Raw genomic sequence first — 54,321 nt, 5'->3', positions numbered from 1 at the left:
TCTTCATGCGGACGGTCTGGCCGACGGTGAAGATATGCGCCGGCGTGTCCGTGCGCCGCGCATTCTGCTGGAAGCGGATCATGTGACATTCTCCTGGTCGTGCCGAAGCGCTGCGTCGAGCTCGGCATGGTCAATGGCGACAAGCTGGCTGGTCGCGCTTTTCACTGTCCTTGCCGGCAGATGGATGAAAGTGGCGACGCGGCGCCAGGCAGGCCAGGACATGCCGTCGATCAGTTCTTCGTCGTGGTCGATGTCATAGTCGCCGGCCGGCTGCACGCCATCCAGCCCGCCAAGCACGAAAGGTGCCGCGAAATGCGCTATGGAATGGGTGGTGCGAGCAGACATTCTTGTGCCTCGAAGTTCTCGCTTGTGCCTTGAAGTTCTCGTGCCTTGAAGTTTCTTTCCGGCCTGCCCCGGAAGCGGAGCCTGCATTGCGGTACCAGGTGTCGGCGATTTGGATAAGTTTGGCGGGCCGAGAATCCCTGACACCGCGGGGCCAAGCATGGCCCAAAACGGTTTCATACCAATAGTCTGAAAATACGGCTTATTCAAGAAGTTTTCGGCCTCTTACCCCTACCAACGTCAAATTACTTTTCTATAGTTATCCGCAGAACGATGATACGGTCCCGGTGCACCTCAAAAATTGTTTGAAGAACTTCCGAAAAAATTCCTCCGGCATTTGTATTTATCTAGCAATGGAAGGAAGAGAGTCATGAACTCCGCAAGAACACCGGATGTCCCGACAGTTGCAGTCAGTCCTGTCGCAAAGCCGATAAAGGTCTTGTCGCCGCGTCTCACGATAAGAAGCGACGAGGCGGCAAGGCGAAGGATTGCCGACACCGACGGCACGGCGCGGCGGGCGCGCCAGCTTGCCGAAAGCAACCGCCTGATTTGACGCGCAAGCCATGACGCTCAATTTTCCCAATCCCAGCCGCTCCTATGACGCGGCGGCCAAGCGCATTCGTTTCGTCGGCCATGACGGCATGTTCGAAGTCCCGTTCTTTGTCGAGGTCGCGGCACTTTCGGCGGCAAACCCGGCAGCAAGCGGAGCCGAGGCCGAATTTCTCAGCGCCTTCGACGCCAAGCGTTCGTCGATCCACGAGATTGCGCGCCAAGCCTACTCGCACGGCCGCAGGAACATGTATGTGCTGACGCCGGCCGACTTTCGGTAGGCTCCCCCGGGTTCGAAGTTTTGCTTCGTAGCGACCGCCGTCTGCTCTTGCACGCGCCGCAGCGATGGCCTAGATCGCGGCAGGCGGACAACACGGCAGGTTTCCCATCAACAGAGATCCGAGACAACCGGCAGGCGCACGTTACGGCTCAGGCGGACAGCCGCCGCTGGGGCTCGACCAGCACGTGCAGCAGGCGCTGCAGCTGCACCAGGCCGGGCGCCGGCAGGAAGCCGAGGCGCTTTACCGACAGGTGCTGGCGCAAAAGGCCAACCACCCGGCTGCTGCGCATTTCCTCGGGCTTCTGCTGCACCAGACCGGGCGCAGCGCCGAGGGGCTGGCGCTGATCGAACAATCGGTGCGTCTGCAACCGAACAATCCGGATTTCCTCAACAATCTCGGCACCGTGCTGCGCGACCTCGGCCGGGTCGCGGCCGCCGCCGATCTCTTCCGCAAGGTGGTGGCGATTCGGCCGGACCAGCTGGCGGCGCGTGACAATCTCGGCTCGTCGCTGAAGCAGCTCGGCCAATTCGAAGGCGCCGAGGATATTTATCGCGGCACGATCGGCCGCAACCCGTTCCATGTCCGCGCCCGCGTCGGGCTTGCCGAGACGCTGCAGGAAGCGGGCCGGCTGGATGAGGCATTGGCTGTTTTTCGCGAGGCGCTGACGATCCGGCCGAAGGATGCCGATCTTTTGCATGGCCTGGGCGTCGGGCTGATGGAAAAGGGCAATCTCGACGAGGCTGCGGATCTTTTCAGGCAGGCGCTGGCTGTGGACCCCGGCATGGCGAGGGCCTGGCTGATGCTTACCCAGGTCAAGCGCCAGAAGGAGCGCGACGCCGAGCTTGCCCGCATGGAGGCGGAGCACGCCAAGGCGCCGCAAGGCAGCCTGGCGCGCATGCAGCTTTCCTTCGGCCTCGGCAAGGCCAATGACGACCTCAGGGATTATGGTCGCGCCTTCGACTATTTCGCCGAAGGCAACGCGATCCGCCGCCAGGGCATCGACTACGACGCCGGCAAGACGCGCGGCGAGTTCGAGGCGATGAAGGCGGTGTTCGACAAGGCCTTTTTTGAAAGGCACAGGCCGAGCGGGATAGCCGACGACACGCCGATCTTCGTCGTCGGCATGCCGCGTTCCGGCACCACGCTGGTCGAGCAGATCATCGCCAGCCATCCGCAGGTCTATGGCGCCGGCGAGCTCAGCATATTAAAGACGGCGGTCGGCAAGCAGTTTCCGCTCAGCATGAAGGGCGGCTTTCCCTGGGGCATCGCCGACATGCCCGACAAGGCCTATGCCGAGGCCGGCCAGGCCTATCTCGACATGCTGCACGCCCGCTATCCGGGTTCTCGGCACGTCACCGACAAGATGCCCGGCAATTTCCTCTTGGTGGGCTTCATCCATTTGATGCTGCCGAAGGCCAAGATCATCCATTGCGCGCGCGATGCGGCGGCGACCTGCCTGTCGATCTACAAGGTGCACTTCCGAGGCGACAGCCATCGCTACGGCTACGATCTCGACGAGCTCGCCGATTTCCACAATCTGTACACCGACATCATGGCGCACTGGCACGCCGTGCTGCCTGATGTCGTGCACGACGTTCGCTACGAGGATTTCGTCGCCGACCAGGAAGGCCAGTCGCGGGCGCTGATCGCCCATCTCGGCCTGCCGTGGGACGACGCCGTGCTGTCGTTCCACCAGACCGACCGGCCGGTGCGAACGGCGTCGGCTGCGCAAGTGCGCCAGCCGATGTATCAGGGCTCGGTCGACCTGTGGAAGCGCTATGGCGACCGGCTGAAGCCGCTGCACGACAAACTTGATCGAGGGGCGCCTACAGCTCGATGAAGGGCTGAAAACCGCCAAAGATCATGCGCTTGCCGTCGAACGGCATGGTCTCCCAGTCCGACTTGAGGCGCGGGTCGGCCATCACCTTGGCCATCACCGCGTCGCGGCTCTGGCGCGATTCGTAGACCACCCATGAGAAGATGACGACCTCGTCGTCCTTGGCCTGTACGGCGCGCGGGAACGAGGTGAGCTCGCCATAAGGGACGTCGTCGCCGACGCATTCGACGTAGGCAAGAGCACCGTGCTCCTTCCAGACGGCGCCGCCGGTTTCCGCCAGCTTCTTGTAAGCATCGAGCTTTGCCTTCGGTACGGCAAGTACGAAACCGTCGACATAGGACATCTGATTTCCTCCATGCGATCGTTTTCCTCTCCCTCGCGAGCGGGAGAGGTGATTTCAGACACAGCCTGTGTGGAATGCTAAGCTGCTTTCACCGGTGCGTTCATTGCCCATTCGACGCCGAACGGATCACGCATATTGCCCCAGCGATCGCCCCAGAACATCACCTGCAACGGCACGACTTCCTTGCAGCCCGCCTCGACGGCTCGCTGCCACCAGGCGTCGATGTCGTCGCTGCCGAGATGGAGCTGCATGGTGTAGCCCTGCGGCTTCACAGCGGCCATTCCATGCTCGGGATAGAAGTCGGAAAGCATCAGGGTCGAACCGTTGATGTGGAGATGGATATGCATGGTGCGGCCCTGTTCGTCCGGCGGATAGGCAAAGACCTGCTCGGCACCGAAGGCCTTTTGGTAAAATTCTGCGGCTTTGAAAGCGCCGTCCAGCTGAAGGTAGGGCGTCAATCCGCCAAGCACTTTGGCGGCGGGCTGGGTCTGCGGCTGGTCATTCATGTCATGCTCCTCTTTGCGTCTGGTTTGCCTTTGCGAACCACAGGACGAACGGAACGGCGACGATCCTACACGGCCGATGGTTTTTTGGATTCGAAATGGCGCCTGCCGCGACGGCCAACTGCCACCTTTTAACCTTCGATGCGAATCCGCGGGCTGTTTTGCGCGTCGACGACGATTTCCGGCCAGCCAATATCTTTGCGCAGCTCGATCGGCAATGAAAGGATGGCGCGTTCGCTGCGATAACGGGCGCGAGCCGCCGAGTAACGCGTCACGGCGTGACCTATGGATGACAGAATAGACATGATGCTTTCTCCTCGATTGGCGCCGGCATCACCGTGTCGGCAACCCAAGGACGTGGCATGCGATCATCATCCGACAGAGCGCCGGAATTTTTTTCCGCAAGCCTTCAGCCGCCGGCTTCGGCAACCTCCCGGAAGAACTCCTCCGGGCTGTCGATCTCGGTCAATCGCCGTTTCTCGATCAGCCAGAAGCGGTTGCCAACCGCGCGGATGAAGGAGCGGTCGTGCGAGGCAAGCAGGCAGCTCGCCTGATGTTCCAGCAATTCCGCTTCCAGTGCTTCCTGACCATCGATATCGAGATGATTGGTCGGCTCGTCGAGTAAATAGAAATTGGGATTGGCGAGCCTCAGCGCCAGCATCATCAGCCGCGCCTTCTGTCCGCCCGACAGCACGCCGATCCTGCGCTCCTGCATGTCGACGAGCATTATGCAGTCAACGATGAATGGTACCTGAGAAGCCGACGTCCTCTTGCACCCATTGGGGTGTTCGGCAAAAATACTGCCGGACCAGCGTGGTGTTACGCGGCTGCGGATCTTCTGGATGCGACACAGAGAACCACTCTACCGACGGGAAAACACGCGAACCCACGGCGTTCGCCATGGCGGCGGCGACTACAAATTTTCCCGGCATATCAAGAAAGAGGACAAGACGAGCCGCGGCTCCATGCATGGCGAAAAACAATGGGGCCGCGACTACACGCCGTTGTTCAGATTCCTGCTTTCGAAAGTTGGACAGGATTGGTCCGATGTTCACAGTCAGGCAGTGGCGCGACTGGATCGACCGGACCCGATTTTCTGGATCGTTGCACTCAACGATGCCGACAAGCACTCGTTCGTCCGAGTGGGAGAAAATTCATATTACAGTGGCCTGTACTTGGATCAGGACAATCGCCTGGCGCTGGTCGATCCCGAACTCAGGTTGGAAGACATGAAGCCAAGCTGTTCCTGTTGTACACAAACGTTCAATGGTGTTCCATTCATCCGAAAATACGAAGCAGGTTAGGGCAGAGCCTCGCCGCGCCTTTCAGCCTCACCTGATCCCTGCGGCCCAAGCCACCAGGTCGTCCTCGCCGCTGCGCAGTCGCTTCATCACGCGTTGCATGGGCCAGCAGGTAACGCCGCTTCCAACTTCGAGAGCCGCGTTGATTTCCCCTTCGGGATCATCATCATTCGTCAGCCAATGCCCACCAAGTTCCCTGCGGAGCACCTCGCCGCAATAGCTGCCCAACGCAAACAAGCGCGGCCCGATATCTTGCGACATCAAACCGCCGGAGATGGGCTCCCCGTCCTTCGTCTGCTCGCGAAAGAAGCGCTCCACCTCCGATATGCTCCGTGGTGTGAAATTCGCGTCATAGCCCGAACTTTGCAGTGCTTTGGATATCCACTGCGCGGCTATCGGAATGTCATCCTGCAAGCGCCGCGGCGCGTTCGTCGTTTGAGACGCCGCGCGGGGCGGCAGGAAAGCTGCGGCGACGGCTGCGAGAAGTCCAAAGAAACGACGCGTCATCATCTGCACCCACCCAAGCGATGGCATGAGAATAGCTGTGGCTTCAAAGGAGCGCCACGGCGGATTGCCGGAGGCAATGGCAATGACGGTTGGCATTCGGCAGGACTGTCACACGGACCTCAAGTGGCCACCGCTTACTCCGTATTCCTTGTTCAAATCCAGCAGGAAATGTCCGAACACCGAGCTTCTGCCGAGATCGACAACGATCACAAGAAGGGCGTTGAACCTGCCGGTGCCAATCAAAACCTGATCAAATCGGTTTTGGGCGTCTCGGTAGACATAGTGGACGTCGTTCAAATATGGCAGCCCGATCTCATCCAGATCCAGCGCCTCGACATATGGCCATATGTCTACTGCAGCCTCTGCCGTGGCGGTGACGTTCGTCATAGGCTCCGCGAAGCAAGCCTTGAATTCGTCTTCCTGAAGTCTGCGAGTGACGACCATCAAGCATTCTAGACACCGGTTGAGAATGCTCGCAACAGGTATGCAGCCCGTTTACCGCCCCGGCCGACCCGTCCTGCCGGGCCGGCGCTTTTCACGGCGGGCGTCGGCGGGGTCTTCGTAGGAGCCGATACCACTGCGCTGGCGGACAATGGGTTTTGCAAAATCGTCGCGATCCTTCGCGCCCCCCTCTGCCCTGCCGGGCATCTCCCCCACACGGGGGGAGATCGGCTGTGGTTTCGCTGGCACCTTTCCCTCGACCGGCTTCTCGGTGCGCCGCACGGTCATCTCGTCGAGCGAGTTCTTCTTGAACAGCGGCTTGGTCGGTTCGCCCGGGATGCCGAAATCGGAGCCGTGCGCCTCTTCGGCCGACTGCTTCTTGAACAGCGAACGCGACACTGCGCCGGCCGGGGTCGGGATATCCGTGCCCGGCCCCATGGCGTCGAGCGCGGGCTTCGAAAACAGCGGCTTCTTCACCGGCACGGCGCCATCGGCACCCATTTCGTCGAGCGCCGGCTTGCGGAAGAGATTGGGGCGGGCCGCCTCTTCGGCGGCACGTGCCTCGTCGAGCTTGCGGAAACGCTCCTGTTCCTCTGATGTGCGATGTTTGGCCACGCCCTTGTTGTGCTTGCCCTTCTCGCGGCCCGAGACCGGGCTTTCCATGTCGGCATATTTGGCCAGCGGGTCGTCGGAGATGGACAACTCCATCTCGCGCAGCCGCTTGATCTCGTCGCGGATGCGGGCCGCCTTCTCGAAATCGAGGTTAGCGGCGGCGTCGCGCATCTGCTTGTCCATCGCGTCGAGATGCGCCTTCAGATTGTTGCCCATCATCGCGCCGGCGCTGTCGGTGAACTGCGAGATGTCGGCGCGGACATGGTCCTTCTCGTAGACCGAGTCCAGGATGTCCGAAATGCGCGACTTGACCGATTCCGGGGTGATGCCGTTGGCCGCGTTCCACTCCATCTGCTTTTCGCGGCGGCGGTTGGTCTCGGCCATCGCCCGCTCCATCGAGCCGGTGATCTGGTCGGCGTAGAGGATGACCTTGCCGTCGACGTTTCTGGCGGCACGGCCGATGGTCTGGATCAGCGATGTCTCGGAGCGCAGGAAGCCTTCCTTGTCGGCGTCGAGAATGGCGACGAAGCCGCATTCGGGAATGTCGAGGCCTTCGCGCAACAGGTTGATGCCGACCAGCACGTCGAAAGCGCCGAGGCGCAGGTCGCGCAGGATCTCGATACGCTCCAGCGTGTCGATGTCTGAGTGCATGTAGCGCACGCGAATGCCCTGCTCGTGCAGATACTCGGTCAGGTCCTCGGCCATGCGTTTGGTCAGCACGGTGACCAGCGTGCGGTAGCCGGCCCTGGTGGTCTCGCGGATTTCGCCCACGACATCGTCGACCTGCGTCTTGGCCGGGCGCACCTCGACCGGCGGATCAATCAGGCCAGTCGGGCGGATGACCTGTTCGGCAAAGACACCGCCGGACTGCTCCATCTCCCAACCGCCGGGCGTTGCCGAAACCGCAACGGAAAGCGGGCGCATGGCGTCCCACTCCTCGAAGCGCAGCGGCCGGTTGTCCATGCAGGACGGCAGGCGGAACCCATACTCGGCCAGCGTCGCCTTGCGGCGAAAGTCGCCGCGATACATGCCGCCGATCTGCGGTATGGTGACGTGACTTTCGTCGACAAAGACCAACGCATTGTCGGGGATGTATTCGAACAAGGTCGGCGGCGGATCGCCCGGCTGGCGGCCGGTCAGATAGCGCGAGTAATTCTCGATGCCGGCGCAGGAGCCCGTTGCTTCCAGCATCTCCAGGTCGAAGCGGGTGCGCTGCTCAAGCCGCTGCGCCTCCAGCAACCGACCGGCCCGTTCGAGTTCGACCAGCCGGTGCTTGAGCTCTTCCTTGATCGATTTGATGGCCTGATTGAGGGTCGGACGCGGCGTCACATAGTGCGAATTGGCGTAGATCTTGACGCTCTTCAGCTCGCCGGTCTTCTGTCCCGTCAGCGGGTCGAATTCGGTAATCGCCTCGATCTCGTCGCCGAACAGCGAGATGCGCCAGGCGCGGTCCTCGAGGTGGGCCGGGAAGATCTCGATCGTGTCGCCGCGCACGCGGAAGGAGCCGCGGACGAAGTTGATGTCCTGGCGCTTATATTGCTGGGCGACGAGGTCGGCGAGCAGCGCGCGCTGGTCGAGCCGGTCGCCGATCTGCATCTGGAAGGTCATCGCCGTATAGGTCTCGACCGAGCCAATACCGTAGATGCAGGACACCGAGGCGACGATGATGACGTCGTCGCGCTCGAGCAGCGAGCGCGTCGCCGAATGGCGCATGCGGTCGATCTGCTCGTTGATCGAGGATTCCTTCTCGATGTAGGTGTCGGTCCGGGGCACATAGGCCTCAGGCTGGTAATAGTCGTAGTAGCTGACGAAATACTCGACGGCGTTTTCCGGGAAGAATTTCTTGAATTCGGAATAGAGCTGCGCGGCCAACGTCTTGTTGGGCGCCAGGATCAGAGCGGGGCGCTGCGTCTCCTCGATCACCTTGGCCATGGTGAAGGTCTTGCCCGAGCCCGTGACGCCGAGCAGAACCTGGGTGCGGTCGTTGCTGTTGACGCCCTCGACCAGATCCTTGATCGCCGTCGGCTGGTCGCCGGCGGGCTCGAAATCCGAGACCATCTTGATGGCGATGCCGCCTTCGGATTTTTCCGGCCGGGCGGGACGGTGCGGCGTCCACAGCACGCCGTCCTTGTGCAGCGGATTGCCGGATTCGATCAGCGCCGACAGCGCCGCGACGGTGGCGGTGACGCCGCCCGAAGCCATGGTCTCGGCTTCTTCCAGGGAGACATCGAGGCCAGCGACAGGGTTGAGGCCGGCCGCGGTGCGCTCCCGCGCCGAAGCCGCGCCGCCCATCGAGGTGCCGCGTGCCGTACGGCCGGGGGAAGAGGAGCGCTCCGGGATTTTCTTCGCCGGCTTCGGCGATTTGCCGCCGTCTTTGCCGGAAACGCGCCCTTCCTTCTCGGCTTCCTGCTCTATCTGCTCGGCCCAGTCGGCGATCGAGCCGGTCAGCGGGGCGCCGGTGAACTCGGCCTGCGGCGCCTCGGCAAAGCCGCCCTTGTACAGGGGCTCCGACGCATCGAGGAAATCGGTCAGCGGACTGCGCCGCTTGGGCGGTGAAGCGCGCTCGTCATTCGCCGGCGGCGGCGTTTTCTTGTCGGACAGTCTGGCCATGGCCCGAATATGGGAGGTATCGGCCAAAATGGAAAGAGCGGAGTGGCGGGTGGCGCGAGGCGCAATTTGGCTCCTGACAGCAGGCTGTCAGGAGTAGCGTCGGTTCGCCGCATGGAACCATGCGCATTGAACCACGCGCTATGGCAGACCCGCCGTCGCTCATCTCTCACTGCGGAAGTGCGCCCTCGATCGCCAGATCCGCAAGCGCCGCAAGCTGGCTGGCAACGGCTGCCGCGCGGCGCGCCTTCGGGCCATGCAGAGGCCAGACGAGGCGGCGCTTGATGGTCAAAGCCGGCACATCCCGGGCGATCTCGATGAGATGGCCGGGCTGCAGATGGCGGTGCAGGACCAACTCGCTGGCCAGCAGCGCGCCCATGCCTGCGATCGCCGCCTGCGCCGCGACGATCGTCAGGCCGAAACGGGGGCCCTGGTCGATGTCTTTCCGGCGTCGTCCGGCGGCAGCGAACCAGTCCCGCCACGCCGGATAGACGTCGTCGCCCATCGTCGGATCGATGTGAAGCAGAGGCAGTCCGTCGAGCACACTGGCTGCGTCCGGCCTGGCATGGCCCTGGATCAGGCTCGGCGCATAGGCCGGTATCACCCGTTCCGTGAACAGGTCGACCGACCCGAGATCCAGCGCGGCGCCCTTGCGATAGCTGATGGCAAGATCGACGCCTTCTTCCAGCATCGCGTCGAGGGCGATCGACGTGACGATTCGGACATCGAAGCCGGCAAGTGCCGGACGCATCCTGTTGAGACGCGGTGCGAGCCACAGCGAGGCGAAGGATGGGTCGGCGCAGATGGTGAATGTCTCGGCCTGCCTTTCGAAACGCAGCCGCCGCAAGCCCGAGGCCAGTGCGTCAAAGCCGCGGTCGATGTCGGGCAGGGCACTTTCGGCAGCACGGGTCAGGACAATGCCATTGCCGGCACGCCGCACCAGCTTGATGCCCAACCCGTCCTCGAGCTGCTTTATCTGGTGGCCGACAGCGCCGGGCGTCACGCCCAGCTCCTCCGCGGCGCGCGTCAGGCTGCCGGTTCTTGCGGCGGCCACAAGCGCCCGCAGGGCCGATAGCGGCAAATCTCTCAACGTCGCCATGGATTGAGATTACCTCAAAACATGACGAAGGGAACTCGTTTGATACATGGATTTTTTGCCAATAGCCTCATTGAGGAGAACTCAGGCCAAACGACGAGGCGATCATGCTGGACACTTCAATGCATACGAGCACAAGGCATTCGAATGAGCCACCAATCCGCGCCATACGCGACGAGGGCAATCGTATTGCGCTCGACCTCGATGGCGGCAAGGTCGCCCGGCTTTCCACGCGCTGGCTGCGGTTGGCCTGCGAATGCGAGATTTGCGGCGACACCGCCTCCGGCAAGCGATGGTTGACGCCGGCCGATGTTCCCGCCGGTGTCCGCGTCGTGTCGATTGACGTCTCGGCCCCGAACGAGGTCGCGGTCATATGGGATGACGGCCATGTCTCGCGCTACGATTCAGGCTTTCTTGCAAATCATACCGGAGGCGGCTGGCGGGCAGCGCGTTTTCAGCCGGAGCTGTGGAGCAGCGATCTCGGGGCTCGGCTCGGCCGCTTCGGCTTCGACACTGTAGTCGAGGACGATGAGATGCTGTTCGGCTCGCTGCGCGCACTGCGCGACCATGGCATCGCCATGCTGACGGGCGTTCCTGCCGAGGCAGAGGCTACGATGCGCATTGCCGGACGCTATGGGCCGATCCGCGAGACCAGTTATGGCAAGGTGTTCGATCTACTGTCGAAGCCCGACGCGCGCGTGGCTGGCGAAACCGCGCGGGCACAGATTCCGCATACCGATGAGCCGTTCCGTTATTCGCCGCCGGGCTTCATCTTCTTCCATGCGATCAAGACCGGTGCCGGCACAGGCGGCACGTCGTTGATGGTCGACGGGTTCCATATTGCCGAACTGATGCGAACCGGGACGCCGCGCCTGTTCGAGCTACTGACGCGGTACGGCGTGACCTTCCATCGCGAGCATGCGGGCGAGGTGTTCTTCAGCGCCGAAGCGCATGTTATCAGCCTCGATGCCGCCGGCCAGGTCACCGGGATCCGCTACAACGACCGCTGTCTTGCGCCGCAGCCGGCATCGAGAGACGACATCGACGAGCTGATTGAGGCGCTAGCCGAGCTGACGCGGCTGACCTGCGACCCGCAGAACCAGTTCCAGCATCAGCTACAGCCTGGCGAGGTGCTGGTCTTCGACAATCAGCGCGTGATGCACGGGCGCAGCGCATTCGATCCGACGCTGGCGATACGGCATTTGCGAAGCTGCAACATCGATCGCGACGGCGTCCACAGTGCATTCCGCACGCTCGCGCGTCGCTTCGCTCCGAAAGAGGCGGAGACGGTTCTGTATCAGGGGGCGATCTTCTAGCGCTTCTGATCAATTAAACCAAAGCGCGAACGTCAGAAACCCGGCGCCGCCGAACTGGCGCTGGATCTGGTTGAAATCCTCGCTGGTGAGAATCTTGCCGCGCTCGAGATAGGGCGCGATGGCCGGGCCGGTGATCGACAGCACCAGGTCGAAGGTTTTTGGCTCGTCGAAGAAGCGCTTCATGTTGATGCCTTTGTCGGCGATGCGGAAATGCGGCAGCAAGGTGCGGCCTTCCAGCAGATCCTCGGCCATGGCCAAGGCGGCGAGCCAGGCCTGCACCTGCTGCTCGCCGACTTCGAGGCCGGTCAGCGGGCTGGCGCCTTTTTGCTGCGGGCCGGGCAGCCATTCACGGTCATTGTCGGTTTCGGCTCGGATGGCTTTCCAGTCCTCGCGCGACAGCCGGATCATTTCCATGAGATGGCGGCGCGCCGCTTGCCGGCGCTCAGGCTCGACCACTTGCCAATTGATGAGATGCACCAGGGAGATAAAGTCGGCTAGGCGCCATTCGGACGTCAGGATGCCGCCATTCGTGCCACCGTCCAGCGGCACGAGCGTGTCCTGCAGTGGCAGTTTTGCGCGCGGGAACAGCATGTGGAAGGAGCCGTCGAACGTGTCCCTGAAATCATGCGCCAGCCAGAAGTCGGCCTGCGCCATCAGGAACTCGGCATAGCCCTGCAGCCAATAGCCGTCGGCGCGGTCGAAGCGGAAGATGAGGGCGGGCCCGGCCGCGTCTGGCGCACCGCCGCCGCGTGACAGAGACGCCATGATCGCCGCGGCGCTTTCGTCCGGCGCGATCGTGCCGTCCTCGTTGAGGTCGATGCCGAGGCGGGTGAGGTCGATGACCATGCCGATGTCCGCGTCGGCGGGTACCGAACCCAGCGTGGCTGCGGATTTCTCCAGCCGGTCGCGGAAGGCGACGAGAATGGCCCGGAATTGTTCGTAGGTCAGCGGCTCGGGATTGGCATTGTCCGGCACCGGCAGCCGCATCAGCGGCAGCATGAACGATTGCGGGCTGTCGAAACCGTGGCGGTGCAGACCGCCGGCCAGGATCTCCAGCGCGGTGAAGAATTCGCCGGCGCCGGCGGCGTAGGCGGCTGCCGGATCGCCTGGCGCGGCGGCTTCCAGAGCGGCAAGAGCGCTGTCGCGTTCGGCTACGATTTTTGCCTCGAACAGGGCCGCCGCTTCGGGAGCCGCGGCGCTGGGTAAAGCCAGCGGCAGGAGAAGAATGATGGCGCACGCCACCAGCCTGGAAAAACGCTTCATCGTGATCGCCCCTTTTGTCGCTCCGCAGTGGATCATACACGCATTTGGTTCGCTGCGCCTGTGGCCCTGTGGTTCACCCACAACAGTCGACGCTTCAATCAATCCGGCGGACGGTCTACACAAGGCAAACGATTGGGCGTCGCGTGTCGAACTATCCGCTTTCCTATAAACTGTCCTGGCTGCCACGCTTCCTCCGGCCTTCGCTCGACGGCGACGCGCGCGGCTTTGCTCCGGCGACCGCAGCCCTGCTCGAACCACTGCCGGCGCGGACGGTGCGGCTGGCTTTCGTCGGCGATATCTCGGCGGTGGCCAATCGCCGCGCGCCGGACTGCGATCCGGCGATTGCGGCACTGCTTGCCTCGGCCGATCTGGTGGTCGGCAATTGCGAAAGCCCGGTGGTGGAGCGGCCGAGCGCTGTTTTGGGCATCAGGCTTGGCACGCACCACGCGATGAGCGAGCGGTTCCTTGCCGAGGCGCTGGCCGCCGCCGGCATTTCGCGTGAAAAACTGGTGCTGTCGCTGGCCAACAACCATGTGCTCGACCAGGGTATTGCCGGCTTCGACGAGACCGTCGCCGCGCTGGAGCAATTAGGCATCCGCACGATCGGCACTGCGGCTCCGGTCGAGCGGTTTGCGGTTGGTTCGCTGACCATAGGCCTTGCCGCCTTTACCTTGTGGCGCAATACCGACGAGGCTCAGTTCGCGGGCCGAGTCTCGATGCAAGCCGATCCGAGGCAATGGCCGCACGCTGCCGCTTCGGGTGTCGACCTCCTCTGCGCGGTGCCGCATTGGGATTGGGAATTCCGGCATTTTCCACGTGCGAAGACGCGGGCAATGGCGCGACTTCTGGCCGAACATGGCGTCGGCCTGATCGCCGGACATCATTCTCATGTCGTGCAGCCGATCGAGCGGATCGGCAAGACGCTCGTTGCCTATGGGCTCGGCGATTTCATCGGCACCGCCTTCGCGCGGCAGCCATGGCCCGGCCGCATCGGCGCCATTCTCGTCGTCGACATCAGCGACGATCCCGGCACGCGCGGGGCCATCGCCGCCTACCGGCTGCATGCCTTCATGCGGCTGCGCGCCGGCGATCACGAGCGGCTGGTCCCGGTTGAAACGCTGGCGGGAAAATCCAGGCAAAGGGTTCTAGCCCGCCTCGATGCGGTCTTCGGTGCCGTGCGCTGACGCAGTCCACCAAACCGGCTATCATGCCCAGCGCGGGCAGGCTTGTGGCGGCGGGTGGGTGATGGAAACTGCGGATTTCATGCCGAGCGAAGCGGTGATCGCCGGCCTCAGGAAGAACATCGAGGCCTATGAGGCGCAACGAGCTTCGGCCCATCGCCGGACGCGCTGGCGGGTGCCACTTTTCATCGGGCTGGTGCTGGTGTTCGTGGCGCTTGTGGCCTGGCTCTTCAACGGCGTTGCCGACCCCAACGAGCAGTGGTTCTCGACCCCGCATGTGTTCCTCTATATCGGCGGATTCCTGGCGGCGATCCTGCTCTATTTCCAGGCGATCAAGCCGGCGAGCAAATTGCAGCAGTCGTTTCGCAGCACGCTGTTGCCGATCATCTTCGGCTTCATCGACGACATGCGGTACCGGCACAACGTCAAGCCGAATTCGTTCGACCGGTTGCCGCGCGAGACGGTTGGTCCGTTCAACCGGCAATCTTTCGATGATGTTTTTTCCGGCCGTTATGAGGGGTTTCCGTTCGAGCTTTACGAAGCAGATCTCCGGGAAGGGACGGGCAAGAGCACGACGGCAGTGTTCAAGGGCGTCATCGTCGCCTTCGAGATGATCGTGCCGTTCCCCGGCACATTGGTGGCCGCGCGCCGGACCAACAAGGTCGTCGGCTTCTTCCGCGGCATCTTCGGCAGCAAGATGCAGGAACTGTCCAGCGGCGTGCCGGAGCTCGATGCCGCCTACGAGTTCCGCACCGACAATATCGAGGCGGCGCGGCCGCTGGTGACCGGCCGGCTGGCGCAGGCGCTCGAATGGCTTGGCGAAACATGGCCGAAGGAACCGGCACGCGTCGCGCTCAGCGACAGCGACGGTTTCCTGCTGCTGCCGCAGACGAAGAACTTCTTCGAGCTGCCGGACATCTCTGTGCCGCTCGACTATGCCAAGCATGTTGCGCCGATGATCGCCGACATGGCCACGATGCTGGCGACGGCGGCACTGGTGCGCAAGATCGGGGCGAGGGACGAGGAGGCGGGTTAGTCCGGCTGGGCGGTCAGCAATCGAAGCCGCGTTGGCTACGCATGTAGTCGACTTCTTCCTTCGACATCGACTTGAACATCACACAGACGGTGAAACTGCCAACCTGGTGACCGTTTTTGGTGTATCCCCAGTCGGAAATATCGTTCCGGTTGAATTCTACATACTGGCCAGCCACGACGTTGTGGACACTATGTGGCTCATTCGCCAATATCCCCACGAATCCGGTTTCGTTCCGCTGGAACGGGATGACCCAGAAGTGTTCGGTCACATTTCCGTCCTTGATCATCACCTTCAGTTTGAATGTGTCCGTTCCAGGTGGCGGTGTCTGGGATAATGCCAGGAATGCATCCAGGCTGGCACGAGCCTGTGCAGTCGCCGCCGCCATATCTGGATCGTCAGGCGCGACTGCGACGACGCTGTCGTCGCCCTGACTGGAGTCGTGAGCCTCGGCGCATATCGGAGCAAGCGCTAGCATCAGGGACAGTATCGCGCGGGACACATGCTTCATGGAATGGGCGCCCTTACAATGGTCAGCATCATCATGGATCCGTTCGTATTTTCAATCATAGCGCGAAAACTACCTTCATTGCAACCATAAGAAAATGCTCCTGATGCCGCAACTGCCGCTAGTTCTGCTACGCACTCCGGCTATGGTTTTTGCCGGAAGCTCGCGCTATCTCTGAGGCAGCGAGGGGTGTCATGGTCGAAGAACGCAAGGGGTTTCGCCTGTCGCGGCGGCTGCTGCTGGGTGCGGCGGTGGTCGGCGGCGCGATGCTATGGGGTGGCACGACCGTGGCGCGCCTGGCGCGCGGTCCGTCGGGTCAGAAGAATTCCGGGCGCATCGCCGACATTGACGGGATCGACCTGGCGCAGAAGCCGCTGGAGGGCCCGCCAGCCTACGATCCGGCGCTGCCATGGCTGACCAAGGGCGGCAACATCAACGATGCCAGCGGTCTGTCGATGACACCGGTCTATGGCGTTATCGAAGTCAGCGAGGAAGACCACATCGCGAGCGCGCTGGCCTTTGCCCGCGCCAATAGCCTGAAGGTCTCGGTCGCGGCGGTGCGCCATTCGATGGGCGGCCACGCCTTCGACGACAACGCGCTGGTCCTCGACATGCGCAAATTCAACAAGGTCAGTGTCGACCCGACGGCGAAGACGATCACCTTGCAGCCGGGCGCGCGCTGGCACGACATCCAGAACCTTTTGCACCCGCGCTTCGCGGTGAAGGCGATGCAGTCGACCGACATCTTTTCGGTCGGCGGCTCGCTGTCGGTCAACGCGCATGGCATGGACCACCAGGCCGGCTCGGTCGCCGGCTCGATCCGATCGATGCGGGTGATGCTGGCGGACGGTTCGATGACGACCTGCTCACCGGCCGAAAATACCGAGCTGTTCCGCCACGTCGTCGGCGGCTACGGCCTGTTCGGCGTGGTGCTGGAGGCGACACTCGACATCGTCGACAACGCCGTCTACCGGACCTCGCGCGAGATCATCAAATCGGACGATTTCCCGACGTTCTTCGCCGAGGTTCTGGAGCCAAACAGGGCGATCGGTCTGTTTTATGGGCATCTGTCGACTGCGCCGGGCAATTTCCTCGAGGATATGATCGTCTACCGCTATGACAAGGTGGCCGACCAGCCGCCGGCCGACCAGCCGGCAATCGGTGAACCGGGTTCGGTCGGGCTCAAGCGGGTGATCATCAACCTGGCGAAATGGGGCAGCCTGTTCCAGGAGCTGAAATGGTTTACCGAAAAGACGCTGGAGCCGCAATTCGAGAGCTGCACGGTGGCGCGGACGACGGCAATGGCCGAGGGCGAGGCCTGCCTCGTCACGCGCAACAATCCGATGCACGATTCAGTGCCCTATCTGTTCAACGATCTGCTCGATGAGACCGATATCCTGCACGAGTATTTCATCCCGCGGGCGGCCTATAACCCGTTCATCGCGAAAGCGCGCGAGATCCTGCGCAACCAGACCCTGCCGGTGCTCAACGCGTCGGTACGCATCGTCCACAAGGAGGATGTGGCGCTGAATTATGCGCCGGAGCCGGCCTATTCGCTGGTGCTCTACATCAATCAGCCGACAGACGCCGACGGCAATGCCAGGATGCGGGCGCTGACAAGGGCGCTGATCGACGTGACGATCAAGCATGGCGGGCGTTTTTTCCTGCCCTACCAGCTCCACTACACAGGCAAGGAACTGCTTGCCTCCTATCCGGAACTGCCGTCCTTCCTGGCGAAGAAGCTGCAATACGATCCGGGCGAGCTGTTTTCGTCGATTTTTTATCGCGCCGTCAAGGCACTGATCGGCACGGCCTGAAGCGGCGGCTACAGACCGTCAGGCAGCTTCGCCGCCAGCCAGTTCGCCGAACGCCTGGCGATGCCGATCGTTGCCCGATGCGGCGCGGCCGAGATCGGTCTTGACCACGGCGTAGCCGGCCTTCGTGCGGTAGAGCACGGCGCGGCCGCCATCGACCGCCGCTTCATAGGCGACCGGCCGGACGGCTTCCGTTTCCGTCGCCGTGGCCTGCGTTCCGACCGCAGCACTGGGCCGATGGCTCAGTTCCGGTGGCAGCGGGTCTGTCGCTGCGGTGCTGGCCGTCGTCAATTCAGGCTCGGAAGCGGTCACAGCGAGCTGCGATGACGAAGACGAGTTCTGTGTCCGGCAGATGCCGGAGACCAGCGGATAGTCGAAATTGCGCTCGTGCAGCATCTGGCTTTTCATCGCCGCTTCGCATTCGGCGATGGTCGACCATTTGGCGGGCGTCTCGCCGATATATTCGCAAAGCCTGGCGTCGCAGTCGCAGCCGACGATGGTCATGGCGACAAGGGCGGTCTTGATCACGGTCTTGTCCCTCCGAGTTGCCTGGCACATGTGCGCAAGACAACGTGTCTACGGCATCATCAATCGTTGCGGAACAAGGCGGGATTTGGCCGCGATTGTGGAATGAGCGTGGCGGAGCATCACGCAACGTCTTGCCGAGGCCGGCTGTGACCGAAAGGCCTCAGTAATCGTAGACATGCTCGAGCCTGGCGCCCGCCGTCATCAGCGCCGGCAGCACGATGTGCAGCTTGCGCACGGCGACAGTCAGCCCGGTGCGGCGCGTCGAAGGTTCCGCCGGAAGCGGGTAGCTGAACAAGGTGCGTGCACCTTCGGGAACATTGATCTCGCCATTGGAAAGCATGGTGACCATGATCTCGTCATTGCCGCCGATCTCGACGAAGGAGACGCCCTTGTCGATCAGGCGCGGGATCATGTCGGTGAACACCTGATAGCGCCTGGTGACGAAGACCGTGCCGTCGGCGCCGAGATCGCGCTCCAGCAAGGTGTCGGGTTCGTTGCGCGTCACTTCCCCGACCGGACCCTTGGCCCAGACATGAATGTCGAGCAGGGCCGGGTCGGTGGTGGCGGCGAGCGCCGACTTGATCAGATCGGCGTAGCCCTGCTTGATCGTGTCGGCGAGGCCGAAGGCGAGCTTGCGTTCGCCGGTACGGAAGGCGCTGTCGTCCGGCGCCGGCTGGACGGCTAACAGGCCGGCACGTTTTTCGGCATAGGGAAACTGGTACCACGGCACCTGGTCGAGAAAACCGGCATAATCGGCCGCGACCTTGGCCTGGTAGATATCGACGGCGGTGCGCTTGCCGGCTGTCGCTTCGGTGACGCGGCCGATCGTATTTTCATAGGCCCACTGGATGGCGTGCTCGATCGTGTGGCTGGTGCCGATGACCACCAGCATCTGGTGGTTGTCGAGGTTGAACTTGTAGGTGGAGCTGGCGCGGATGACCATCGCATAGTCCTGCCAGAAGCGGCCGATATAGGAGAGATAGGGAAAACCGCTCGGCTGGTTCTTGTCGACAAAGCCGGCATATTCGCGGGCGGCGTAGACGATGGCCCATTCCGGATAGGTGAGAAAGGTCGATTCCTCCGGCCGTTGGTAGCCGGGGATCTCGGCACGGACCTTGTCGGCCAGCGCCTTTGGCGGAGCACCCTCGGCGATGCCCGGCAATGGTGTTGTGTCCAGCGACGGCGTGGTGAGAAAGCCGTAGGCCAGCCCGGCGATCGGGATCAACACGACAATGACGACGAGCCAGAGGATCGCCTTGATGATGCGCTTCAGCCAGCGGAACAGGAACATGGCTGGTCAGGCCGTGGCGAAATGGTCGTACACACGTTTCGACAGCCAGAACCCGACGTAGACGGCGAAGCCGCCGATGACGATGTGCGGCAGGTTGGCGAAGAAGCGGGCCGGGAATTCGATGTCGTTCAGGGAGCGGAAGCCGTTGATGAAGATGCCGCCATCGAGGCAGCCGGAACCGGTGACCAGGCCGAGCACGCCGTCGAACAGATAGACCGAGCCGAACAGCTTGAAATAGAACACCGCCTGGCGGTGCGAGATGAAAGCGGCGGCCAGCGCCCAGACGCCGGAGAAGGCGTGCAGCAAATCATCATACCATTGCAGCGAGAACAGGCCGAACAGATTGCCGCCGGCATCGTTGAAGGCCGGCACATAGCCGATGGCAACAACGCCGAAGAACAGGAAAGCATAGGCAACGGCAAGCCTCTGGATGAGCGTCATGAAATGTCCCCCTGCCGTCAGCCCCTTTAAACGGCCCCCGACGACAAATGGATAGTAGCTGATTTTGGCGCAGCGTGAAGCGTCGCCGGCAAAATCGTCAGGCGGGGCCACAAAGACAGTCGGCGCCGGGATTTCTCCCAGCGCCTCCCTGTCAGATCAGGACACGGTCGCGGCAGCAACTCCCGAAAGATGTCGCGCCATGCCGGCCTTGATTTTGACGGTCCTGCCAGTCGCCGCCCGAAGGCAGCGTCCGTTCCGGACCACGCCGGTCTCCACTCTTGCGAGCTTTGCCCAGCGCGCCATCGAAGGTTTTTGCCGTCCTTCATGGCAGCATCGGTCCGCCGTCGGCGTTCGCACGCTTTCCGCGGCCCCGTAGGTCTCGGCGTCCATCCCTCCAACAAGCAAGCCTGTTCTCGTTCAGGGCCGTACGGGCCTCAGGAAATCCGCCGTTCCGCTTTGCCTTTCGGCGTGGCGATCGGTAGCCGCCTGAGATGGGTTTTAACGTACGTCGGATAAGCGTTTGGCGGAACTGCCGCATGCCTGTGGATAGCGGGATTATCGGGGACTGACCCTGCCAAAATAGCGACTTTCCAATCTCTGCCGCCGCCAGCCGGGATTTGCCGCCTCGATGCCGAAGCCGCATTGTCAGACATTCGATCTTGCCCCGCGGCCCGGCGCGGGCTTCAATGCCGGCAAATGAGTGGAAGGCGTGTTCGATGGCCTTGGGGAGGCGGGCTTGAAGGTCGCGGTGGTTCTCAATCCGATCGCCGGCGGCGGCAGGCTCAAGCGGCATTGGCCCGAGGTTGCGGCTTCGCTGAAAAGACATTTCGGCGATTTCGAGCTGCGTGAAACGCAGGCCGAGGGGGATGCCGAACGGCTGGCGCTCGACCTTGCCGCCATCGGCTTCGAGCTGGTGATCGCGGCCGGCGGCGACGGCACCGCCAGCGAGGTTGCCGACGGGCTGCTGAAGGCTTTCCGGGAAAGCGGCCGGACGGCCGAACTTGGGCTGCTGCCTTGCGGCACCGGCATCGACTTCGCCCGCGGGCTCGGCCTGTCGAACAATGTCGATCTGACGCTGAAGCGGATTGCCGAGGCCAAGCCGCGCAAGGTCGATGCCGGCTGCATCAGCTATGTCGACGACCACGGCGCGCTGGCCAGCCGCCATTTCATCAACATCGCCAGCCTCGGGCTTTCCGGCGCTACCGACCGCGCGGTCAACGCCGACAAGCGCAAGGGCAAGGTTTCGGCCAAGGCGCTGTTCTACTGGCGCACGGTCTGGGAATTCCTTCGCTACCGCTTCCAGGACGTTGCGATCACCATCGACGACGGTGCCCCGGTCGAGGCGCGAATGGCGCTGGTGGCGGTGGCCAACGGGAAATTCTTCGGCGGCGGCATGATGATTGCGCCCGACGCCGAGCTTAACGACGGCGAGTTCGACATCGTCATCCTGCGCGCCGCCGGCAAGCTGAAGCTGATCTGGGACATCCGCCTGCTCTATGGCGGGCGGCACCGCAACCATCCGGCGATCACCATCCTGCGCGGCAAGAAAGTGGTTGTCGAGCCGCTCGGCGATGTGCAAAAGAACGCCGCGCTGATCGACATAGACGGCGAATCGCCGGGTCGCATACCGGCGACCTTCGAGATCCTGCCCGGCGCATTGACGCTGAGATATTGAATCAAGGCGTTGAGACTTTGATTCAGTTGACTGCGGCTCTGGTTCCGGCGATCTCTCCAATCGACTGAAATCGATTGAAAATCCGGCCAATATCAACTTGCGAGTTTAGCCGGGAAACCGGGTGCGCGCAGGTCGGTGCCGACGGCATCCTCGAGCAGTTTCACGATCATCGTCGACCAGGCGCTGCCGCCATAGTCCTGCTTGCCTTGCCTGAAGATTGCGTCGACGCGCGAGGCAAGCTCGAGCGGCACGCCGAATTTTTCACCCATGCCGAGCGCGAAGCCGAGATCCTTCAACGCCAAGTCCATGGTGAAGCCGATGTCGTAGGAGCCGTTCAGCACCAGCTGGCTTTCGGTCTCATGGACGAAGCTGTTGCCGGAGGAGGCGACGATGGCGTGATAGGACTGGGCAAGGTCGAGCCCGCCCTTTTTGGCCAGCATCAGCGCTTCGCCGGCGGCGACCAGATGGATGAAGGCCAGCATGTTGGTGATGACCTTGATCACCGCCGCCGAGCCGATCGGACCCATCAGGAACGAGCGCGCGCACATCGCCTCGACGGCAGGGCGGTGGCGCGCATAAAGCGCTGCGTCGCCGCCGACCAGCGCGGTGATCTGTCCGACGGCTGCCAGATGCACGCCGCCGGTGACCGGGCATTCGAGCGTCTCGACGCCTCTTGCCGAGGCGAGGGATGCAAGGCGCACGATCTCGTCTTGGCCATTGGTCGACATCTCGATCCAACTGCCGCCTGCGGGCAGGCCTTCGAGCAATCCGCCGGGGCCGGCCAGCACCGCCTCGCTGACTTTTGGCGAGGGCAGGCAGGTGATGGCATTGCCGGCGCGGCCAGCGGCATCAGCCGGGCTGTTGGCGGCATCGGCACCAAGCATCACCAGCCGCTCGACGGCCGCCGGGTCGCGGTCGAATACGGTGACGGCAAAGCCGTTGTGGATCAGGTTGGCGGCGAGCTGGCCGCCGAGATGGCCAAGACCGACGAAGGCATAGCTCTGACGCGCGCTCACGGCATCAGCGGCGTCTGCAGCATCTGCAAATGCAGGTCCTTGCCGGTCCAGGGATGCGCCTCGCAGACGGCTTCGTCGAGTTCGACACCGAGGCCTGGCTCCTTCGACGGGATGACGTTGCCGTCCTGCCATTCGATCTTCTTCTTGAGCAGCTTCGCGTGAAAACCGTCCCACTGTTTCAGCGATTCCAGAATGAGGAAGTTGGGCAGCGTTACCGCGAGCTGGATGTTGGCGGCGCCGACGATCGGTCCGCAATAGCAGTGCGGCGCGACCTGGATGTGATAGGCCTCGGCCATGGCGGCGATCTTCTTGGTTTCGAGAATGCCGCCGGAGCGGCCAAGGTCGGGCTGAAGAATGGTCGCCGCACGGTTCTCGATGACGCGGGCAAACTCGAATTTTGTGGTCAGTCTTTCCCCTGTCGCGATCGGGATCGACGTGCCCCTTGCCACTTGAGCCATGACCTCGGGCATGTCGGGCGGCACCGGCTCCTCGAACCACAGCGGATCATAGGGCTCGATGGCGCGGGCCAGGCGCAGCGCGCCCGATGCGGTGAACTGGCCGTGGGTGCCGAACAGGATGTCGGCTCTGGTGCCGACCGCCTCGCGGATCGCCTTGACCATGCGGGCGGAGAGGTCGACGTCGACGAGGCGCGGCTGGTGGCCGTCAAAGGCGGTGTAGGGGCCGGCCGGGTCGAGCTTGACCGCACTAAAACCCTGCTCGACATACTCGAGCGCGCAGGCGGCGGCCATATCGGGATCGTTGTAGACGTTCTTGCCGCGCGCGTCCTCGGAGTGGACGCTGCCGCTGTGCGGGTAAAGGTAGGTATAGGAACGCAGCGTTTCGTGTACCTGGCCGCCAAGCAGCTTGTAGACCGGCTTGCCGGCCTCTTTGCCGATAATGTCCCAGCAGGCGATTTCGAGCGCCGAAAAGCATCCCATCCCGGACACGTCGGGGCGCTGGGTGAAGCCGGACGAATAGGCGCGGCGGAAGAAATTCTCGACGTCGTGCGGATCGCGGCCGATCAGATAACGTTCCGCCATGTCCTCAACCATCTTCACCGTGACATGGGCCGAGAAGGTGGCGTTGTAGGCTTCGCCATAGCCAACGACGCCGCCATCGGTGGTGAGCTTGACGAAGATGAAATACTTGCCGCCGATGCCGGGCGGCGGATTGCCGACCACCCAGGTCTTGACGTCGGTGATTTTCATTTTTGATCCTCCAGAACCAGTTCGGCGCCCTTCCAGCCGGTCATGATAGCGGCGGCGTTGGTGTTGCCGGTGATGTTGTCGGGAAAAATGGAGGCATCGATGACGCGCAAGGCCTGGATGCCGTGCACCTTGAGGCGCGGATCGACGACGGCGTGCGCCGGGTCCGGCCCCATGCGGCAGGTCGAGACCGGGTGGTAGACGGTGCCCGAGCGCTTCCTGAAATCCTGGATCAAATCGGAATCCGAGGTGATCGACGGACCCGGCAAAACCTCCTCCTCGATGATCTCGGCCATCGCCGGCATCGAGGCGATCTTCCGGACGAATTTCACCGCCGCCAGCATTTCAGCGACATCCGCCTCGGTCGAAAAGGCATTGGCGACGATTTTGGGATAATCGCGCGGATTGGCGGAGCGGATCATGATTTCGCTGCGGCTCGACGGACGGCAATTGGACAGGCCGATGGAAAAGCCCGGCCATGGATCGGGCGTCAGGATCGGGCGTTCGCCGCTCTTCGGAATGACGGTCGAAAACGCCTGGAAATAGAGCTGCATGTTGGGCCGTGCCGCGGCCGAGTCGGTGCGGAAGAAGCCGCCGGCATTGTTCATCGACAGCGACAGCGGACCCGATCGCAGGAGGACATATTGCATGCCGACCAGCAGCTTGCCCCACCACGGGCGCAGGATCTGGTTGAGCGTCGGCAGCCTGCCCTTGAAAGTGTAGTTGATGCCGACATGGTCCTGCAGGTTTGCCCCGACATTTTCGTTGGCGTGAACGACAGGAATGCCCAGACCAGCAAGAAGCGCCGACGGGCCGATGCCTGAAAGCTGTAGCAATTGGGGCGAATTCACCGAACCGCCGGAGAGAATGACCTCGCGGCCGGCGCGGGCGGTCTTTGTCTCGCCATTCTGGAGATATTCGATGCCGACGGCGCGCTTGCCCTCAAACAGGATCTTTGTCGCCAGCGCGTTGATCTCGACGCGGACGTTTTTGCGCTTCATCGCCGGGTGCAGGAAGGCGCGCGCCGCCGACATGCGGCGGCCGTTCCTGGTAGTGATCTGGTAGACGCCGACGCCTTCCTGGAAGGCGCCGTTGAAATCCGGGTTGAGCGGCAGGCCGGCTTGATTGGCGGCGGCGAGATAGCGCTTGGTGAGCGGATGGACGGAGGTCGAGCAGTCGGTGATATGCAGCGGCCCGCCGACGCCGCGCCATTGGTCGGCGCCGGCCTGGTTGTCCTCCAGCGCCTTGAACGCAGGCAGCAGGTCGTCGAAGCCCCAGCCGGGATTGCCGGCATCCCGCCAGGCATCGAAATCCTCGCGCGCGCCCCTGATCCAGACCATGGCGTTGATCGAACTCGAGCCGCCGAGCAGCTTGCCGCGCGGCCAGTGGTCGACATTGCCGGCGAGGCCGGGGTCCGGCTCGGCCTTGTAGTTCCAGTTGACCGCCGGGTCGAAGAAGGTCTTGCCGTAGCCGAGCGGCATCTGCACGTAGAAGCGGCGGTCGCTGCCGCCGGCTTCCAGCACCAGCACCGAGAAGCGGCCGGAAGCCGACAATCTTTCGGCCAGGACCGAGCCGGCCGAACCGGAGCCAACGATGATGAAATCATAGGTCTGCATGATGGATGCCGCCGGCTCCGTATTTTCGCCCAGCCTAGACGCGGCAAGCCGCCGTCATCACCGGAGCTTCCGGCATCGCTTGTGAAAAAAGCGACCGGCGCGATGCTCGGAGTTTTCATCCAGCGGTGATTAGCCGTCCAGTCTTCGTTTGGTCAATTCGACTTGATAGACGCTTCGCGGATGTCGATTGCGTCGCCATATGTTGAGATGTAACCAGCGCCAAATACCCGAATATTGCAAGCAGGCCCCACAAAATTCCAAGCACATTGATCGAGACAAAAATAACCACAAATCCAACTGCAGCCACGGTGTAATATAAGACGGAGGCCCAGACATATTTATCCATTTGAGAGCTACTCATCTATCAGTCCTGGTTAGACGATTCGGTTCATCCGTTGTCGAGAATCTGCGGCCGATCGGCGATCTGACACTCAGGACGCTGGCCATGCCTTCGCTGTGCTTTTTCGACAAGCCGTCCGAGCATCACAGGCGATGATCGGCAATCTGCTTGAAATCATAGCGCATGATCGGGCGGGCCGGCGTTCTGCGAGCGACGACCCTGAACCCGGCGCGCGCGAAGGTGGAGGCATATCCGCTGCCGGAAGCACTCGGCGATACGTCGGCCTCGAAAGGATAGGCTTCGAGTGCCGGAGCATTTGCGCGCCTTGCGACTTCCAGTGCTTCCGCAATCAGCTGGAATGTTACGCCCCGCCTGCGGTATCGTTTTCGCACGTAGAGGCAGGACAGGGACCAGACCGGCCTGTCGTCCACGCGCTTGAGCTGCCATAGCCGATCGAGCCAGGGCAGGGCATCTCGCGGTGTCACCTGACACCAGCCGACAGCCACATCGCCGTCGAAAGCAAGCAAACCCGGAGGCGGACCATGCTGGACGGCTTGCCGGAACGCTGCCTTGTTTTCCTCGCCGGGTCTCTTTCGGTAAGAACGACCGATCCGTCCGTACATACACCAACAGCGACTGCAGACGGCGCTGTCACCGAACAGGTCCTCGAGCGCCGGCCACAGATCGGGCGTTAATGGGCGAAAGCCAAGTTCCATGTCAGCCGTCATCCGCTACCTACCTTGCCCAGTCTAGCCTGAGCTACGCGTTAGTGCATCATAGGTTGCGGTCCATGCGGGGGATGTTCGAAAACGGGGTTTCACTCAGTGCTCCATCTCAGCGCAGAAAACCAAGCACGGCCTCCATGAATTCGGCGGGGTACTCGACGTTCGACAAGTGGACCGCGGGCAGGACAACCAGTTTCGCGCCGGGCACCGTCGCCGCGATTAGCTCGCTATGGCTGGCGGCTGTCACAGTGTCGTGCCGGCCGGCGATTACCAGTGTTGGCCTGGAAATCAGCGCTATGGTTCGGCGAAGGTCCGCATCGCGAACCGCCGCGAACAAACCAGCCAAGCCTTGCCGGTCGATAGCCAGCAGCATGGCGCGAAATTCTTCGATGACGGGCCCGTTGGCCGCCAGCATTTTTGCAGGAAACCAGTTGCCCAGGAACATCTCGGCGGTTTCCGCCATGTCTGGCGCCTGCAGCACGGCGGCAATCCGCTCGTCAAACTGCTTTGCCGGTCCGAGGTAGGATGAGGTGTTGCTCAGGATCAAGCGCTCGATCCGCTCGCGCGCGTGGATGCCGAGCCACTGCCCGACGAAGCCGCCCAACGACAGACCGAGGAAGTGTACGCGTTCAATGCCCAGGGCATCGAGCAACTCGATCACGTCGCGGCCAAGCCGGTCGAGCGAATAAGCGCCGGCCGGAACGCTTGACCCTCCGTGGCCGCGAAAGTCATAGCGCAGAACACGGAAATGCTTCGACAGCTCATTGACCTGCATGTCCCACATCCGCAGTGTGGTGGCGATGGAATTCGACAGCATCAGCACGGGGTTCCCGGCGTCGCCGTCGATGCGGTAGGCGATGCGTGTGCCATCGCCGACGGTCACGAAATCCAGCTCATTCATGGTGAATACACCTTCCTTCTGGAGCGTTGAATGTGGCAAAGCCTAGCTGCGGCGCGCTTTTGATGATATTACAAAGATAGGACTATCTCTGTAATGTAAGCTGACATGGCCGAATTCACCCTGCACGACCTGCAATGCTTCGATGCCGTGGTCCGCTGCGGCGGCTTTCAGCCTGCGGCGGCCATGCTGCATCGCTCGCACCCGGCTGTGTTCGCAGCCATTGCAAAGCTGGAGCGGCAACTCGACCTCGTTCTTTTGGATCGCAGCGGCTATCGCGTGCGCCCCACCGAGGCAGGGCTGTCGTTCCATCGCAGGGCACAATCGCTGCTGCGCGAGCTCGAGGGCTTGCGGCTTCATGCTGCTCAGCTGTCAATGGGCGAAGAAAGCGAGATCCATGTGGTGATCGGCGACCTTTGCCCGCGCCCGCAGGCATTGGGCATGCTCGGACGGTTCTTCGCCCAGTGTCCGGGCACACGCCTGCACCTGCATTTCGAGGCGGTGGGCGGCCCGTGGGAGCGCCTCTTCGATGACGAAGCCGATTTGATCCTGCACTGGATCGACAAGAGCGATCCGCGGGTGGAATGGATCGATCTGTGCAAGGTGCCCTTCGTCCCAGTAGTAGCGTCGGGCTTTCTGCCGGAACGCATCAAGCACCCCATCACGCCGGATCAGATGCACGCGTTCACCCAATGTGTCATGCGCGACACGGCCCGCCATTCACCGCAACAAGACTACTTCATGATCGAGGGTGCGCCTCAATGCATGGTGGCCGATCAGGGGATGAAGAAGGAAATCATCCTGCAGGGCCTCGGATGGGGCCACATGCCCCGCTTCCTGATCGAGGAAGAGCTGCGCAACGGACGCCTGCAATCCGTTGCCGGCCGTCATCTGCCAGGCCGTACCGAGGAGTTGGTGGTGGCGCGCCGCCGCGACCGGCCGCACGGGCCGATCTCGAACCGGCTGTGGGATCATATCGAGCAAGAGGCGCCGACGTTGCGCCGAGCGCTCGAACGTCGGACACCTGTCCGGCACGCAAAGCAAGGGCTCGGCATCGAGTGAATTCTTCGAGGCCGTTCAGTCTATCGGTAGGTAGAACCGTAATTCCTATATTGTTGTTATCTCAGTCCTTCATTAGGGTCTGCTGCATCTGACAAAATCGGCGACGCTCACGTGAAGAGTCTCAAATGCGCCTCATCTTTTTATTGCCGCTTCTCGCATCTCTCGCGTCGTCGACCGTTTTGGCGGAGGAGGTCTATCACAACGTGGCCAGCCAAGATTCATTGGCTCGCGCCGACATACTCGGCCGCATGATGAACGCGCTGACGAGACACAAGAAATTTGACGACAAATGCGATTTGGCTCCGCTGATAGATATTAAGGCGTTCGAAAATTACTACAAAAAGCTGACTTGGAGCCTTAGTCCTTCAGACCTCGCACTAGTACAAAAGCACTACTCCGACGCACAAACCACTTGGAGCGCCAAAGGCGGCGGGGTACCCGGAACAGAGTGCGATGACCTCAGCTATGAAATTCTAGATTTAGATATTGGAACCTCGAATCCCCGCGACGAGATGCTAAGTCTACTCAATGCGGCGCCGCGTGGCAGTTCACAGTACAAAATCTATGCAGCGGCGGTGGCATGGGGTGGATATCTCCAAGCGTTCATCACTTGCCCCGATTACTCTGTCAGTTCGAACGCTGTGGAGAAAATGCAAAAAAATAATATGGATGAGTTTCGAGTCCCGTACCTGTTGGCAAGGATGGCCGCCGTTAAAGCCCCTCCTGATTGTCGAGATATAGAGCCTTTCGCACGTGATGGCGGGGTGTATCGCCCTAGAAGCAAGTGAGAAGTCCATCGATTACGCACTCTATCGTTAGTACGTGCGCCGCGCACCATACCGGCAACCCAGGTGCGGAGAGCGCGTTGACGTATCATCGTCCCGCCGATACGGATCGGGACAATCGATCGCAAAGGTTTTTTCAGCATGGTGCATTACGCGGACGGGCGGCCGATCGGCGATCTGACGCTCAGGACGCTGGCCATGCCTTCCGACGCCAATGCGGCAGGCGACATTTTTGGCGGCTGGGTGATGGCGCAGATGGATCTCGCCTGCGGCATCCGCGCCGCCGAGCGCGCCAAGGGCCGCGTGGTGACGGCGGCGGTGAAGGAAATGTCCTTCGCCAAGCCGATGAAGATCGGCGACACGCTGTGCATCTATACGCATGTCGAACGCGTCGGCCGCACCTCGATGACGCTCAAGGTCGAGGCCTGGGCGCAGCGCTATCTCTCCGACCTGATGGAGAAGGTCACCCATGCCGACTTCGTCATGGTGGCGCTGGACGGCGAAGGCAAGCCGAAGGCGGTTCCGGCCGAAGGCTGACCCGGCCTGATTCCAGACGACGGATTTAAACAGCCGTCTCTCCCGCGCGGGGGATGCGGACAGCGATCCCGCGTGGTCTTTGGCTAACGGGTTCCCGCATGCGCGCCTGGAGCGCGACCGACGGGATCTTGGGAGGAAAGACAATGCGTCAACACATGCTGAACGCTGCCCTGGCGGGTGCCTTTGCAGCCTTGCTCTGCCTGTCGTCCGCAAGCGCTTTTGCCGAGGTCAAAAAAGGCGATCCAGGCGCCACCTGCACGTCGGAAAACCGCACCATCAACGGGCAGGCGGCCAAGTGCGAGATCTGCTCGGCGACGAAATGCGACACCAGCGGCACGACGGTGAGCAATTGCCGCAAGGAGACGACCACGACCTGCACGATTGGCGGCAAGGTGGTCAGTCCCAACCCGAAATGGAATCGGATCGAGAAGCTGCCGAAGAGCAAGATGCAGTTACAGCAGTAGGGCTCGTCCGGAGGATCCCGACAGGTTCAAACCCTTGCAGCACAAGGGTTCAGCTGTGCATGGCGTCGAACTTCTCGCGCGCCGCCTTGACGCGCTCGGTGTTCTTGCGTGCCCATTCGCCGAGCGCATCGACCGGCACCAGCAGTTCGTAGCCAAGATCGGTCAATTCGTAGTCGACCCGCGGCGGGATGGTCGGGAACACGGTGCGCGTAACGAAGCCGTCGCGCTCGAGCCCGCGCAAGGTCGTGGTCAGCATCTTTTGCGAAATGCCGCCGACCGCGCTGCGCAACTCGTTGAAACGCAGCGGCCCGTTGCCAAGCTTGCCGACCACGAGCACCGTCCATTTGTCGCCGACGCGCTGCAGGATTTCCGAGATGGCGCGGCAGTCCTCGGTGCGGTGCGGGTGCCTTGGTAACAAAAAAGTGCCTCCTTGCACATTGAGCGGCCAGTTACTCATATAGCTCAGGTATCTAAACGATACCAGTATTCCCGTAAGGAGAGCCCCCTCTATGTCAAAACCCAAAATCGCCATCATCATTGGTTCAACCCGCGCGGCCCGCTTTGCCGACGTCCCGACCCAATGGATTGCCAAGATAGCCAAGTCGCACGCCGACATCGACGTCGAAGTCGTCGACCTGCGCGACTTTCCGCTGCCGTTCTTCGATGAGGTCGCATCCTCCGCCTGGGTGCCGTCGCAGAACGAAGTGGCGCAGCGCTGGCAAAAGAAGGTCGCCGGATTCGACGGCTTCATCTTCACCGCCGCCGAATACAATCATGGCCCGACGGCCGTGCTGAAGAACGCCATCGACTACGCCGCCAACGAGTGGAACAAGAAGCCGGCCGGCTTTGTCGGCTATGGCAGCGTCGGTGGCGCGCGCGCGGTCGAGCAGCTGAGGCTGCATGCGGTCGAGTTGCAGATGGCGCCGGTGAAGTCCGCCGTACACATCGCCTGGGCCGATTTCCTTGCCGTCAAGCAAGGCGACAAGAAGCTCGATGAGTTCGAGCACCTCAACCAGGCGGCAACCGCGCTGGTCAACGACATTGCATGGTGGGCCAGGGTGCTGAAGACGGCGCGTCAGGCCGATGCCGTCGCCGAGGAAGTCAAGGCGGCCTGAGCACAGGTTCGAGCACTCCTCCCAAGGATTAATTCTCCCAAGCATTGGGGCGGCGCATGCGCCGCCCTTTTTGTTCACACGGCATGGGCGTCCTGCGCTTGCCGTGGTCTGATGATGCAATCGGCAAGGCGGTCCATCTCATTCAGCTCGTCGGCATGATGCTGGCCCCACTGGCAAAGTGCCAGCAGGATCGGCTCGAGGCTGAGGCCGAGCCGCGTCGCCGAATATTCGACGCGCGAGGGGATCTCGGCAAAGATCTCGCGGCGGACGAGGCCGTGCTCTTCCATTTCGCGAAGCTGCTGGATCAGCACTTTCTGGGTGATGCCGGGCATCAGCACCTGCAGCGCCGACAGCCGCCGCGGCCCGTCGAAGAGATGGTAGAGGATGATCGCTTTCCAGCGGCCCGAAATCACTTTCAGCGCGCGCTCCGCCGGCAATATCGGCAGTCTCTTGATCGGCTTGGCCATGGTCACCTCCCGGTCAGCAGCGGACAAATTGGTGTGTAGTCGAAGCCAGGCAGATAGTGGCAAACAGCGGCCGATGCCAACAGCGATCGGTGCATGCGATGATAGCCATTCAACTGAGCCGCTTCGGCGGGCCCGACGTTCTCGACATAGTCGCGGTGCCGAAGCCTGAGCCGCAAGCCGGCGAGGTCTTGGTCCGCGTTCATGCGGCCGGGGTGAATTTCTTCGAAGTGCTGATGCGCGCGGATCGCTATGCGGTGACGCCGCAACTGCCGATGATCCCTGGCGTCGAGGCCGCCGGGATCGTGGAGGCGCTTGGGCAGGGGGTGGACGCTTCCTTGCTCGGCACGCGCGTCGCCGCGCCGTTGTTCGCCTCGAGCCGCCCGTTTGGCGGCTATGCCGAGTATGTGACGATCGACGCAAGCCTGGCCGTGCCCTTGCCGGATTCGCTCTCGTTCGAAAACGCGACGGCATTGATGGTGCAAGGACTGACGGCATTGTATCTATCGCGGCAAAGCCCGCCGGCCGGCAGATCGGTGCTGGTCGCCGCTGCCGCGGGCGGCATCGGTTCGTTGCTCGTCCAGCTTGCCAAGCGCGCCGGCGCGAGCCGTGTCATCGCGGCAGCCGGCAGCAAGGCCAAGCTCGACCTTACTTTGTCGCTGGGAGCCGATGCTGCCGTCGAATACAGCAACACGGATTGGCCGGTGCACGTCCGGGCAGCCACAGGTGGCGCCGGCGTCGACATCATCTACGACATTGTCGGCGGCCCGCTGACGGCGGTTGCGCTGGAGGCTCTGGCACCTCGCGGAGAGTTGGTGTTTGCAGCACTTGGCAGATACGCGCTCGGCGCCCCGGAGATGGAGGCGATGATCGGCCGCAACCAGTCGCTGAAGGGTTTTGCCCTGCTGCCGTTGCTGTCTACGGACGGGCTCCGTGACGGCCTTTTGGAGCTGTTCGATCTGGCCGCTGGTGGTCAGCTTGTGGTGACCAAAGGTGGCCGCTTCCCGCTCGACCAGGCCAGCCACGCGCATCGCCTGCTGGACGAGCGCGGCGCGACCGGCAAGGTCGTGTTGATACCTTAGTAGGTGCTCGGCAAGGAGCCGAGGATCCGGGCTTGTGCCGTTCCGGCCGTCAGCGAACCCGGTAGAACGGATTAGGCAGCAGGAACAGCTTCTCGGCATGCCCGCCGAACAGGTCGGATGGCTGGTCACCGACATTGGCAATTATCGTGTAGCCGGCCTTTTCGATTTCGGCCCTTATGGGTGCCTTGAAATCTGCGGCGGAGCCGAATTTGGCCCCAGGCTGGACCATGTAAAGGTGCTCGTAGCCGGCATAGCCGGCCGACTGCAGGTTCTGTTCGGTTGCCTGACGCTGGTCCTCCGGACGTCCGGTGATGAAGAACACCGCGACTTTCGCCGTTCGTGCCTGCCGGAAGACCTCCAGCACGGCGTCGATGGCCGGATCCTTCGCAAGCTGATCCCAGGCGGCCCAGCCACAGGGACCATCGATTGCGATGTCGCAGGCGCCGCCGATCGGGCGGCCGAAATTGTCACGTGTGATCACTTCCCAGTTGGCCAATGCCGTCTCGTCGATGTCGAGCACCAGTGCGGGGCGAGGCACCTCCATTGCGCGCTTGACGACCCAGTCGCCTGCCTGCTTCGCCACAGCGGCAAGGTCGCGATCATAGTCGCCGGAATCATGATAATTGGCAGCCGCCAGCATCGCATCGCCGACATTGGCTGGCTGGGACGGGCTTGTGAGAAGGAGCGAGTCGGAACGTGCCGGCGCAGGAACATTTGTGCCAATCATCAGCACGATTGCCCCGACACGCGCAATTCTATTCCAACCAATCGCCCGCATCACGGGACTTTGCGGTCACGAGAAGTCGGCTGTCAAGCGAGGTCTTCCACAGGTCCTCGAGACCGCGACGCTGAATTGGACATTCCAGATGCCGAATGTCTCTATGGGTTGCTGCACGCTACACGATTTCCGCCGTCGCGGTCTTTGCCTCCGACAGGTGACGCACCGCCGGAACCGCCGGTCGAAATGCGTCACCCGAAAATCATGGCCGTTACGCGCTTTGCCGTGCCCTACGCCGCCTGAACGATCTCGACCAGTTCAACGTCGAACACGAGATCGCGTCCGGCCAACGGATGATTGCCGTCGAGCTTGACGCTGGTGTCGTCCACGCCGACGACTGTTACCGGCATCGGGCGCCCTTCCGGGGTTCTGACCTGCAATCGAGCGCCGATATCGACATTGATGTTGTCTGGTACGCGGGCGCGTTCGACGGTCATGACCGCTTCGGGGCGGTGGGGGCCATAGGCGGCCTCGGCGGGAATGGTGACGGTGCTTTTCGCGCCCACCTCCATACCTTCGACATGGGTTTCGAGACCGGCGATCACTTGTCCTTCACCCAACGTGAATTGCAGCGGTTCGTTGCCGGAAGAATCAAACTGAGTGCCGTCAGCCAGGCGGCCATTGTAATTGATGCGCACGGTGTCGCCATTCTTGGCCTGTGTCATGATAGCCATCCTTTGAAAGTTTCGAGGGGCCGGCCAGAGCTCACGGTCCCGTCCTCGATCATCCACACACTTAGGTGCGCGGCGCGAAACGCTAAAACTAGGGACCTGGCTGCCGATGTAAACCCCGATTGAGCTACACCGGCATGACCCGCCGGCGTTCGTCGCCTTCGGCAGCAGTGCACCGGACTAGCAGTCATGCCGGCTCAACCCATTCAGGCGGCGTGCAAATGGCGGCTAGATCAGGTTATGGCCGCCATCGATGCGGATCGTCTCGCCGGTCGTGAAGTCGCTTTCCATGAGGTAGAGGTAGGCGGCGGCGACGTCCGCAGCGGTCGGAATTTTTCTCGATGGCAACCGGGCAGCCATGTCGGCAAAGAAGCTGGATTTGGCTGCTCCAACAATGTCCCACATCGGTGTGTCGACCCATCCGGGCGACACGACATTGACGCGCGCCGGGGCCAGTTCGAGCGCCAGGGCGCGGGCGAAGTAGCTGAATGAGCCGGCAATCGCGGAGACGACCGAGCCTCCCGGCACCGGCGGCCGATCCTTATTTATTCCCGAGGTGAAGGTCATCGAGCCGCCGGCTTTCAGGGTGCGCACAGCGTGCTTGGAGAGCAAGACGGCGCCAATCAGCTTGTTATCGACGAAGCCTCGCACAGCCTCCATGTCGGTACTGCCGATGGGATCGCCCGGGGGCAGTGTTCCGGCGGTCGATACGAGGAGATCGAAGGGACCGACCTCGTCGAACAGGCGAGCGACGTTCGCTTCGTCGGTCATGTCGGCGACCACGCTCGTCACGCGGCCCGCATTGAGCGTCCGTTCGGCAGCCAGCAGTTTCTCGGGCGAGCGTCCGACGATCACGACCTTCGCTCCGCCGTTGAGAGCAGCTTCCGCGACGCCGAGACCGATGCCGGAACTACCGCCGACGACGATGACTTTCCTGTCCACGAGCGATGTCATGAGGGTTCTCCGTTCGTTGCGATTGCGGTGAGGGTCAGGCCTTGCCGGCATAGGCGGCTTCGAGCTCGGCGATGATGATCTTGCGCATCCCGTACATCGCCTGCCGGACGCGGTTGGCCTTTTCGCGGTCCGGATCGGCACTGAGCCGCGGCAGGATTTCTGGGATGACCTGCCAGTAGACGCCGTATCTGTCGGTGAGCCAGCCGCAGGGTTGTGCCCTGCCTCCGCCGGCGGTGAGCGCCTCATAGTAGTAGTCGGTCTCAGCCTGGTCCCTGGTCTCGATGTAGAGCGAGAGCCGCTCGTTGAAGGGCGGCTGCGGCCCGGCATTGAGCGCAGTAAGGTGCAGTCCTTCGAGCTCGAAATCGAAGGTGGCATGCGGGACCGTCTTGTTGGTTCCGGACACCCAGTCGGTGTATTCGATGGTCTGGAGCGCTTTGCTGTTCTTGAAGACCGAGAGATAGAAGTCGCGGGCTTGCTCCGCATCGGTGTTGAACCAGAGGAATGGGTGGATGGTGGCCATGTCCGTTCTCCGTTAATTCCTTGCGACAGCGATCTTTTGCGAAGACCCTGTCCGCTGTTGCTTTCGTTTAGGCTAGCGGTAGTCCGACGGCCGATGGACCGAGCCGTCCCAGTCGCGGGCAAATCCGAGGTCTTCGAGCCGGCGGGTCGAGAAGCGTGCAATCTGCCGCCCGGTCCGGCGCCGGCTGCTCGAGGCGAGGATGCGGCCGGCCATGCCGGTCAGGACGTCGACGATGGGTTCAACTCGTTTGGCGTTCATGGTGCTCTCCCAGAGTGGCGGCAGTTTTGGTTTCAGCAGTTGCCCCGCGACTTTCGTCAGCGAGAGTATCAGTCACATCAAACTCGCCTTTTGCAGCGGCGGTGAATGACTGATTACGCGAGCAAACATGCCGGCTTCTGGCCTGGACGACAAACGACTTATCGGCGACAATGTGTGAGCATCACTCACACGTACAGGTATCGATCCATGCCCCGGAAGCTGCCTCCCCTCACCACCTTGCCAAGTTTCGAGGCCGCGGCGCGCCTGTTGAGTTTCTCCAAGGCGGCAGAGGAACTTCATGTCACCCACGGTGCGATCAGCCGGGCGATCAAGAATCTTGAGGATCAGCTCGGTGTGCAGCTGTTCGAGCGCGGTACGCGTTCGGTGAGCCTGACAGCCGTCGGCGAACCCTATGCGCGGGCGGTGCGCGAGGCGCTCGCCCAGTTGGCCACCGCCACCGCTGCAGCAACAGCCCGCTATTCGAGCTCGACATTGAACGTCAGCACCTCCGATGGCTTTGCGGGGAGATGGCTGGTGCCGCGCCTCTATCGCTTTCACCGTGCGCATGGCGACCTCGATGTGCGGGTTTCGACGAGCGGGAAGCTGACCAACTTCCTCGGCGACGGCATCGATGTTGCCGTCCGTTATGGCAACGGAAACTATCCGGGGCTAACGTCGGAGTTCCTCACCGGCGAGGAGGTGTTTCCAGTGTGCAGCCCAAAGCTTCTTGAGGGTGCACATCCGCTCCGCACGCCTCAGGACCTCAAACACCACACGCTGATCCGTGACAGCTTTCCGATCGACTGGGCGACCTGGCTAGCAAGCGCCGGGGTCGAGGGCGTTGACCCGCAGAGCGGGATTACCTTTGACTCTGCCACCTTTGCCATGGAGTCGGCCGCACAAGGCGAGGGGGTGGTGCTCGGCCGGACCATGCTCGTTGCGGCCGACCTTGCCGCCGGGCGGCTCGTCCGCCCCTTCGGCCACGCCCTGAAATCCCCCTCCAGCTTCTATTTCGTCTACCCGCCAGAGGCGATCCGTCAGCGCAAAGTCAAGGCTTTTCGGGATTGGCTGCTCTCAGAAGTCGCGCCGCAAATGGACTGACGGGAAGGCCGAGAGAACAGGATCGTCTACATCGCGCAGTCACCATCGGCTCGCCCGAAACGCGGTGACGATCCAGGCACGCGAGTCGAAAAGCACACCGTCCGCGGTCAAATGCGCGTCGAGCAGATCGCGCAACCGCCGCAGCGGCGCGTCGACATCCACATCTGCGCGGGCGAGCGGATCCTTGACCAGTTGCAGGCCAAGCAAAGCGTCATAGGCCACATCGACGTCCTGGCCGTAGAAGACCGGCTCATGCACTTCGGCAAAGTCGACCGAAACAAAACCGGATGCACGCAAGATCTCCGCGGTGATGGCGGGGTCGCCAAGCGAAAACGGGGTGGCGGCGCCCCCCGATATGGCGGTCCCCGGCGCAATTGCCCGCTGAATGGCAGTTGCCCACTCGTTACGGTCCTGGCATCGCCATACCATCCACACAAGACGTGCCCCTGGTCGCATCGCCCGGGCGATATTGGCGAACGCCGCCGCCGGATCGGCAAAGAACATCACTCCAAATCGACTAATGCACAGATCGAAGCCGGCAGGCGGAAATACCAGCAATTGCGCATCGCCGCGCTCAAAGGCGACGTTTCGCAATCCCTCTTTCGCGCTACACTTCCGGGCGATCTCGAGCATCTCGGCCGATACGTCCACGCCGAGCACGCTGCCTTCCACCGCGACACGGGCAGCATCACGAGAGGATTGTCCCGAACCGCATCCGATATCGAGCACGCGATCGCGCGTTCCCACCTTGACCGCAGCCCTGAAGACCTCGTTGTGCCGTCGCAGTTCGGCGTCGTAAAACGCAGCGCAGTTCAGCACCATTGCACGCCTGCCTGGAGATGATGGGCCGGCAGCATTTCCGGCCGCTCTGCCCTGATCTTTTCGCGTCGGGCCACCCCCGAACTGTCAGCCGCGCCGCGCCGCCTCGATCGCTGCAACGTCGATTTTCTTCATCTCCATCATCGCCTCGAATGCGCGCTTTGCTTCATCGCCGCCGGCGGCCATCGCTTCGGTCAGCACGCGCGGCGTGATTTGCCAGGAGATGCCCCATTTGTCCTTGCACCAGCCGCAGGCACTTTCCTGGCCGCCATTGCCGACGATGGCGTTCCAATAGCGGTCGGTCTCCTGCTGATCGTCGGTGGCGATCTGGAAGGAGAAGGCTTCGTTGTGTTTAAACGCGGGCCCGCCATTGAGGCCGAGACAGGGGATGCCGGCGACCGTGAACTCGACCGTCAGCACGTCGCCTGCCTTGCCGGACGGGTAGTCGCTGGGAGCGCGGTGGACGGATTTCACCGAACTGTCGGGAAAAATCTCGGAATAGAAGCGGGCCGCAGCCTCGGCGTCCTTGTCGTACCAAAGGCAGATCGTGTTCTTGGCGATTGTCATTGCTGGTCCCTTTGCTTTCGAAATCAATCGGGGCTTTTGAAATCAACCCGGGTTTTTCACAGCTGGCCTCGGCGTTGCACCGGACATGGAAATGCGCTCGTGCCATCGACGTTCCGGCAGCAGCAGCTGCCCGGAATCAAGGTACCACGGCTGGTGCTTTCAGGACCAGATGCGGGCAGTGACTCGAATCGGCGATGGTCCGCCTGCTCCGACCGGCGGCCTCACTCTTTGCGTAGGGCAGCGCCGCTTTGCTCAAGGTCGCGCTGGCTTTCCGTTGGCGCGCCGTTGCCTCAGAAGGCGCATGAGCAAGTTCCGTCTGTCCTTGCGCGGGACGAGTTCGATATCGCTGACAAGTTTTGCGCCGCCCTTGTGCCGCTCCAATGTGATCTTGCGGCTGTGGAAGGCCTCCAGCTCGGCGCGGTGCGCTACGCTTATGATGGTGACCTTCGGCAATTCGCGAATAATCATCTCCATCATCTTGTCCTGGCTCTTCTCGTCGAGTGCCGACGTTGCCTCGTCCAGCACGATGATATCGGGGCGGTGCAGCAGAAGACGCGCGAAGGCGAGGCGCTGCTTTTCGCCACCCGACAAGGTCTGGTCCCATGGCGCGTCCTCCTCGATCCGGTCGTTGAGGTAGTCGAGTCCCACCTTGTCGAGGGCAGCCTTGATCTTATCCAGCGTCCAGTTGTCGGCGGCGCCTGGATAGGCGACAGCGCGGCGAAGCGTCCCGGTCGGGATGTAGGGACGTTGCGGCAACATGAACAACCGTCTGTCGGCGCGGATGTTGACGCTGCCGCTACCCCATGGCCACAGACCCGCGACGGCCCGCACCAACGTACTCTTGCCCGAGCCGGATTCGCCGGCGACGAGCACCCGCTCGCCTGGTTCGATCACGACCTCGGTTTCCTTGACCACGGCGGTGCCGTCGTCGAGCGACACGGAGAGATTGTTCAGGCTGAGCATCGCATCGCCGCCGGTCTCGCCGCGCTTTATGCGTCCCAGCGTGTTGCTCTGTTCCGCGCGCTCGAGCCCGTCGAGCGACATCATCAGCGAGGCGATGCGCCGTGCACAGGCGTTCCAATCGGCGAGACGGGGATAGTTGTCGACCAGCCATCCGAACGCGCCCTGCACGATGGCAAAGGCCGAGGCAGCCTGCATGACCTGTCCAAGTGTCATGCTGCCTTCGAGGAACTTTGGAGCGCAAAGCAAGACCGGCACGACAGGCGCAAACAGGCTCGACCCCTGAGACACCAGCGCCGTGCGCATGTGCTGGCCTGCAAGGAGCGCCCATTGCCTGAGCACATGGGCAAATGTCTTGTCCATGCCGCTGCGCTCCTCCTCCTCGCCGCCGAGCAATGCGATGCTCTCGCCGTTTTCCCGCACGCGCGTCAGCGTGTAGCGGAACTCGGCTTCCGCCTGATTTTTTCCCTCGGAGAGGTGGACGAAATGGCGGCCAATGACCGCCATCGAAGTGGACGTGATCGCGGAATAGAGCACTGCGGTGATGACCAGGAAGCCGGGAATGGTGACCGTCGAACCTGCAATCGTCAGGGTCAGGGCGCCGCCGATCGTCCACAGCACCACGATGAAGGTCGAGGCCGACAGAAATGCGACGATGACACCGGCGATGAAATCGACGGGCGATTCGGTGGCAATCCGCAAATCCTCGGCGATGCGGGCTTCGGGGTTGCTATGATCGCCGCCGACGAGGTTCAGCTGATAGTAGCGGCCGCTTGCGAGCCAGCGCGCGATGACCGCGGTGGTGAGCCAGGACCGCCAGCGGCGCTGTATCCTCATGCGAAAGAAGACTTGTGCCACCACAAGGCTGGCGCTTCCGATCACGAGTGGCAGGAATACGGCGCTCAGCCAATATACGGTGTGGGCATTGCGTTGCTCAATGGCGTCGAAAATTGCGCGATTCCAGACATTGATCCCATACTGGAAGCCGACATTGGCGACGATCAGGACCAACAGCCCGATCGTCAACGGCCAGGCGACCCTGTCGCCACTGCCGCTCCAGTAACCGCGCGCGCTGATCCAGAAGCGCTTAAGCAGGTATCTCTTGCGCGCCCGCTCGGCCTCTTCAGGTGTCAGCTCAGGATCGGGTTCGGTGACATCCGGCGGCGGCGCGGGCTCGCCGACGACCTCGGACGCGATTTCGACAGTCGACTGTTTCTCGCGGCGCGACTTCTCGGCATCGCGCGATTGGGCGCCGTCAACCGATTTCAGCTTAAATTTAGCCTCGGGCATCCGGCGATAACGGCTTAAAAATCAGAAGGTTTCATAGCGTCCGCTCGAGATCCCAGATGCCAACAACGCCAAGGCTTCTCAGCTGTTCCGGTGCTCGCAGCAGCCTATGGTCGTTCTCGATGACAGGCTTTGATCGTTGCGGGGCAGACCGCCGAGCGTCGGCTGCGGGTCAGTCTGCAACAAAGCATCACCTGCTGCGGTCTCGAGAATTCGCTTCAGGCTCTCAAGATTTGTCCGCATGCTGCATTCGAAGAGGCTGGACGCAAGCGGCGCGAGAAGTGCCATCGGCCCGAGTCAACAGGATCGAGGAGGAGAGATCATCTCGATTGCGATTGCGAGCATCTGCTGCCCAGCCGGACCGCGCCAGCCCCGAGTTCCGGAACAAGGGTGCGATTTTGCCGTTGAGCCAGAAACTGGAAGCGACCCGCATGTCCGAATTGCCGAATGAAGAGATCGAAGGGCGGCTGAACGCCCAGCGCGAGACTCTGGCGCTGGTCGTTGCGCTGCTTGCCAGCAAGGATACGGCACCCGAGCGAATATGGGCCGAACTGGAGGCCCGTTTTCAGTTTCAGAACAGTCAGGAGGACCCTGGCGTCCTGCCAAGCCGCGCATTCGCCATCGAAGCTGCGAAGATGCGGGAGTTCAAGCTGATCGCCGAAGAGGCGCAGGCGCGCAATGCGGAATGGAACGGCAGGGACAAGCCACAGGGCGCCAGCTGAAACCCCGGAGAGTGGATGCAGGACCGGCTATTTTACAATGACTGAGCAAGCGTCAGCTTTGCTGCAAAAGTGTACGTGCCAACTCTTGCCATTCCTCGTCAAGCGTTAAGGTCGACGGCGCCGCCTTGCTGCGGCGATACCAATATTCCGCATTCGACTGGTCGCCTTCCTTGCGGTGGAGATAGGCATGCACGTGCATGCCCGCCGTATCGTCGCGCTGCTGCGCGCACTCGTGCGCCTTAGCCCAATCGCCCTTTGCATCCCACCACAGCGCCTGCAGGGCAGGGCTCAAGCCGGCTGGCGGCTGTGGTTTCGCAATCGAATCCCTGAAGGCTTGCAGATCCATTTTTCCACCTCGGTAAGATGCAGAGCGCCAATAATACCCGCACCGGCAGCCGACCGAAAGCGTGCTTTGGGCGGGATGACCGGAATGGGCGGACGTCCGATAACCGAACGGCCAGACGGTTGATTCGATGACGTGCATGAAATAGTGCGCGCCACGACACCATGACGCCTGAGACAGCGAGGATGAGCCGATGACAGCCTCCGACAAGCCGCGCCAATTCTACCACGGCACCCGGGCCGATCTTAAGCCGGGAGACCTGATCGAAGCCGGTTACAGCTCCAATTACGGGGCGCGAAAGCAGGCAGCCTGGGTCTATCTAACCGGCACTCTGGATGCGGCTATCTGGGGTGCAGAACTGGCCGCCGGTGACGGACGCGAAAGGATCTACATCGTGGAACCAACCGGCCCGGTCATGGACGACCCCAATCTTACGGACAAGAAATTTCCCGGCAATCCGACGCAGTCCTATCGCTGCCGCGAGCCGCTCAGGATCACGGGCGAGGTCACCGAGTGGCAGGGCCACTCCCCCGAGCGGCTGAAAGAGATGAAGGACCATCTCGAACGGCTGAAGGCACAAGGTATCGAGGCAATCGATTGATCGCTGAGTTCTGCGATTGCCAAGCTTGGCTCTGACCTACGGTCGGCGGCAGTCCCCGCGAAATACGGCTCCACGTCCGCAATGGGTCCGCGAGTTGTCGTTGCTTGCAGGGCTGGAGAGCGGATGCTCCTTTTCATCTCGTCGCGAACGTGATGATCTCTGGGCTCGAAGGGCCAAGTGGGCTGCCGTCAAAGCCGCCGAATTGCTGTTCGATCCGTAGCCCCGCGTTCCCCAGCAGGCTCGATAAGGCGTCCGTCTCGAGGAATCGCAAGGTGCTGCGACTAACTTGCGGAAGGCTCGGATGCTTTCCGCCGAACCTGTGGGTGAATGTCACCGTCTGTCCATCGAACCGCATGATCACCTCTGTTGTGATCTGCACCAGCGACCCGTCAGGCAGCTCAACGACGACCGCATTTTCGGGTGTCCAGTGCTCCCACGCCCGCACCGAAGGGTTCCGCGTTTCGAACGCGAAGCATCCGCCTGGCACAAGGGCGTGTCGGACAGCCGCCATGAAATCCCTCAGGTCTTCGTCGCTGACAAGGGCCTGGAATGCGTGCCCCGTCATCACAATGAGATCAAACTCGGCTGTCCAGCCGGCCGATTGGAGATCGCCGAGAACCCATTCGTATCCGCGCGCGTTCGTGCGCGATTCAACACGCCGGGTGCTGGGTCGATGCCGCAGAGCCGCCCTGAATGTCCGGCCAGGCGTGCCTCGTGAAGGAGGGTGCCCGTTCCACATCCGACATCAAGCACCGCGTCTGCTGTTAGAATGCGGGGCAGGTAGAAATCATAGTCGTCGCGCGCAGATCTCGGGTGCCAGGCGTCGTAGACGGCAGCGAGATATGGGTCGGCGAAAAGGTGGTCGACCATAGGCGGTATTCCCAATCAACTTTGACTGTGCGAGCGGCGTCGCCGCGAGCATATAGCCCATAAGTCGCGTCGATCGTTACCGCACGACCTCGCGGTGGCGGCCGGGCAGGCGGGTGGCGATGAGCTTGTCGATGCGGCGGCCGTCGAGGTCGACGACCTCGAAGCGCCAGCCTTGCGCGTCGACACATTCGCCGGTCGCCGGCAGATGGTGCAAATGCGACAGCACATAGCCGGCGACGGTTTCGTAATCGCGGCTCTCAGGCAGGTCGATGCCGAGGACCTCTGCCATCTCGTCGGCCTGCATGTAGCCGGCGAGCAGCCATGAGCCGTCCTCGCGCTTGACGGCGTTTTCCTCTTCGCCGGCGTCGAGATCCGAACGGAAGACGCCGGTGATCGCTTCCAGAATGTCGGCCGGGGTGACGATGCCTTCGAAATGGCCGTATTCGTCATGCACCAGCGCCATCGGCACGTCGGATTCCTTCAGCGTCGCAAGCACGTCCAGCGCGTCGGCCTGGTCATGCACGATCGGCGCGGCCCGCACGTGCCGGCGCGGGTCGAGAGCGCGGCCGCCGAGCATTGCGGCCAGCACGTCGCGGGTCTGGACGACGCCGATCATGGCGTCGACGCCGCCGTCGCCGGCCGGCAGGCGCGAATGCTGGGTGTCCATCAGCAGCTTCCTGATGGCCGCCTCGTCGGATTGCAGATTGATCCAGTCGACCTCGGTGCGCGGCGTCATCACCGCGCGCACGGCACGGTCGCCGAGCCGCATGACGCCGGCGATCATCCGCCGTTCGTCGGATTCGATGGTGCCGTGGTGCTCGGCTTCGGCGACCAGCATCTTGATCTCCTCGTCGGTGACCTTATCCTCGCTCTGACCGCGCTGGCCAAGCAGCCACAGGAGGGCGCGGCCGGAAAAATCGAGCAGGAAGACCAGCGGCGCCGAGACGCTGGCGAGGATGGTCATTGCCGGGGCGACCCTGACGGCTACCCGTTCGGGGTCGCGCAATGCGATCTGCTTGGGCACCAGTTCGCCGATGATCAGCGAGCCATAGGTGATGAGGGCGACGACGATGCCGACGCCGAGCGGATCGGCGAGGCTTTCGCGGATGCCGGCCGACGCCAGGGAGGTGGCCAGCCGCTCGCCGAGCGTGGCGCCGGAAAAGGCACCGGACAAGACGCCGACCAAAGTGATGCCGATCTGCACCGAGGACAGGAATTTTCCCGGATTGGCGCCGAGCGCCAGGGCCCGGCCGGCGCCCTTGACGTTGCGGTCGATCATCGTCTTGAGGCGCGCCGGCCGCGACGAGACGATGGCGAGTTCGGACATCGACAGAAGGCCGTTCACGCAGATGAGGACGACCACGATGGCAATTTCAGCATAAAGCATGCCGGGTCCATAGCATTGCCGCGCGGTTTTCGAAAATAGGACGGTCGCGCTTTTTAAATTTAGCGAGCCGGGCAATCAGGCGGCACCCATGCCGCATCCCAGGGCGGCGCGGAAAAATGCTCGATCAGGGCGTCGACGACGACGCGCACCTTTGGCGCGAGATTGCGTGTTACCGGCCAGATGGCATGCACCACGGTGTTTTCGACAAGACAGTCCGACAGAACCATTTCGAGCTCGCCGCGCCTGATGCTGTCGGCCGTCAGCCATGTCGGCAGATAGACGATGCCGCAGCCGGCCAGTACCGCATCGAGCATCGGTTCGCCGTGGCCGAGCACCAGCCGCGCCTTGGGCGCGAATTTTTCGAGACGGCCGTCGACATGCCTGACTGTCCAGGGATGGACCGTGCCGTCGCGGCCGTAGCCGATGAGGCTGTGCCTGGCCAGGTCCTCGATCGATAGCGGCCTGCCATGGGCGTCGAGATAGGCGGGGGCGGCGCAGATGGCCGAACGTTGGGCATAGATGCGGCGCGCGGCGATCGACAAGCTGTCGTCGAGGTCGCCCATACGCACCGCCAGGTCGATGCCTTCCTCGATCAGGTCGACGCGCCGGTCGTTGAACGAGATTTCCATCGTCAGGTCCGGGAATTTTTTGGAAATGTCGAACAGCAGCGGGGCGACGCACCGCCGGCCGAAGGCCAAAGGCAGGTCGACGCGCAGCCGCCCGGAAGGCACCTGCTTGCGCGATGCCAACAGCGACCGGGCGGCTTCGATCTCGGCCAGTGCCCTGACGCAGGCTTCGTAATAGCTCAGGCCCTCGCTGGTCGGGCTGAGGCTGCGGGTGGTGCGGTTGAGCAGGCGGACGCCCAATCGCTGTTCCAGCTGCGCGATCGACTTGCCGACCGCCGATTTGGTGACATGCAGCCGTGCGCCAGCGCCGGTGAAGCTGCCGGCCTCCACCGCGTGAACGAATGCGACGATGCCTTGCAAATTGGCCGATTCCAATGAAGCGCTCCTATTGTAGAGTTTTGCTCCTTAATCTGTTGCAGAACATGCCACATGGAAGCACTTTTCTCCATAGTGAAACGGCGTAAATGTCTCGCGCAATCATCAACCACGGAGCGCGAACCAAATGAGCACCGAAAACAGATCCTGGCAGATGAACGGTTTCGGCCTGTCCAGGTTGAAGCCGGCTGATGGAAAGCTGCCCCAACCCGGGCCGCATGATCTTCTGGTACGCGTCACAGCGGTATCGCTGAATTACAAGGACAGGATGATCGTCGATGGCGTGCTGATACCGGACCTCAGCTTTCCGTTCGTGCCGACATCGGACGCGGTAGGCGAAGTAGTCGCCACCGGCAGCGAAGTCAGCCGCTTCGGCATCGGGCAGCGCGTGCTCGGCCAGGTGATCGCCGACTGGCCGGACGGCGACGCCCCGCCGGTGCTGCACAAGCATACGCTTGGTTCGTCACTGCCCGGCATGCTGTCCGAGCATGTGCTTTTTCATGAGGATGCCGCCGTGGCGGCGCCGCCGTCGCTCAGCGACGTCGAGGCATCGACGCTGCCGATCGCGGCGCTGACGGCGTGGTTCGCGCTGGTCGAGGCGGCCAAGCCGATCCCGGGGGAAACCGTTCTCATCCAGGGCACCGGCGGCGTGTCGCTGTTTGCGCTGCAATTTGCCGCCGCCTTCGGCCTGCGCGCCATCGTCACCTCGAGCAGCGACGAGAAGGTCGAGCGGGCGAAGGCGCTCGGCGCCTGGAAGGCGATCAATTATCGCAGCCAGCCGGCATGGGACGAGGCTGCGCGCGAACTGACAAACGGGGCCGGCGTCAGGCATGTGCTGGAAATGGTCGGCGGCGACAATGCGCGGCGCTCGCTCAATGCGCTGGGCGCCGACGGCAGGCTGTCGCTCATCGGCCTTCTCGGCAGCATGGAGCTCAGTTTCCCGATCATTCCGTTCCTGCGCAACCGGATCGTCGTCCAGGGCATATCGATCGGCCACCGCCGCGCTTTCGAGCGAATGAACCAGGCGATCGAGACGCTCGCGATCAAGCCGGTGATCGACAAGGTGTTTGGCTTCGACGAGGTGCCGCAGGCATTCGAGCGTCTGGAGACGGGACCGTTCGGCAAGATCGTGATCACCGTGCCCTGAGCCCGTCGGGACGAAATGGGTCAGACGGGAAGGCCGATCGCGCGCCTACGGCAGTTGCAGCAGGACGCCGATGATGGCCTTGCCGTCGGTGAAATAGGGATCGCCTTCGCCGTTGCGCCCGGTCTTCGTGGCGCCGACGCCTGGTATCTCGCTGGTCGAGATCAGCATGCCGGCGGCGGAGAGGTCGCGCATCAGCCCATCGCGCTCGGCGTCGATGTCGGGGCCGATGTGATGAGTGATCGCGCCGGTGTCATGGCTGAGGCCGACGCCGCGGTCGAAGCTTGCCGAGCCGAGCCAGAGCGGCCGGCCGTCGTCTCCGGTCGCATCGGTCTGCCAGAAGCGGACATGGTGGCGCCGGTCGGCGCTGTCACCGACCGGCTTTTCGAAGGCGAGGTCCTGGGCGCGGCCTTCGAACAGCAGCCGGCTGACCGGCGCGTCGGGATAGGGGCGGTCAAACAGCACGCTTTCGCCGATTTCGATGGCCGTCTTCAGCGTGATGGCGTCTGCCGTATCCCAGCCGGCGACGGCAAAAGCATGGACAAGCTCCTTCTTGGTGCCGACAAGGCCGACATTGATCGGATCGCCCGGAATGCCTTGCGGCGTGTGCGTCACCATCTCGAATTGCTGATTGCGAAAATTGCGGTCCCGCAACGTCCAGAACTCAGGCGCGGCGAAATAGGCGAGCGAAAGATAGGCGGCACAGCATGCCACCAGCCAGGTCGTTGCACGTCGTCGCAGGCTTCGTTGGCTCAAGAGGCACCACCCAAGCGTCTGCGCACCATCTTAACCGGCGCAGCAAGTCTTGGGCAGGGGCTGCAATCAGCGGCAGGCGCGATAGCCGTTCTTGCGGTTCTTGATGTCGAAATGGAAATGGTTGCGGTGATCGTAATTGTAGCCGGGGCCGAGCACGGTGGTGAAATACTGGCAGCCGTCGGCGCGGACATTGTTGAGGAAGCCGCGGGTGCGGAAGGCGAACAGGCCGGGCTTGCGGACGTCGATATCGTCGCCATTGTTGAGTTCGATGCTCATCACGTCGAGCGCATTGCCCTTGCCGTGTTCCGACAAAACACCTTCGCCGGCAATCCTGCGGCAGGAATAGCTCGAGCCCTGGTGGATGGTCTTGACGCCTGAGAAATAGCGCCAGCGGGCCGACGGCACGAGTTCGTTCCTGGTCCAGCCGGCAAAGGTGGCGGCCATGTCGCAGGTCAGCGTCGCGGCCGGCTTCATCTCGACACTGCCGATGGCCGAGACCTTGACCGGATAGTCGATCCCGCACTGGCCTTCATGGATCGGCGCAACGTCGGTGTAGACGACGCCGAGGCGTTTCAATTCCTTGCGGCAATCGATCTCTGTGGCCGGCATCTGTTCGGCCGGCGACATCGGGTTGTCCAGGCGCGGATAGGCGGCCGTCATAAAGGGATTGGACGGGACGAGGCGCTGCATACCCGAATATTGCGGCCCGGAATCTTGCGCGCCGGAATATTGCGGGTCGGAATTGGGCGGGACGGCAGCGGTCTGGCTGCCGACATCGACGGCCGGCTGCAGCGACAGCACGCTGCCGGTATTGCAGGCCGAGACCGCCGCAATGGCAAGCAGGGCGGCAAGCCTGCCGGCTATGCGCGCGCATTCTGTGTGCCGCACAGCGGCAAGCGCAGCGCGAAATAGCCCGGCCATCGGAAGGGTTCCTGTCCCCAGATGGCACAGACTCTAAACCTGAAGAGTAAAGGAAAAATCAGCGGCGCCGTTCACGCCTGCCGCCAAATTGCGGCGCCCCCATAGGCTAAGGTCACTGGCAAAACGTACCACCGTTGCGGCGCGGTTCGAGGTCGAAGTGGAGATGCTGCGAATGATCGGCGTCGCTGCCGGGGCCAAGCACGGTCTTGAACGGTCCGCAGGCTGCCTTGCGCACTGCGTTCAGGAATTTCGCGTCCTTTTCCGGCGGCGCCGGGCCGACATCGATCTCCTTCCCGTCCGAAAGCTTGAAGCTGGCGATGTCGAGCGCGTTGCCGAAGGCGTGCTCCGACAATTTGCCGCCGCCATTGCGCGACCGGCAGACAAAGGCGGAGGCCTGGCCGATCGATTTAATATCCGCGCCGAACTCGGCCTTTGCGGCAGGCTGGATGACGGACGCAGCAAAGCGGGCGGCCGCTTCCGCCATCTGGCAATTCAGCTCGGGCTCCGGGCCGATGGCGATGGATTTGCCGAGCGTCTTCAGCGCGATCGGGTAGGGGATCGAGCAACCGACTGACGTATCATGCTCTGGCTTGCGCTCCTCGAAATCGACGCCCATCGACTTCAGCCGCCTGCGGCAGGCCAATTCCTCGGCCGGCATTTCTCTCCCGGCAATGGCGGCCGATCGAGGATCAGGAAGGATTTTTTGCTCCGCCTTCTCGTCTGCCTCGGCCGGGTTTGGTGGCGCGCCTGGTGGGCCTGCCGGCGGCTCAGCCCGTGCCGGCTTTTCGGGCGGCTGCGGTGCAATCGCCGGCGGCTCCGGAGCATCCTCCGGGCGCGGTTCAGGGACCGGGATCTCGGTTGGTGGCGGCGGAGTGACTTGCTGGTTGAGCTGCGGAACTGGTGCAGTTTGCGGTAGGTCGGGTGCCTTGGCTAAAACGGGTCCCGCCAGCGGCGTAGCCGCAACGGCCAGCAGCAATCTGCCCAATCTGAAAAAGCCAAACGCCGCCATTACGTCGCAACGGCCAGAATGCAGGGAAGTTGCCTTGAGCGAGGGGGGCGGCCGATCACAATCGGTAACCGCGCCGTCACGCGCCGATCGCTTCCAAGCCTTCCTCGAGCCAGTCCGCCAGCAGCGGCATGCCGAGCAGATATTTTGCCGTGCGCTTGTTGGCGCGCTCGCGGGCGGCGGACAGCGCGTCCGTCCATTCCGTCGCGTCATAGTCGCCGCGGCCGACCCAGGCCAACGCAATCAGTTCGGCCGCTTCGTCGACATTGAGATCGTCGATCAGCTCGCGCAGTTCTTCTTCGGTGAGATCTTCGGAGCTTTCCTCGGCAAGGCCGTCATGATGGTGGTTGTCGTGCGCGTTGCCGTCGAGCTCTATCTCGTGCTCGGCGCCGTCGGCATAGTCTTCGTTGACGGCGGCGCTGAGCGCCTTCGCCTTCAGGATGAACAGGCGCACGGTGTCGGGACCGATCGAAAGCTCCCAGTCTCGTTCAACGCGTTGCTGCACCGGCCGTCTCCCTGCTTCGTGCTCGGTCGGCCCGATGATAGCGGATTTGCAGCGCTCGTCACATTATCTTGCGCGGCGGCGTTGATCGTGAAGCATGATTTCCGATGCCCTCTCTTCCCGGATAAGATGGCCTTGCTGGGAGAGATCGCGGTTTTGAGATAGGATGACATTTTCCGGGACGAAACGGCGTTGGGCCGGCGTTAGTGTTGCATTGTCAGGTTCAAAGGAGAATTCGATGCGCAGACGATTGCTGATTTACGCCATGGCCATCGCCGCCCTGCCGCTGATTGCGGCTCCGGCGTTTTCGGCTGGTGAAGGCGGGGGAGGTGGCGGTGGCGGTGGCGGCGGCAATGGCGGCGGCCAGTCCCAGTGCAAGAAGGGGGAGGCGTGGGACAAGAAACAGAAGAAATGCGTCTCCCCGAAGCAAGGCATGCTGGACGACGACAGCATCTACGATGCCGGTCGCGCGCTGGCGATGGATGGACGCTACGACGAGGCGATCGCCGTGCTCAGCCTCGCCGCCAACAAGCAGGATCCGCGCATCCTCAACTATCTCGGCTATTCGCACCGCCATTCCGGCCGCGTCACCGTCGGCCTCGGCTATTACGAGGAAGCGCTGCGCATCGACCCGAACTACACGCTGGTGCGCGAATATCTCGGCGAGGCGCACTTGCAGATCGGCGATCTTGCGGGCGCCCAGGAACAGCTTCGCGAGATCGAGAAGCGCACGGGCAAGGGGTCTCGCGAATACGGCATGCTGTCGGAGCAGATCGATCATTTCATGAGGAGCTGATCCTCCGGAACGCTCCTCATAACCGGCTGTGAGCGATCGCAGCCGGTTTTTTGCTGTGCTGCACATGTTGGCCACAACCGAGATTTGGCATCACGGTACACGATACGATCTTGGAAACCCCCGCTTGACGTGGGGTCAGCCGTGCAATCGGTGGATGATTTTTCAAAAACCGACTTTTTGGACGTGAAAAACCCGCGAAGATTGCTATATCTTGCGAAATTGTGGTGAGACGGTTCCGTTAGCCCGAGGCTGCCGGACCGTTTTCTTTTTGTACCATCGACAAGGTCGCTCCCGATTGCGGGGGCGGCGGCAGGAAAGGTCAGGCATTATGAACAAGGTCCCGATGACAGGCGAGGGGTTCGCGTCATTGAAGGAAGAACTGCGCTGGCGCCAGCAACAGGAGCGGCCGCGTATCATCGAGGCGATTTCCGAAGCGCGCTCGCATGGCGACCTATCCGAAAATGCCGAATATCACGCGGCAAAAGAGGCACAGAGCCTCAATGAGGGCCGGGTCAACGAACTCGAGGACCTGATCGCGCGGGCCGAGGTGATCGACGTCACCAAGCTCAGCGGCGACAAGGTCAAGTTCGGCGCCACCGTGGTGCTGGTCGACGAGGATACCGAGGAGAAAAAGACCTACCAGATCGTCGGTGACCAGGAAGCCGACGTGAAGTCCGGCCGCATCTCGATCTCCTCGCCGATCGCGCGCGCCCTGATCGGCAAGGAAGTCGGCGATGCCATTGAGGTCAATGCGCCAGGCGGCGCCAGGGGCTACGAGATCGTCCAGGTGCAGTTCATCTAGGGGATTGGCGCTGCTCTGCCTTCTCCCCTTGTGGGAGAAGGTGGCCTCGCGAAGCGAGGTCGGATGAGGGGTGTTCCAGCTTGGCTCCCTCCGCACTCCGTCCAACACCCCTCATCCGTCTTGGCGCTGCGCGCCAATCCACCTTCTCCCACAAGGGGAGAAGGGAAGGGGCAACGCTGACCTTTCCGATTGAATTGATTGAGCAAATCAGCGGCCACCGGCCTGACCAAGCGTCTGGCGCTCCACAAGCCTTTCGGCTTCCGCCATCACCTCCGGCGGCGTGACGCTGTGGCCGGGCCTGGCTAGCAGCGTCGATGAGAATGGCCCGCGCGGACCGGTCAGGCCAGGCTCGGTAGCGAGGAATATCGCCACCGTCGGCAGGCCGAAAGCGCTGGCGAGATGGGTCAGGCCGGTGTCGGCGCCGATGACCAGCGCCGAGCCGCCGATGACGGCGGCGATCTCGGCTAGCGGCGACCTGGGAACCACCACGGTTTGCGAAATGGCGCGGGCGATCGCCTCGGCAACCGCCTGTTCCCGGTCGTTCGACCAGGTGGTGACCGGCGTCATTCCCATGTTCACCAGCAGGCGGGCGGTTTCGATCCAGTCCGCGACCGGCCATTTCTTGTCCTCGCGGCTGGTGCCGTGCAGCAGGAAAGCGGTCTTTTCACCGGCAAAAGTCGATCTTCCGGCTGGCGGCGCGATACCCGATTCAAGCCTGGAAAAATCCGGCTCGTAGCCGAGCGCCAGCCCGAACAGGCGTTTCGTGCGCTCGATGGCATGCAGGCCGCGCGGCACGGCATAGCGATGGCCATGAAACAGGCTTGCCGAAGGCTCGCGGGCGCTCGACCGATCGAACCCGGCGACCGGGGCTGCCGCCAGCCGCGCCACCAGCGCCGATTTCAGCAAGCCTTGTGCATCGAGGACGAGGTCGTAGCGGCAATCGCGCAAGGCGCGGCGCAAGCCGACCACTTCCCGCCATGTGCCGGGCTCGAGCAGCTTCCTGCGCCAGCGCCGGATCGCCACGCTGTGGATGGTTTGGATGGCTGGATGCAGCGCCACGATGCCGGCAAATGCCTCTTCGACACACCAGTCGAAGGAGATATCCGGCCGAGCGCGGCGCGCGTCCTCGATCGCCGGGAAGGTGTGGATGACGTCGCCCATGGACGATGTCTTGACGATCAGCACTTTCATGCGGCGGCCGGCATTTCCAGCAGCCGCTCCGCCGCCGCCACGACGCGTTCGACCTCCAGCGTGTTCAGGCAGTTGAGATGACCGAGCGGGCAGATTTTTTTGTGGCAGGGCGAACAGGACAGGCCGAGCCAGAGCAGTTCGCGGCGCTCGGCGAGCGGCGGCGTGTTCTGCGGCGAGGTCGAGCCGTAAACGGCGACTACCGGCGTGCCGACGGCGGCGGCGACATGCATCAGCCCGCTGTCGTTGGAGACGGCGAGCCTCGCCGCCGCGATCAGGTCGATGGCATCCTCGAGCCGCGTCTGGCCGGCAAGATCGACGGCGCCCGGAGCCAGCGCGGCGATTTCAGCCGTCACCCCAGCGTCGTTCTTCGACCCGAACAGCGCGACGCCAAACCCTTTCGCCATCATCTCACGGGCAAGGCCGGCATAGTGTTCGCTCGGCCAGCGCTTGGCCGGGCCGAATTCTGCGCCGGGCATGACTGCCACGAATTTCCCCGCTGTCAGCCCGAAACGGCTGAGCAGTGCCGCCTGGCTGGCTTGATCGACGGCGAGCTTCGGCGCCTGGAAGGCGCCACCACGGGCAAGGCTGAAATAGGCCTGCGCGGTGCGCCGTTTCAGGCGATCGGGCAAGGGCACGATGTCGGTCAGTAGCCCGTAGCGCATTTCCTTGAGATGGCCGACACGGCGCGGAATGCCGGCAAAGAACGGGATCAGCGCCGACTTCCAGCTTCCCGGCAGGACAAAGGCCATGTCGTAGCGGCCGCGCAGCAGGCGGCCGAAGCGCCTTCGGGTGCGGAATTCGAACGTGCCGGATTGCAGCGGTAGGTCGATCTGCTGGCGGATTTCGGGCATGCGCTTGACCAGCGGTGCTGCCCACGCCGGCGCCAGCACGTCGATGGCGGCGTTCGGATGAAGCTCCCTCAGCGCCTGGAACAGGCACTGCGCCATCACCATGTCGCCCACCCAGCGTGGGCCGATCACGAGGATCGTTGGGCTTTCAGCCATTCGACATAGTCTCTGACGCCGGTTTCCACTGTGCGGAACTGGCCATTGTAACCGGCTGCGCGCAAGCGGGACATATCAGCTTGCGTAAAGCTCTGGTAGCTGCCCTTGAGGTGGTCGGGAAACTCGATGAACTCGATCTGGCCTTGGCCGAGCGTATCGATCACCGTTTCGGCAATGGCGCGGAACGGCTGAGCCTTGCCTGTGCCGCAGTTGAAGATGCCGCTCGAGCCGCGTTTCCACAGCCACAGATTGACGTCGGCGACATCGCCGACATGGATGAAGTCGCGGCTCTGCTCGCCGGGCCCGAAACCACCATAGGCGCCGAACAGCTTCGGGTTCTGCCCTTGCTCGACCTGGTTGAACAGATGGAAGGCGACAGAGGCCATGGCGCCCTTATGCGCCTCGCGCGGTCCGTAGACGTTGAAATAACGCAGGCCCGCCACCGGCGAATGGTCGGTATCGAACACGGTACGGCGGACATAGTCGTCGAACAGCTTTTTCGAATAGGCATAGACGTTGAGCGGGCGTTCGTATTGCGGCTCCTCGCAGAACTCGGCGCCGCCGCCATAGACGGAAGCGGAG

General features: G+C 62.6%; 62 protein-coding genes and 1 pseudogene (2 of these 63 cut by a window edge). 21 read left to right on the top strand and 42 right to left on the bottom strand.

Annotated elements, in window-relative coordinates:
- A protein-coding gene (locus tag NKI58_RS22880; RefSeq protein WP_023678408.1) for a hypothetical protein crosses the window boundary here: on the bottom strand, positions 1-82 show its 5' portion. It extends 164 nt beyond the left edge of the window; only the first 82 of its 246 coding nucleotides appear in the window; the start codon lies at positions 80-82; the stop codon falls past the left edge of the window.
- Positions 79-345, bottom strand: coding sequence for a hypothetical protein (locus tag NKI58_RS22875; protein WP_023678407.1), 267 nt, complete (start codon positions 343-345; stop codon positions 79-81). The genes NKI58_RS22880 and NKI58_RS22875 overlap by 4 nt, the downstream gene beginning before the upstream one ends.
- 367 nt (positions 346-712) lie before the next feature.
- Here NKI58_RS22875 and NKI58_RS22870 point away from each other — a divergent pair, with 367 nt between their 5' ends.
- From NKI58_RS22870 to NKI58_RS22860, 3 genes are all read left to right on the top strand, one after another.
- Positions 713-895, top strand: coding sequence for a hypothetical protein (locus NKI58_RS22870; protein WP_023678406.1), 183 nt, complete (start codon positions 713-715; stop codon positions 893-895).
- A gap of 10 nt (positions 896-905) precedes the next feature.
- Positions 906-1,172 (top strand): DUF1488 family protein, encoded by a 267-nt coding sequence (locus NKI58_RS22865; RefSeq protein WP_352567998.1) that lies wholly within the window; start codon positions 906-908, stop codon positions 1,170-1,172.
- 184 nt (positions 1,173-1,356) lie between these two features.
- Positions 1,357-3,012, top strand: a complete 1,656-nt coding sequence (locus NKI58_RS22860; RefSeq protein WP_352567997.1) for a tetratricopeptide repeat-containing sulfotransferase family protein — start codon at positions 1,357-1,359, stop codon at positions 3,010-3,012.
- On the opposite strand, the gene NKI58_RS22855 is transcribed toward NKI58_RS22860, so the two are convergent.
- The 4 genes from NKI58_RS22855 to NKI58_RS22840 form a co-directional block, all read right to left on the bottom strand.
- Complete coding sequence (locus NKI58_RS22855) at positions 2,999-3,352, bottom strand: DUF1428 domain-containing protein (RefSeq protein WP_023678403.1); 354 nt, start codon at positions 3,350-3,352, stop codon at positions 2,999-3,001. The genes NKI58_RS22860 and NKI58_RS22855 overlap by 14 nt on opposite strands.
- A gap of 77 nt (positions 3,353-3,429) precedes the next feature.
- Positions 3,430-3,858 carry a VOC family protein gene (locus tag NKI58_RS22850; RefSeq protein WP_023678402.1) on the bottom strand — a complete coding sequence of 143 codons (429 nt, stop codon included), beginning with the start codon at positions 3,856-3,858 and terminating at the stop codon, positions 3,430-3,432.
- A 128-nt stretch (positions 3,859-3,986) separates the two neighbouring features.
- Entirely contained in the window at positions 3,987-4,160 is a 174-nt protein-coding gene (locus tag NKI58_RS22845) for a hypothetical protein (protein ID WP_023719167.1), read from the bottom strand.
- A 104-nt stretch (positions 4,161-4,264) separates the two neighbouring features.
- On the bottom strand, positions 4,265-4,654 hold the full coding sequence (locus tag NKI58_RS22840; RefSeq protein ID WP_352637252.1) for an ATP-binding cassette domain-containing protein: 390 nt from the start codon (positions 4,652-4,654) through the stop codon (positions 4,265-4,267).
- A gap of 43 nt (positions 4,655-4,697) precedes the next feature.
- On the opposite strand from NKI58_RS22840, the gene NKI58_RS22835 reads away from it, so the two are divergent.
- Positions 4,698-5,159, top strand: a complete 462-nt coding sequence (locus tag NKI58_RS22835) for a hypothetical protein (protein ID WP_352690638.1) — start codon at positions 4,698-4,700, stop codon at positions 5,157-5,159.
- Between the two features lie 27 nt (positions 5,160-5,186).
- On the opposite strand, the gene NKI58_RS22830 is transcribed toward NKI58_RS22835, so the two are convergent.
- The 4 genes from NKI58_RS22830 to NKI58_RS22815 form a co-directional block, all read right to left on the bottom strand.
- On the bottom strand, positions 5,187-5,759 hold the full coding sequence (locus NKI58_RS22830) for a hypothetical protein (RefSeq protein ID WP_352637236.1): 573 nt from the start codon (positions 5,757-5,759) through the stop codon (positions 5,187-5,189).
- A 12-nt stretch (positions 5,760-5,771) separates the two neighbouring features.
- On the bottom strand, positions 5,772-6,107 hold the full coding sequence (locus tag NKI58_RS22825; protein WP_352637235.1) for a hypothetical protein: 336 nt from the start codon (positions 6,105-6,107) through the stop codon (positions 5,772-5,774).
- Between the two features lie 51 nt (positions 6,108-6,158).
- Complete coding sequence (uvrB, locus tag NKI58_RS22820; RefSeq protein WP_352853772.1) at positions 6,159-9,326, bottom strand: excinuclease ABC subunit UvrB; 3,168 nt, start codon at positions 9,324-9,326, stop codon at positions 6,159-6,161.
- A gap of 166 nt (positions 9,327-9,492) precedes the next feature.
- Positions 9,493-10,422 (bottom strand): LysR substrate-binding domain-containing protein, encoded by a 930-nt coding sequence (locus NKI58_RS22815; protein WP_352788171.1) that lies wholly within the window; start codon positions 10,420-10,422, stop codon positions 9,493-9,495.
- 104 nt (positions 10,423-10,526) lie between these two features.
- Between NKI58_RS22815 and NKI58_RS22810 the strand changes: the two genes are divergently transcribed.
- On the top strand, positions 10,527-11,735 hold the full coding sequence (locus NKI58_RS22810; RefSeq protein WP_352853769.1) for a clavaminate synthase family protein: 1,209 nt from the start codon (positions 10,527-10,529) through the stop codon (positions 11,733-11,735).
- Between the two features lie 9 nt (positions 11,736-11,744).
- Here the strand turns inward: NKI58_RS22810 and NKI58_RS22805 are convergent, their stop codons facing one another.
- The gene (locus tag NKI58_RS22805; protein ID WP_352788176.1) at positions 11,745-12,998 is read right to left on the bottom strand and encodes a hypothetical protein; all 1,254 of its coding nucleotides are present in this window, start codon (positions 12,996-12,998) and stop codon (positions 11,745-11,747) included.
- Positions 12,999-13,141: 143 nt separating this feature from the next.
- Here NKI58_RS22805 and NKI58_RS22800 point away from each other — a divergent pair, with 143 nt between their 5' ends.
- Together NKI58_RS22800 and NKI58_RS22795 are read left to right on the top strand one after the other, a co-directional pair.
- Positions 13,142-14,182 carry a CapA family protein gene (locus NKI58_RS22800; RefSeq protein WP_352788178.1) on the top strand — a complete coding sequence of 347 codons (1,041 nt, stop codon included), beginning with the start codon at positions 13,142-13,144 and terminating at the stop codon, positions 14,180-14,182.
- Positions 14,183-14,243: 61 nt separating this feature from the next.
- Positions 14,244-15,215, top strand: a complete 972-nt coding sequence (locus NKI58_RS22795) for a DUF3137 domain-containing protein (RefSeq protein WP_352788181.1) — start codon at positions 14,244-14,246, stop codon at positions 15,213-15,215.
- Between the two features lie 13 nt (positions 15,216-15,228).
- On the opposite strand, the gene NKI58_RS22790 is transcribed toward NKI58_RS22795, so the two are convergent.
- The gene (locus NKI58_RS22790) at positions 15,229-15,723 is read right to left on the bottom strand and encodes a YegJ family protein (RefSeq protein WP_352788184.1); all 495 of its coding nucleotides are present in this window, start codon (positions 15,721-15,723) and stop codon (positions 15,229-15,231) included.
- Positions 15,724-15,914: 191 nt separating this feature from the next.
- Between NKI58_RS22790 and NKI58_RS22785 the strand changes: the two genes are divergently transcribed.
- Positions 15,915-17,537 (top strand): FAD-binding oxidoreductase, encoded by a 1,623-nt coding sequence (locus tag NKI58_RS22785; protein ID WP_352788187.1) that lies wholly within the window; start codon positions 15,915-15,917, stop codon positions 17,535-17,537.
- Positions 17,538-17,545: 8 nt separating this feature from the next.
- Here the strand turns inward: NKI58_RS22785 and NKI58_RS22780 are convergent.
- From NKI58_RS22780 to NKI58_RS22770, 3 genes and pseudogenes are all read right to left on the bottom strand, one after another.
- Positions 17,546-18,062 (bottom strand): annotated as a pseudogene (locus NKI58_RS22780) (hypothetical protein).
- Positions 18,063-18,222: 160 nt separating this feature from the next.
- Positions 18,223-19,353 (bottom strand): hypothetical protein, encoded by a 1,131-nt coding sequence (locus NKI58_RS22775; RefSeq protein ID WP_352788189.1) that lies wholly within the window; start codon positions 19,351-19,353, stop codon positions 18,223-18,225.
- A 6-nt stretch (positions 19,354-19,359) separates the two neighbouring features.
- Complete coding sequence (locus NKI58_RS22770; RefSeq protein WP_023678391.1) at positions 19,360-19,794, bottom strand: DUF4383 domain-containing protein; 435 nt, start codon at positions 19,792-19,794, stop codon at positions 19,360-19,362.
- Positions 19,795-20,530: 736 nt separating this feature from the next.
- On the opposite strand from NKI58_RS22770, the gene NKI58_RS22765 reads away from it, so the two are divergent.
- Positions 20,531-21,469 carry a diacylglycerol/lipid kinase family protein gene (locus tag NKI58_RS22765; RefSeq protein ID WP_023678389.1) on the top strand — a complete coding sequence of 313 codons (939 nt, stop codon included), beginning with the start codon at positions 20,531-20,533 and terminating at the stop codon, positions 21,467-21,469.
- A gap of 92 nt (positions 21,470-21,561) precedes the next feature.
- Here NKI58_RS22765 and NKI58_RS22760 read toward each other — a convergent pair whose 3' ends face one another.
- The 5 genes from NKI58_RS22760 to NKI58_RS22740 all read right to left on the bottom strand — a co-directional run bounded on the left by NKI58_RS22760 (position 21,562) and on the right by NKI58_RS22740 (position 27,272).
- Positions 21,562-22,485 (bottom strand): NAD(P)-dependent oxidoreductase, encoded by a 924-nt coding sequence (locus NKI58_RS22760; protein WP_023678388.1) that lies wholly within the window; start codon positions 22,483-22,485, stop codon positions 21,562-21,564.
- On the bottom strand, positions 22,482-23,693 hold the full coding sequence (locus tag NKI58_RS22755) for a mandelate racemase/muconate lactonizing enzyme family protein (protein ID WP_352788194.1): 1,212 nt from the start codon (positions 23,691-23,693) through the stop codon (positions 22,482-22,484). The genes NKI58_RS22760 and NKI58_RS22755 overlap by 4 nt, the downstream gene beginning before the upstream one ends.
- Positions 23,690-25,306 carry a GMC family oxidoreductase gene (locus NKI58_RS22750; protein WP_352853767.1) on the bottom strand — a complete coding sequence of 539 codons (1,617 nt, stop codon included), beginning with the start codon at positions 25,304-25,306 and terminating at the stop codon, positions 23,690-23,692. The genes NKI58_RS22755 and NKI58_RS22750 overlap by 4 nt, the downstream gene beginning before the upstream one ends.
- A 483-nt stretch (positions 25,307-25,789) precedes the next feature.
- Entirely contained in the window at positions 25,790-26,269 is a 480-nt protein-coding gene (locus NKI58_RS22745) for a GNAT family N-acetyltransferase (RefSeq protein ID WP_352853774.1), read from the bottom strand.
- Positions 26,270-26,480: 211 nt separating this feature from the next.
- The gene (locus tag NKI58_RS22740; RefSeq protein WP_352788200.1) at positions 26,481-27,272 is read right to left on the bottom strand and encodes an alpha/beta fold hydrolase; all 792 of its coding nucleotides are present in this window, start codon (positions 27,270-27,272) and stop codon (positions 26,481-26,483) included.
- A gap of 105 nt (positions 27,273-27,377) precedes the next feature.
- Here NKI58_RS22740 and NKI58_RS22735 point away from each other — a divergent pair, with 105 nt between their 5' ends.
- The 4 genes from NKI58_RS22735 (at position 27,378) to NKI58_RS22720 (ending at position 30,117) form a co-directional block, all read left to right on the top strand.
- Entirely contained in the window at positions 27,378-28,331 is a 954-nt protein-coding gene (locus NKI58_RS22735) for a LysR family transcriptional regulator (RefSeq protein ID WP_352788202.1), read from the top strand.
- Between the two features lie 125 nt (positions 28,332-28,456).
- Positions 28,457-29,119: a hypothetical protein gene (locus tag NKI58_RS22730; protein ID WP_352637211.1), complete on the top strand. Its 663-nt coding sequence runs from the start codon at positions 28,457-28,459 to the stop codon at positions 29,117-29,119.
- A gap of 138 nt (positions 29,120-29,257) precedes the next feature.
- A complete protein-coding gene (locus NKI58_RS22725) occupies positions 29,258-29,653 on the top strand; it encodes an acyl-CoA thioesterase (RefSeq protein WP_023678380.1) in 396 nt (131 codons plus the stop codon).
- A gap of 143 nt (positions 29,654-29,796) precedes the next feature.
- Positions 29,797-30,117: a hypothetical protein gene (locus NKI58_RS22720; RefSeq protein WP_023719143.1), complete on the top strand. Its 321-nt coding sequence runs from the start codon at positions 29,797-29,799 to the stop codon at positions 30,115-30,117.
- A 49-nt stretch (positions 30,118-30,166) separates the two neighbouring features.
- On the opposite strand, the gene NKI58_RS22715 is transcribed toward NKI58_RS22720, so the two are convergent.
- Positions 30,167-30,535 carry a winged helix-turn-helix transcriptional regulator gene (locus NKI58_RS22715; RefSeq protein ID WP_023678378.1) on the bottom strand — a complete coding sequence of 123 codons (369 nt, stop codon included), beginning with the start codon at positions 30,533-30,535 and terminating at the stop codon, positions 30,167-30,169.
- Between the two features lie 91 nt (positions 30,536-30,626).
- Here NKI58_RS22715 and NKI58_RS22710 point away from each other — a divergent pair, with 91 nt between their 5' ends.
- Positions 30,627-31,232, top strand: coding sequence for an NADPH-dependent FMN reductase (locus NKI58_RS22710; RefSeq protein WP_023678377.1), 606 nt, complete (start codon positions 30,627-30,629; stop codon positions 31,230-31,232).
- A 74-nt stretch (positions 31,233-31,306) separates the two neighbouring features.
- Here the strand turns inward: NKI58_RS22710 and NKI58_RS22705 are convergent, their stop codons facing one another.
- Complete coding sequence (locus tag NKI58_RS22705; protein ID WP_352788204.1) at positions 31,307-31,699, bottom strand: winged helix-turn-helix transcriptional regulator; 393 nt, start codon at positions 31,697-31,699, stop codon at positions 31,307-31,309.
- 98 nt (positions 31,700-31,797) lie between these two features.
- On the opposite strand from NKI58_RS22705, the gene NKI58_RS22700 reads away from it, so the two are divergent.
- Positions 31,798-32,778, top strand: coding sequence for a quinone oxidoreductase family protein (locus tag NKI58_RS22700; protein WP_352825135.1), 981 nt, complete (start codon positions 31,798-31,800; stop codon positions 32,776-32,778).
- Between the two features lie 49 nt (positions 32,779-32,827).
- On the opposite strand, the gene NKI58_RS22695 is transcribed toward NKI58_RS22700, so the two are convergent.
- From NKI58_RS22695 to NKI58_RS22675, 5 genes are all read right to left on the bottom strand, one after another.
- A complete protein-coding gene (locus NKI58_RS22695; protein ID WP_352788207.1) occupies positions 32,828-33,418 on the bottom strand; it encodes an HAD family acid phosphatase in 591 nt (196 codons plus the stop codon).
- Positions 33,419-33,786: 368 nt separating this feature from the next.
- Entirely contained in the window at positions 33,787-34,221 is a 435-nt protein-coding gene (locus tag NKI58_RS22690) for an FKBP-type peptidyl-prolyl cis-trans isomerase (protein ID WP_352575815.1), read from the bottom strand.
- A 234-nt stretch (positions 34,222-34,455) separates the two neighbouring features.
- Positions 34,456-35,181: an SDR family oxidoreductase gene (locus NKI58_RS22685; protein ID WP_352788210.1), complete on the bottom strand. Its 726-nt coding sequence runs from the start codon at positions 35,179-35,181 to the stop codon at positions 34,456-34,458.
- Positions 35,182-35,215: 34 nt separating this feature from the next.
- Positions 35,216-35,701 carry a VOC family protein gene (locus NKI58_RS22680; protein WP_352456958.1) on the bottom strand — a complete coding sequence of 162 codons (486 nt, stop codon included), beginning with the start codon at positions 35,699-35,701 and terminating at the stop codon, positions 35,216-35,218.
- Positions 35,702-35,773: 72 nt separating this feature from the next.
- Positions 35,774-35,959, bottom strand: coding sequence for a DUF1127 domain-containing protein (locus NKI58_RS22675; protein ID WP_352456959.1), 186 nt, complete (start codon positions 35,957-35,959; stop codon positions 35,774-35,776).
- Between the two features lie 207 nt (positions 35,960-36,166).
- On the opposite strand from NKI58_RS22675, the gene gcvA reads away from it, so the two are divergent.
- Complete coding sequence (gcvA, locus tag NKI58_RS22670) at positions 36,167-37,060, top strand: transcriptional regulator GcvA (protein ID WP_352456973.1); 894 nt, start codon at positions 36,167-36,169, stop codon at positions 37,058-37,060.
- Positions 37,061-37,099: 39 nt separating this feature from the next.
- On the opposite strand, the gene NKI58_RS22665 is transcribed toward gcvA, so the two are convergent.
- The 3 genes from NKI58_RS22665 to NKI58_RS22655 form a co-directional block, all read right to left on the bottom strand.
- Positions 37,100-37,882, bottom strand: coding sequence for a class I SAM-dependent methyltransferase (locus tag NKI58_RS22665; RefSeq protein WP_352456960.1), 783 nt, complete (start codon positions 37,880-37,882; stop codon positions 37,100-37,102).
- 84 nt (positions 37,883-37,966) lie between these two features.
- Positions 37,967-38,440 carry a VOC family protein gene (locus NKI58_RS22660; RefSeq protein ID WP_352450557.1) on the bottom strand — a complete coding sequence of 158 codons (474 nt, stop codon included), beginning with the start codon at positions 38,438-38,440 and terminating at the stop codon, positions 37,967-37,969.
- 258 nt (positions 38,441-38,698) lie between these two features.
- A complete protein-coding gene (locus tag NKI58_RS22655) occupies positions 38,699-40,696 on the bottom strand; it encodes an ABC transporter ATP-binding protein/permease (protein ID WP_352788213.1) in 1,998 nt (665 codons plus the stop codon).
- A gap of 428 nt (positions 40,697-41,124) precedes the next feature.
- On the opposite strand from NKI58_RS22655, the gene NKI58_RS22650 reads away from it, so the two are divergent.
- The gene (locus NKI58_RS22650; RefSeq protein WP_352450454.1) at positions 41,125-41,415 is read left to right on the top strand and encodes a hypothetical protein; all 291 of its coding nucleotides are present in this window, start codon (positions 41,125-41,127) and stop codon (positions 41,413-41,415) included.
- Between the two features lie 52 nt (positions 41,416-41,467).
- On the opposite strand, the gene NKI58_RS22645 is transcribed toward NKI58_RS22650, so the two are convergent.
- Positions 41,468-41,761 carry a hypothetical protein gene (locus NKI58_RS22645; RefSeq protein WP_352456963.1) on the bottom strand — a complete coding sequence of 98 codons (294 nt, stop codon included), beginning with the start codon at positions 41,759-41,761 and terminating at the stop codon, positions 41,468-41,470.
- Positions 41,762-41,951: 190 nt separating this feature from the next.
- Between NKI58_RS22645 and arr the strand changes: the two genes are divergently transcribed.
- Positions 41,952-42,359, top strand: coding sequence for an NAD(+)--rifampin ADP-ribosyltransferase (gene arr / locus NKI58_RS22640; protein ID WP_352456964.1), 408 nt, complete (start codon positions 41,952-41,954; stop codon positions 42,357-42,359).
- A 133-nt stretch (positions 42,360-42,492) separates the two neighbouring features.
- On the opposite strand, the gene NKI58_RS22635 is transcribed toward arr, so the two are convergent.
- The 4 genes from NKI58_RS22635 to NKI58_RS22620 form a co-directional block, all read right to left on the bottom strand.
- Positions 42,493-42,924: a hypothetical protein gene (locus NKI58_RS22635; protein WP_352788216.1), complete on the bottom strand. Its 432-nt coding sequence runs from the start codon at positions 42,922-42,924 to the stop codon at positions 42,493-42,495.
- On the bottom strand, positions 42,924-43,229 hold the full coding sequence (locus NKI58_RS22630; protein ID WP_352788219.1) for a methyltransferase domain-containing protein: 306 nt from the start codon (positions 43,227-43,229) through the stop codon (positions 42,924-42,926). The genes NKI58_RS22635 and NKI58_RS22630 overlap by 1 nt, the downstream gene beginning before the upstream one ends.
- A 76-nt stretch (positions 43,230-43,305) precedes the next feature.
- Positions 43,306-44,616 (bottom strand): hemolysin family protein, encoded by a 1,311-nt coding sequence (locus NKI58_RS22625; protein WP_352456966.1) that lies wholly within the window; start codon positions 44,614-44,616, stop codon positions 43,306-43,308.
- 59 nt (positions 44,617-44,675) lie between these two features.
- Complete coding sequence (locus NKI58_RS22620) at positions 44,676-45,617, bottom strand: LysR family transcriptional regulator (protein WP_352456967.1); 942 nt, start codon at positions 45,615-45,617, stop codon at positions 44,676-44,678.
- A 127-nt stretch (positions 45,618-45,744) separates the two neighbouring features.
- Here NKI58_RS22620 and NKI58_RS22615 point away from each other — a divergent pair, with 127 nt between their 5' ends.
- A complete protein-coding gene (locus NKI58_RS22615; protein WP_352586836.1) occupies positions 45,745-46,764 on the top strand; it encodes a zinc-dependent alcohol dehydrogenase family protein in 1,020 nt (339 codons plus the stop codon).
- A gap of 45 nt (positions 46,765-46,809) precedes the next feature.
- Here NKI58_RS22615 and NKI58_RS22610 read toward each other — a convergent pair whose 3' ends face one another.
- From NKI58_RS22610 to NKI58_RS22595, 4 genes are all read right to left on the bottom strand, one after another.
- Positions 46,810-47,517: an LssY C-terminal domain-containing protein gene (locus NKI58_RS22610; RefSeq protein ID WP_352586838.1), complete on the bottom strand. Its 708-nt coding sequence runs from the start codon at positions 47,515-47,517 to the stop codon at positions 46,810-46,812.
- A gap of 66 nt (positions 47,518-47,583) precedes the next feature.
- Positions 47,584-48,438, bottom strand: a complete 855-nt coding sequence (locus NKI58_RS22605; RefSeq protein ID WP_023678356.1) for an extensin-like domain-containing protein — start codon at positions 48,436-48,438, stop codon at positions 47,584-47,586.
- A gap of 112 nt (positions 48,439-48,550) precedes the next feature.
- The gene (locus NKI58_RS22600; protein ID WP_502894547.1) at positions 48,551-49,423 is read right to left on the bottom strand and encodes an extensin-like domain-containing protein; all 873 of its coding nucleotides are present in this window, start codon (positions 49,421-49,423) and stop codon (positions 48,551-48,553) included.
- Positions 49,424-49,523: 100 nt separating this feature from the next.
- A complete protein-coding gene (locus NKI58_RS22595; protein ID WP_352788224.1) occupies positions 49,524-49,949 on the bottom strand; it encodes a DUF3775 domain-containing protein in 426 nt (141 codons plus the stop codon).
- Between the two features lie 235 nt (positions 49,950-50,184).
- On the opposite strand from NKI58_RS22595, the gene NKI58_RS22590 reads away from it, so the two are divergent.
- Positions 50,185-50,742 (top strand): tetratricopeptide repeat protein, encoded by a 558-nt coding sequence (locus NKI58_RS22590; protein ID WP_023678353.1) that lies wholly within the window; start codon positions 50,185-50,187, stop codon positions 50,740-50,742.
- A gap of 328 nt (positions 50,743-51,070) precedes the next feature.
- The gene (gene greA / locus NKI58_RS22585; protein WP_023719113.1) at positions 51,071-51,544 is read left to right on the top strand and encodes a transcription elongation factor GreA; all 474 of its coding nucleotides are present in this window, start codon (positions 51,071-51,073) and stop codon (positions 51,542-51,544) included.
- A gap of 207 nt (positions 51,545-51,751) precedes the next feature.
- On the opposite strand, the gene waaC is transcribed toward greA, so the two are convergent.
- The 3 genes in view from waaC to rfaD are tightly spaced (each overlapping or abutting the next) and all read right to left on the bottom strand, a layout consistent with a single transcriptional unit that may run on beyond the window.
- On the bottom strand, positions 51,752-52,735 hold the full coding sequence (gene waaC, locus NKI58_RS22580) for a lipopolysaccharide heptosyltransferase I (protein WP_352567963.1): 984 nt from the start codon (positions 52,733-52,735) through the stop codon (positions 51,752-51,754).
- Complete coding sequence (waaF, locus tag NKI58_RS22575; RefSeq protein WP_023678352.1) at positions 52,732-53,739, bottom strand: lipopolysaccharide heptosyltransferase II; 1,008 nt, start codon at positions 53,737-53,739, stop codon at positions 52,732-52,734. Before waaF ends, waaC begins: the two co-directional genes overlap by 4 nt.
- A protein-coding gene (gene rfaD / locus NKI58_RS22570; protein WP_352788229.1) for an ADP-glyceromanno-heptose 6-epimerase crosses the window boundary here: on the bottom strand, positions 53,712-54,321 show its 3' portion. The gene runs 341 nt beyond the window's last position; the window shows 610 of its 951 coding nt (coding positions 342-951); its start codon lies off the right edge, out of view; its stop codon occupies positions 53,712-53,714. The genes waaF and rfaD overlap by 28 nt, the downstream gene beginning before the upstream one ends.

Origin of the sequence: Mesorhizobium sp. M0522, from assembly GCF_040321085.1 — a bacterium.
Classification (GTDB): domain Bacteria; phylum Pseudomonadota; class Alphaproteobacteria; order Rhizobiales; family Rhizobiaceae; genus Mesorhizobium.
This window is presented reverse-complemented; position numbering and strand designations above follow the sequence as displayed.

Coding starts and splice junctions, on each gene's coding strand:
- NKI58_RS22805 (WP_352788176.1), bottom strand. CDS start 12,998: ATGAAGCGTTTTTCCAGGCTGGTGGCGTGCGCCATCATTCTTCTCCTG.
- NKI58_RS22680 (WP_352456958.1), bottom strand. CDS start 35,701: ATGGCCACCATCCACCCATTCCTCTGGTTCAACACCGATGCGGAGCAA.
- NKI58_RS22695 (WP_352788207.1), bottom strand. CDS start 33,418: ATGCTGGCGGCTGCCAATTATCATGATTCCGGCGACTATGATCGCGAC.
- NKI58_RS22750 (WP_352853767.1), bottom strand. CDS start 25,306: ATGCAGACCTATGATTTCATCATCGTTGGCTCCGGTTCGGCCGGCTCG.
- NKI58_RS22790 (WP_352788184.1), bottom strand. CDS start 15,723: ATGAAGCATGTGTCCCGCGCGATACTGTCCCTGATGCTAGCGCTTGCT.
- NKI58_RS22870 (WP_023678406.1), top strand. CDS start 713: ATGAACTCCGCAAGAACACCGGATGTCCCGACAGTTGCAGTCAGTCCT.
- NKI58_RS22825 (WP_352637235.1), bottom strand. CDS start 6,107: ATGGTCGTCACTCGCAGACTTCAGGAAGACGAATTCAAGGCTTGCTTC.
- NKI58_RS22645 (WP_352456963.1), bottom strand. CDS start 41,761: ATGGATCTGCAAGCCTTCAGGGATTCGATTGCGAAACCACAGCCGCCA.
- NKI58_RS22590 (WP_023678353.1), top strand. CDS start 50,185: ATGCGCAGACGATTGCTGATTTACGCCATGGCCATCGCCGCCCTGCCG.
- arr (WP_352456964.1), top strand. CDS start 41,952: ATGACAGCCTCCGACAAGCCGCGCCAATTCTACCACGGCACCCGGGCC.
- NKI58_RS22865 (WP_352567998.1), top strand. CDS start 906: ATGACGCTCAATTTTCCCAATCCCAGCCGCTCCTATGACGCGGCGGCC.
- NKI58_RS22665 (WP_352456960.1), bottom strand. CDS start 37,882: ATGGTGCTGAACTGCGCTGCGTTTTACGACGCCGAACTGCGACGGCAC.
- NKI58_RS22875 (WP_023678407.1), bottom strand. CDS start 345: ATGTCTGCTCGCACCACCCATTCCATAGCGCATTTCGCGGCACCTTTC.
- greA (WP_023719113.1), top strand. CDS start 51,071: ATGAACAAGGTCCCGATGACAGGCGAGGGGTTCGCGTCATTGAAGGAA.
- NKI58_RS22615 (WP_352586836.1), top strand. CDS start 45,745: ATGAGCACCGAAAACAGATCCTGGCAGATGAACGGTTTCGGCCTGTCC.
- NKI58_RS22815 (WP_352788171.1), bottom strand. CDS start 10,422: ATGGCGACGTTGAGAGATTTGCCGCTATCGGCCCTGCGGGCGCTTGTG.
- NKI58_RS22785 (WP_352788187.1), top strand. CDS start 15,915: ATGGTCGAAGAACGCAAGGGGTTTCGCCTGTCGCGGCGGCTGCTGCTG.
- NKI58_RS22655 (WP_352788213.1), bottom strand. CDS start 40,696: ATGCCCGAGGCTAAATTTAAGCTGAAATCGGTTGACGGCGCCCAATCG.
- NKI58_RS22675 (WP_352456959.1), bottom strand. CDS start 35,959: ATGAACGCCAAACGAGTTGAACCCATCGTCGACGTCCTGACCGGCATG.
- gcvA (WP_352456973.1), top strand. CDS start 36,167: ATGCCCCGGAAGCTGCCTCCCCTCACCACCTTGCCAAGTTTCGAGGCC.
- NKI58_RS22835 (WP_352690638.1), top strand. CDS start 4,698: ATGCGACACAGAGAACCACTCTACCGACGGGAAAACACGCGAACCCAC.
- NKI58_RS22775 (WP_352788189.1), bottom strand. CDS start 19,353: ATGTTCCTGTTCCGCTGGCTGAAGCGCATCATCAAGGCGATCCTCTGG.
- waaC (WP_352567963.1), bottom strand. CDS start 52,735: ATGAAAGTGCTGATCGTCAAGACATCGTCCATGGGCGACGTCATCCAC.
- NKI58_RS22725 (WP_023678380.1), top strand. CDS start 29,258: ATGGTGCATTACGCGGACGGGCGGCCGATCGGCGATCTGACGCTCAGG.
- NKI58_RS22845 (WP_023719167.1), bottom strand. CDS start 4,160: ATGTCTATTCTGTCATCCATAGGTCACGCCGTGACGCGTTACTCGGCG.
- NKI58_RS22705 (WP_352788204.1), bottom strand. CDS start 31,699: ATGGCCAAGCCGATCAAGAGACTGCCGATATTGCCGGCGGAGCGCGCG.
- NKI58_RS22605 (WP_023678356.1), bottom strand. CDS start 48,438: ATGGCCGGGCTATTTCGCGCTGCGCTTGCCGCTGTGCGGCACACAGAA.
- NKI58_RS22690 (WP_352575815.1), bottom strand. CDS start 34,221: ATGACACAGGCCAAGAATGGCGACACCGTGCGCATCAATTACAATGGC.
- NKI58_RS22720 (WP_023719143.1), top strand. CDS start 29,797: ATGCGTCAACACATGCTGAACGCTGCCCTGGCGGGTGCCTTTGCAGCC.
- NKI58_RS22850 (WP_023678402.1), bottom strand. CDS start 3,858: ATGAATGACCAGCCGCAGACCCAGCCCGCCGCCAAAGTGCTTGGCGGA.
- NKI58_RS22735 (WP_352788202.1), top strand. CDS start 27,378: ATGGCCGAATTCACCCTGCACGACCTGCAATGCTTCGATGCCGTGGTC.
- NKI58_RS22650 (WP_352450454.1), top strand. CDS start 41,125: ATGTCCGAATTGCCGAATGAAGAGATCGAAGGGCGGCTGAACGCCCAG.
- NKI58_RS22740 (WP_352788200.1), bottom strand. CDS start 27,272: ATGAATGAGCTGGATTTCGTGACCGTCGGCGATGGCACACGCATCGCC.
- uvrB (WP_352853772.1), bottom strand. CDS start 9,326: ATGGCCAGACTGTCCGACAAGAAAACGCCGCCGCCGGCGAATGACGAG.
- NKI58_RS22685 (WP_352788210.1), bottom strand. CDS start 35,181: ATGACATCGCTCGTGGACAGGAAAGTCATCGTCGTCGGCGGTAGTTCC.
- NKI58_RS22795 (WP_352788181.1), top strand. CDS start 14,244: ATGGAAACTGCGGATTTCATGCCGAGCGAAGCGGTGATCGCCGGCCTC.
- NKI58_RS22745 (WP_352853774.1), bottom strand. CDS start 26,269: ATGTACGGACGGATCGGTCGTTCTTACCGAAAGAGACCCGGCGAGGAA.
- NKI58_RS22755 (WP_352788194.1), bottom strand. CDS start 23,693: ATGAAAATCACCGACGTCAAGACCTGGGTGGTCGGCAATCCGCCGCCC.
- NKI58_RS22630 (WP_352788219.1), bottom strand. CDS start 43,229: ATGGTCGACCACCTTTTCGCCGACCCATATCTCGCTGCCGTCTACGAC.
- NKI58_RS22700 (WP_352825135.1), top strand. CDS start 31,798: ATGATAGCCATTCAACTGAGCCGCTTCGGCGGGCCCGACGTTCTCGAC.
- NKI58_RS22730 (WP_352637211.1), top strand. CDS start 28,457: ATGCGCCTCATCTTTTTATTGCCGCTTCTCGCATCTCTCGCGTCGTCG.
- NKI58_RS22830 (WP_352637236.1), bottom strand. CDS start 5,759: ATGCCAACCGTCATTGCCATTGCCTCCGGCAATCCGCCGTGGCGCTCC.
- NKI58_RS22635 (WP_352788216.1), bottom strand. CDS start 42,924: ATGACGGGGCACGCATTCCAGGCCCTTGTCAGCGACGAAGACCTGAGG.
- NKI58_RS22625 (WP_352456966.1), bottom strand. CDS start 44,616: ATGCTTTATGCTGAAATTGCCATCGTGGTCGTCCTCATCTGCGTGAAC.
- waaF (WP_023678352.1), bottom strand. CDS start 53,739: ATGGCTGAAAGCCCAACGATCCTCGTGATCGGCCCACGCTGGGTGGGC.
- NKI58_RS22710 (WP_023678377.1), top strand. CDS start 30,627: ATGTCAAAACCCAAAATCGCCATCATCATTGGTTCAACCCGCGCGGCC.
- NKI58_RS22855 (WP_023678403.1), bottom strand. CDS start 3,352: ATGTCCTATGTCGACGGTTTCGTACTTGCCGTACCGAAGGCAAAGCTC.
- NKI58_RS22810 (WP_352853769.1), top strand. CDS start 10,527: ATGCTGGACACTTCAATGCATACGAGCACAAGGCATTCGAATGAGCCA.
- NKI58_RS22770 (WP_023678391.1), bottom strand. CDS start 19,794: ATGACGCTCATCCAGAGGCTTGCCGTTGCCTATGCTTTCCTGTTCTTC.